The sequence below is a fragment of the Mesorhizobium sp. B2-3-2 genome, from assembly GCF_006442295.1.
GTDB lineage: Bacteria > Pseudomonadota > Alphaproteobacteria > Rhizobiales > Rhizobiaceae > Mesorhizobium.
The window spans coordinates 165,892-221,936 of the sequence record NZ_VFWA01000002.1 but is presented as its reverse complement, the minus strand read 5'-3'; the positions used below and the strand labels follow the sequence as shown (position 1 = coordinate 221,936).

The window sequence follows — 56,045 nt, the reverse complement described above, 5'->3', positions numbered from 1 at the left end:
CCAGCGACCCCGACATTGGCGGTCGCAATCCACATTTGGGGAGCGGGCAAAGCCATTTCAAGATTTTGGCTCCCGGCAAAAAATCGAGGATGAACGGCAGATGAACCGGTGCTTTTGCGCGCGTTCAGACAGCCGCCGCTAGACTGCTCTCGACATCAAGGACAAGCGGCGCCGGATTTGCATGGACCGGGCGCCGCGACGAGGCCGAACCGGGTGCAACGTCCCTTCCTCCCGGATCGACAGGGGCCGGAAGCGCGCGCATAGCGGCTTCCGGCCTTCCCTGCTGCCGATCCGATGCCTCCCGGAATTCCTTTGCTTTTGGCCCCTGGACGGCTATCAACCTTGGCGAGGCCGGCCACGACAGGCAGGCATGCGAGACGCCGAGCACGAAGCGCCGAATGACGGATCTCCTTTTTCACGAAACTCCCCTTTTTCATGAAACTGAGGGCAACCCGCGACCGGAAAATGCCACCGGCGGCTTTTTCACCGCACGCGACGGCAAGAAGATACGCTATGGCCTGTTCGCCGCGGTCGCCCGCCCGATGAAGGGCACCGTGGTGCTGCTGTCCGGTCGCAACGAGTGCATCGAGAAATATTTCGAAACCATCCGCGATCTTGCCGCGCGCGGTTTCGGCGTCGCCACGCTGGACTGGCGCGGCCAAGGCGGCTCCGACCGGCTGATCCGCGATCGCCAGCGCGGCTATATCAGGTCCTTTCGCGACTACACTGCCGACCTTGAACAGTTCTTCGAGGAGATCGTGCTGCCGGACTGCCGCGGGCCGTACTACATCCTTGCCCATTCGGCCGGCGCCGTGATCACGCTGCTTGCTTCGCCGTCCATGGTCAACCGCGTGCGGCGCATGGTGCTGATCGCGCCGTTCTTCACCTTGCCCGACCTGCCGGTCTCGATCCGGACGGTCCGCCGCGTCTGTTCGCTGTTTTGTGCCCTGGGCCTTGGCCGGCTCTACGCCGCCTGGGGGCCGCGGCCGAAGGTGACCGCTCCCTTCGACACCAACAAGGTGACGACGGATCCGGAACGCTACCGGCGCAACACCAGGATCTACGAGGATCACCCGCAACTGGCGCTTGGCGGCCCGACGATCCGCTGGCTGAGAGCGGCTGCCGAAGCCGCGGAAGTGGTAAGCGATCCCGAATTCATGGCCCGCATCCGGGTCCCCCTGCTGGTCATCGCCGCTGGTGCCGATCAGGTCGTCTCGACCAAGGCCGTGGAAGCCTATGCCAGGCGTCTGCGCCTCGGCTCGCTGCTCATGATCGACGGCGCGCGTCACGAGATCCTGCAGGAGGCCGACATCTACCGCGAGCAATTCCTCGCCGCCTTCGACGCCTTCATTCCCGGCAGCGACGACCCGACGGCCTGATGGCGCGCATTGCCGAGCCGGCGCCGGCTCGTGCCTGGCGGGGGAAACTCCATGATCCGGTTGGTCGCCCCGCTATCCGCTGACAACGCCCGTTCCCGGCACGCCCGCGTCTTGCACGATCAATGTCGGACGATGATCGCGCCGACGCCTCGGCAGTTTTAACGGCTACTCGTGCTTCTCAATTCGGCCGTTCGGCCGGAGGCAGCTCGACGCCTGGTTCCCGTTCAGGCGCCGGGCGCTAGTTACCGTCCGCAGAGGTCAGTCGACGGGATCGGGAGGAGCGGTCATGAACGCATCGGACACGCTGCCACGCCAGGGCCATCGCCTGCTGCAGCTCGGCATCGCCCTCCTGCTGTTTTCGTCATTTGAAGGGTTCGCCATCCCATACCTCGCCGCACCGCGGCTCGGGCTGTCGGTTCACACGCTCAGCGCCTTGCAGGGCGTCCTGCTGCTGGCTTTGGGTCTCGTCTGGTCCAGGCTCAATCTCGGCGTCGCGATGTCGCGGATTGCCTTCTGGCTCCTGATCTATTCAGCCTTGGCCATCCTGGCCGCCTATGTGATGGCCAGCCTCTGGGGGGCCGGCAACGAGACGATGCCGCTGGCGGCAGGAGCCGCCCATGGAAGCGCCTTTCAGGAATACGCGATCAAAAGCATCGCCTATTCGTCCGCGCCGACCGGCCTCATCGCTTTCGCGTTCATTCTATGGGGCCTGCGTCTCTCAGACGCCTAGAGCCTTTGCACTAATCGGACAAAGTGGTCCTTGAGCACCGGATGCTCAGCCGCGCAGGGCCGCCATCGCTGCCGCATGAAGCTCGGGCGTCGCCGCCGCCAATATGTCGCCGCCATTCTCGGCCGGCCCGCCGTCGAAGGTGGTGACCACGCCGCCCGCCTTCTCGATGATGGGGATCAGCGCCACGATGTCATAGGGCTTCAGTCCGGGATCGGCGACGATGTCGACGCTTCCCGCGGCAACCATGGCGAAGGCGTAGCAGTCGGTGCCATAGCGAGCGAGTTGCACCTGCCTCTCGAACTGGTCGTAGCGCAGCCGCGCCTCGCCCTTGAACAGCGCCGGCGTCGTGGTGAACAGCGTTGCCTCAGCAAGGCTCGTCGTCTTGCGTGTGACCAGTTTGCGCGGCCCGCCCGGCCCCTCATAATGGGAGCCGGAGGCGTTGGCGTAGAAGAGCTCGCCGGTGAAGGGCTGCGACATCAATCCGGCAACGGCATCGCCCTCCACCGTCAATCCGACCAGCGTCCCCCACACCGGCAGGCCGGAGATGAAGGCGCGCGTGCCGTCGATCGGATCGATTACCCAGACATGCCTGCTGGAAATATTCTCGCTTCCATGTTCCTCGCCGAGAATGCCATGGTCCGGATATTGCGCCGATATCAGCGCCCGGATGGCACGCTCGGCTTCGCGATCGGCTTCGGTGACCGGATCGAAGCTGCCCTTTTCCTTGTTGGCGACCGCACCCTGGCTGCGGAAGCGCGGCAAGGTTTCCGCTGCCGCCGCCTGCGCGATACGGCGCATGAAATCGATGCTGATGTCCAACTGATTCTCCCGCATTGCAGCATGCCCGAGCCCACGTGTGCCGCCAGTTCCGCGCCAAGACAAGGGTGTTCGAGGATTTTTCGCCGCGCCGACCTGTTGCCGGAATAACACGCCAGCGCCACCGAAACGCAATTTCCACATCACTCTGAATTAAAAAGGCCGGTAGGTCGCTTGACATTTGTGCAGCGCACCATACCCTTGATCTCGGACAGGGTTTCCTGTCCATGCCCTCCTTGGGCGTTTCCTCCCTAGACTTCGACCGTATCGTGCGAACGATGCGGTCTTTTTTTCGCCGCCAATTTCAATCCCACCAATCCGATCCATGTCGCCCGAGATTATGCGGCGGCTGGGGGATGGCGCCAAATAATGAAACAGGCTCTGTTCACTCCGCGGCCAGCGGCAGATCCATGAAATGGTGGTCGGGCATGGCCATCAGGTCGGCCGAAAATCGCGCCAGGTCGTCGGCCAGTGCGTCGAAGCCCGCCGCTTTCTCGAATGTCCGCTCATTCATATAGAGCCCGCGATTGACCTCGATCTGCAGCGCATGGAGATGGCGCGCCGGGCGGCCGTAGTGTTCGGTGATGAAGCCGCCGGCATAGGGCTTGTTGTGGGCGACGGTATAGCCCATGGCGTTGAGCAGGCCGATCGCGGTCTCGGTCAATGCCGCGGTGGCTGAGATGCCGAAGCGGTCGCCGATGATGAAATCGGGCCGCAGGCCGCTGTCGCCGACGCGGATGCTCGCCGGCATCGAGTGACAGTCGATCAGCACCGCAAAGCCGAAACGCGCGTGGGTTCGCGTCAACAGCCGTTTCAGCGTCTCATGATAGGGTTTGTAGACGGCCTCTATGCGGGCAACCGCTTCGGCCAGCGGCAGGCGACCGGAATAGATGTCGAGGCCTTCGCCGACCAGCTTCGGAACGGTGCCGAGCCCGCCGGCCACGCGCGCGGAACGGATGTTGCAGAAGGACGGCACCGGCTCGGCGAACATGCGCGGATCGAGTTCCCACGGCTCGCGGTTGACGTCGAGATAGGCACGCGGGAAATTTGCCACGAGCATCGGCGCGCCAAGCGTCACCGCGCCGCCGAACAGCTCGTCGACATAGCAGTCCTCGGACCGGCGAATGGCGTTGCGGTCCAGCCTCGCCATGGCGAGGAAGCGCTCCGGATAGTGGCGCCCGCTGTGGGGTGAGTTGAAGAGGAAGGGGACGCGCTGCTCGGCGCCCGACCGGATTTCGAAGGGGGGAACGACCGAAAAATCCTCGGCTGCCGTCTTCAATTTGAACGAACCCGAAAACACCAATGCATCATAGGATGAAAGTGCCACCTTGAGGGCCGCATGTCCAGCATTTCGGCGCCGACACCGCCTTTGCGAATGCGGATTATGCCGCGCCTCGTTCACTTGATGTTTACCCTCGCCTCCTCATATACAGGATGGTTAACGGCCCTGCCTTTCGGCAGAATCCGGGCGGGTGATTCGGACGGGATATCATGGCACGCATTCTTCTGGCGGAAGACGACGACGATATGCGTCGCTTCCTCGTCAAGGCGCTGGAGCGCGCCGGTTACCAGGTCAGCGATTTCGACAACGGCGCCAGTGCCTATGAGCGGCTGCGCGAGGAACCGTTCTCGCTGCTTTTGACCGATATCGTCATGCCGGAGATGGACGGCATCGAGCTGGCCCGCCGCGCCACCGAGATCGATCCCGACCTCAAGGTCATGTTCATCACCGGTTTCGCCGCCGTTGCGCTGAACCCGGATTCCAAGGCGCCGAAAGACGCCAAGGTGCTGTCGAAGCCGTTCCATCTGCGCGACCTCGTCAACGAGGTCGAGAAGATGCTGCAGGCGGCCTGAGCCGTTTTTGCCCAAGGCATCGGCGACTATCGGCCGGTGCGGCAAAACGGAGCCTTCTTTCCTTTTTCCTGCTATTGACGCGCCGGATCAAAAATGGTGTATGCGCGGCTTCGGATGGGCGTGTAGCTCAGCGGGAGAGCACTGCATTGACATTGCAGGGGTCACAGGTTCAATCCCTGTCACGCCCACCATCCTTTCAAAGACTTAGCTTCTTGTGCCGATTGCACGGAAACGGCACAAAACGCCCACTGAGCTCCTGAATAGTGCCCTTCAGTATTCCGGTGCGGCCGATCCGTGACAGCCTGTGTGTTGCGCCCGATATTGCGGGGGTCAAGAAAAAGCCGAACGGGACAACCAGCGCCGTGAGAGGTCAGGCGGCATGCTTCCCTCCGCCCTCCGTCGACTCAATAGCTCCGTCTCGGCTCGCGCCGGGGCGGGCTTTCTGCGTTTTTGGGCATCTACCTCCAATTGCCGACCGAATCGCTCTTTCGGGTGACTTTCTTAAAGGAGTGAACTGTTCGAATCTGGAGTCTCTCTGAACGGGAGGAACGGATGGGCAGCGATTTCGAGGCCGCACGACGACACCTGAAGCGCGCGCGTCAGTGCCTTCATGGGGATGACCAAGTGAGCAGAGAAACGGCTGAGAGAATCGATGAGATGATCATAGCCCTGGCCGCGGAGGAGTGCTCTTCGTTTGGCTTCCTTTTTCCCTTCGGCCATCGAACGACGCGGAACTCTGCGGCCGCCTCGTCCAAGGCATAGCTCTGCCTGCTGAAGGCAAACACTCGCGGTCCGTCGAAGGCCCGCTGGCTCCGGCCGGCCGGTTCTTCGAACTTGCTGGAGGCGGTCGTCTCGCTGGGTAAGGCTTTTTGTCATATAAGCGGAATCTGATATTCGGTGGCTGATTTCGGTGGCGGCAGCGTTCCCACACGCTGCCGGCCGACGTTCCGAACGGTGGTCGGGCCCGCATCGCCGCGCCAGTGGTGCGGGCCCACAAAGCGACATCCAGAACCAAGCCGCTGGCTTCGGCCGGGGGCTTGTTCATGGGTGTTGTCTTTGACGCGGAACAAACGTGCCGATTGCGAAGTTTGAAAGCCGGAAGCTTCGGGACGGCAACTCCGAGATTCCGCAGCCCGCCTCGCTCCACGGCAATGGCTTCGAGGCGGGCCCGCTTCTGTGTCAGCAAGGCGGCCCACCGGTCGCTTACACCGATCCACCCTGTCGATAAGCCATGGAAAGCAAACGACCGTCTACGACTGAGGTGGGGAGCTTTCCGCCTATGTCCGGGGAATTGAAATATCCGGCCGGGGCGGCATGAAGGTCGCCACGCTAGGCGTGCGCCACCGTTGCGCTGTAACGTCTGGATCGAGCGCGATACGCGACCTTCTGTAGACTTGATGAAAAGGCCGGAGCCGACAACCGCTCCGGCCCTGTTCCGTCGTCAGTCATTGCAGCTGTCGTCGGCCTTTGCCGCCGCGGTCTTGTCGCCATGCTGCTGCGCCTCAATATCCTGCTGCGATGTTGCGAGATTCTTGTCACCGCCGCCTTCCGCCCCAGCCAACGGCATTGTGCTGCCATCCTTGGCGGCCGGTTTGCCGGCACTATCCTTGGCCTTCGGAGTTTCCAAGGGCGCGTGGGTGCCATCTTTCGAAATACCGGCGGTCTGTTGGGTGTCGGCGCCCGTGTTGGCAGCCGACTTGTCCGGACATGCCGCGATTGCAGAGCCCGCAGAAAACGACACCGCAAGCGCGATTACTATAGCCATTTTCATCATGCTCGTCCTTCTGTTTGAGTGCCCTGCGGGTGAAACTAACGGCGCTTTTCTTTGTTCCGGGCCGGGTCGTGTATCGTCATCGACGCACCACAACCGGCACGTCGATGCCACGGCGACGGCGCCAGAAACTCCACGGAACCGTTCGCCGACTCCCTTGTTATGCGGCCGAAGGGATACTCACCAGGAGATGAATGATGAAACGACTTCTTCTCGCTTCCACCATAGTGATTCTTTCCGGCGGCCTTGCCCTGGCGCAATCGACCAATACGACGTCGAGCGGATCCTCCTCCACGACGACAACGATGCCGACGGATCAGAACACGGACTCGACCACGACCAAGTCGACCAACTCCGCGAAGGATTGCGCACCGGGCCAACAGGCAGGCAGCGCCAAGGAGGCAGCTCCCGGTCAGCAGGATACCAGCGCCAAGTCCGCGGCCCCTGGCCAGATGAAAACGACGACGGAAGGTTGCTGACCGCATTGCCGCCGATGTCTCGACTCGGCTTCAGGTGCTTCGCATCAGTTGAAACCACCTGCTGGGCTGATGAAACTTAGGCCCGTCGGCTTCGGCCGGCGGGCTTTTTGTTTGTCCGTGCATGATCCGGAATGCGGCCGTGGACGCGGTGCCCCCCCTACGCAAACGTGACCCGGTTCTCCGAAAAGTGACTGACGGTTGTTCGCCTGGACGCGATAACGTTCCTCGACATCAGGAGGAACGCCGTGAAGCTCAATTCGCAGCAGAAGAAAACCGTCCTTGCCTCATTCCTGGGCTGGACGCTCGACGCTTTCGATTTCTTCCTTCTGACATTCCTGCTCACCGATATAGCGTCTGAATTCCAGAGCGACGTCCCGGCGGTGTCAAAGGCGCTCTTCCTGACGCTTGCGACGCGCTTCATTGGTGCGTTCTTCTTCGGCAGGTTGGCAGACAAATTCGGGCGCAAGCCCATCCTGATGCTCAACATCATCAGTTATTCCGTGATCGGCGCTTTGGCCGCCTTCTCGCCCAATCTCGGCATATTCCTGGCGCTGCGCGCCCTGTTCGGCATCGCCATGGGCGGCGAATGGGGACTTGGCTCCTCGCTTGCCATGGAATCCATCCCGCCCAGCGCCCGCGGCATGGTCTCGGGCATCCTGCAATGCGGTTATCCGGCCGGCTACCTCCTGGCGGCGGTCGTCTATGGCCTGCTCTATCACCAGACGATCGGCGGCTACACGATCGGCTGGCGCGCCATGTTCCTGCTCAGTTTCATCCCGGCCCTGATCGTCCTTTTCATCCGCTCGCATGTTCCGGAATCGCCGGCCTTCGTCGAGGCGCGGAAGACCGCGAGGCCCGGCTTGCTGGAGACGCTGCAAAAGCACTGGGGCGTCGCCCTCTATGCGGTGGTGTTGATGATGTTCTTCAACTTCTTCAGCCACGGCACGCAGGATCTCTACCCGACATTCCTGAAGAAGCAGCATGGCTTCGATCCGCACACGGTGAGCTGGATCACCATCGTCGCCAACATCGGCGCCATCGTCGGCGGCCTGGCGTTCGGCGCGCTGTCCGAGAAGATCGGCCGCGTCAACGCGATCACGCTCGCCTGTCTGATCGCCTTGCCGTCCATCCCGCTATGGGCCTACAGTTCGACGCCCTTCATGCTGGCCATCGGCGCCTTCGTCATGCAGGTCGCGGTCCAGGGCGCCTGGGGCGTCATTCCGGTGCACCTCAACGAACTCTCGCCCGGCGCGGTGCGCGCGACCCTGCCCGGCTTCATCTACCAGGCCGGCAATCTTGCGGCCTCCTATGGCGGTCCCTATCAGGCGGGCATAGCTGAGGCTCCCGGAGGCAGCTACGGCTACGCGCTGGCGCTGTTCGCAGGCGTGGTCGCCGTCTGCATCATCATCGTCATCCGCTTCAGTCCGGAACGGCGCGGCCAGGTGATGACCGTGCTGGACCACGACGTCAGCCGAGTCTGAGCGCCACGACGCCGGCGACGATGCTGAGCGCGGCGGCGCCGCGCCAGCCCGTCATCTTCTCGCCGAGCGCGAACACCGAGATCACCATGGCAAACAGGATGGAGGTCTCGCGCAGCGACGCCACCGAGGCGATCGGCGCCTTGGTCATCGCCCACATGACGATCCAGTAGGCAGCGCCGCTCAGCACGCCGGTGAACAGCCCCGCTTTCCAGTCCCGCGCCAGCACCGGCAAGGCCCGCGGTCCACGGAAGATCAGGCACAGCACCAGCGCTCCAAGCGCATCGCACACGAACAGCCAGGCGGCATAGCTCTGCGCCGTGGCCGCCAGCCGCGCCCCGCTGCCGTCGGACAGCGTGTAGCTGGCGATGAAGATCGAGGTCCCCAGCGCAAAGCCGACCGCGCGCAGGTTCAGTCGTTCCAGATGCGCGCCGCCGCGAAACGACATCACCAGCGTGCCGGCCGACAGCAAAAGGATACCCAGAATGGCGAGCGGCGCCGGCACTTCGGCGACCACGAACATACCGCCAAGCGCCGCCAGCAAGGGCGCGGTGCCGCGCGCCAGAGGATAGGTCTGGGCGAAGTCGCCGGCCTGGTAAGCGCCGATCAGGAAGGTCCGGTAGCCCATGTGGAAGACGACGGAGGCAATGATATAGAGCCAGACCTCCGCCCTCGGCACCTCGACGAAGGGAAGTGCGAAAAGCGCGGCAAATCCCATGCCAAGCGTCATCAGGGTGATCGACAGGAAGCGGTCGAGATGGACCTTGACCAGCGCATTCCAGATCGCGTGCATGGCGGCTGCGGCAAGCACCGCGAAGAAGACGAAAAACGTCATTTGGGGCTCATCCGCCTCCGGGGCCGGCGGGCGTTTCGAGATCGATATCGATCCTGACGGGAAAATGATCGGATGCCACTTCGCCAATGTCCGAGCTGACCGAGCGCACCCGCCCGGCAAACAGGCCTCCGACGAAGCAATGATCGAGCCGGCGCTTTGCCAGCCTGCCGTCGATGATCTTCTCGTGCGTGTGGAAGTCATCCGCCGGTTCAATCGCCACGGCAGCGGCATCGACGAACCCATCCAGATAGGCAGCACCGCGATGATAGGGCGTGCTGCCGACGATGCGGCGGTATTCGGCGCTGCCCGGCTCCATGTTGAAATCGCCCATCCAGATCGCCGCCAGCGGGTTCTCCGGCTCGGGCTCGCCATTGCTCCAGTTGCGCGCCGGCTCGTCGTCGGCGCCGCTCCACGGCCCGCCGTCGGAGGGCGCCCGGCGATGCTCGGCAAGCAGATAGTCGATCTGCTCCAGCCGTTCTTCAGCAGCGATATGGGCGAGATGCAATGAAAGCACCCGCACCGGACCCGCCGGCGTGCGGATCATGCATTCGAGCGCCGCGTTGCGGGTGTTGAGCGGTCGCAGTGTGCGGCGCATCGGCAGCGCATGCAGCCGCGACCAGACGATCGGCAGCTTCGACAGCACCATGGTGCCGAACTGCCGGCGCCGGTTGATGATGCGGCCGTCACGCTGTTCGCTGGCATCCATGTCGAAGGCCGGGCCGTAGACCCAATGATAGCCCGGCAGCAGGCGAGAAAGCAGCTCCGGCTGGTCGTCGAAATTGCTGCGCCGCCAGTGCCGCTCGACCTCCTGCAAGGCGATGATATCGGCGCCGGCAACAATGCGCGCGGCGCGCGCCGGATCGTAGAGGCCGTCGCTGCCGAACCCGTATTGGATATTGTAGCTGACCAGCTTCATTGCTTATCCGGCTCAGTTTGGTGACGGCAGTAGCGTTTCGGCGGAGACCTTGCAATGGACCGCCACGGCGGCCCGGCTGGGCCACGACGCAAAATCCCCTCGCCTCGCCTACGTCGTCAGCGGCTGGAACCGTCCCGCCGGGGAAGCCGCCAGCTCCGACCAGTCGATCTCTTCCTCCAGGCGGTGATAGGCCTCGTCACCGATCGTCCCGTTGCGGCGAAGTTCTTCCAGCGCGTCGCGCTGGCGCTTGATGGCATAGAGCCGCAGCCGGTCGTACTCGGTTGCTGCCTGGGCATCGTCGGGGTTCTTGGCGATCTTGCGCTGGGCGGCATACTGCTCGCGCACCGCCGCCGCCGCGGTCGAGGTCTTGCCGCTCAATATGTCGAGGGCCGCTTGCATGATGGCGACACGCGCCTGCGCGACCTCGCGGTCTATGGTCTCGTCCGGTTCGAGACGAAGCAGGCGCAGCAACGGCTTCAGGCTCATGCCTTGCAGGACAAGCGTGCCCAGCACCACGCAAAAGGCGGTGAGCACGATGGGATCACGGCCAGGAAAGTCCGCCGGCAATGCGAAGGCAGCCGCGAGCGTCACCAGGCCGCGCATGCCGCACCAGCCGATCAGCACCCCGCCGCGAAACGACGGCACCTCTTGCCGCTGCTCCGCGTTGCCGAAGCGGGCAAGCCATCGGATCACGGCGCCGCAGCCCAGCACCCAGGCAAGGCGGGAAACGATGACGACGGCCAGGACAGTCCCTGCAAACAGGAACGCCTCGGACTGTCCCTGCTCGGCCAGGCGACCGACGATCAGCCGCGCCTGCAGGCCCATCAGCACGAAAGCCAGCACGTTGAGCACGAACACCGCCGTCTCCCAGACGGAATAGGAGCTGACGCGCTTTCTGGCCGACATGCGCCGCGGTGCGGTGCGCGCGATGGTCATGGCATAGACCACGATGGTGATGATGGCCGAAAGCCCCAGCCTGTCAGCCAGGATCCAGACGCCGAACGTCCCGGCGAACTGCACGACGGTGCCGCTCGCCGCATCCTCGATACGGCCAAGCATCGCCTGGGACAGCCGGCCGAGCAGATAGCCCGCGGCCAGGCTGCCGATGGTCGACAGCAGGACCATCGGAACGGCACTGCCCAAAAGAACTGGACCGGCGGCGGCAGTGATCGCGATGCGGTAGATCAAAAGCGCGGTGGCGTCATTGAGCAGGCTTTCGCCCTGAAGGATGGCCGTGATGTGGTGCGGCACCTTGAACTGCCCGAGCACGGCGCTCGCGGCAACCGCGTCCGGCGGCGCCACGATGGCGCCGAGGGCTATGGCGGCGGCGATCGGCAGGCCGGCCATTTTCCAGCCGACCAGTGCTACGACGGCGGTCGTGAAAACGACCGCGCCAAGCGCCAGCAGCACAAGCGGCAGTCTGTAGCGGTTAAGATCGCGCAGCGATGTGTCGTAGGCCGCGTCGAGCAGCACCGGCGCAATGAACAGCGCAAGCGCCAGTTCCGGATCGATCTCGATCGTCGGCGCGCCGGGCAGGAAGCCAAGGCCGGCGCCCGCAAGCGCCAGCAAGGCGGGGTAAGGAACCTGCAGGCGCCGCGACAGCGCCGTCAGCGCAACGGCGATCAGCAGGAGGACAAGGGTGAGCTCAAATAGCGCCATGGCTCATCGTAGCGGCGAAGCGGAGCTCTTGGCAGTGGCAAAGCGGCAGGATGCTGTTGATTGTCCAATAGGAGGGCATCGTCCGGCAACTGGACCGATGACCGCATCTGCAGGGCGCTCCGGCCGCGTCAGTGCAGCACCAGCAGGTCGCCCGACGAGAAGGAAATCTCCGCCTTCTCGCCAACGGCCGGCGGTGGCGTCGTCGAACTGTTGAACGTGTCGAGCGAGACGGTGTTGCCGCCGATGCCGACCCGGACCCGGATCACCGAGCCGAGAAAGTGCACTTCGGAGATCTCACCGGACAGGCTTGAATCGCGACCGGGCTGGCGGCCGAGCGAAATGGCTTCCGGCCGCAGCGCCAATGACAGCGTATCGCCGGACTTCGAACCGTTGAGCTTGCCCTTGAGCGAGACTTCCTCGGTGTTGACACGAACCTTGCCCAACGCCGCGTCGGTGACGGTGCCTTCCAGCACGTTCAGCGTACCGACGAAATTGGCGACGAACTTGGTTGCCGGCCGGTTGTAGATCTCGAAGGGCGTGCCGACCTGCTCGGCCTTGCCGCCATACATCACCGCGATGCGGTCGGAGATCGACAGCGCCTCTTCCTGGTCATGGGTGACGAAGATGGTGGTGATGCAGAGCTTCTTCTGGATCGAGCGGATTTCCTCGCGCAGCGAGACGCGCACCTTGGCATCAAGCGCCGACAGCGGCTCGTCGAGCAGCAGGAGCTTCGGCTTCGGCGCGATGGCGCGGGCCAGCGCGATGCGCTGCTGCTGGCCGCCCGAGAGCTGATAAGGATAGCGGTCGGCCATCTGCGGCAGCTTGATGATGCCGAGCATTTCGGCGACACGGGCGTCGATATCCGCCCTGGACAAGCCGGCGACTTTCAGTCCGAAGCCGATGTTCTGCGCCACGGTCAGGTTCGGGAACAGCGCATAGGCCTGGAACACCATGCCGACATTGCGCTGGTTCGGCTTCAGCCTGGTGATGTCCTTGCTGCCGACGACGATCTTGCCGGCCGACGGCTCCTCGAAGCCGGCGACCATGCGCAGCACCGTCGTCTTGCCGCAGCCTGACGGGCCGAGGAAAGAGACGAACTCGCCCGGTTCGACGTCGAGATTGAAATCCTCGACAACGGTGGTGGCGCCGAAGGATTTTCGCACATGCTGGATGGAGAGGAATGGCTCGGCCATGGCTTTTTCTTTCGGGTCAATTCGGACGATTAGCCGATTTCGGCGCGAAGCGCGACAGGATCTGGATCAGCGACATGCAGCCCCAGGTGATGACGAAGGCGATGATGGCAAGGGCCGCGGGCTCATAGGCGCGGTTGGCCCCGACATTCTGCAGGTACGGGCCGAAAGCCGGCCGGTTCAGCAGGCTCGCCATCGTGAACTCGCCGATGACGATGGCGAATGTCAGGAAGGCGCCGGACAACACCGCAATCAGCACATTGGGAAGGATGACGCGGGTGATGATCGTGCCCCAGCCGGCCCCGAGGATCTGGGCCGCTTCCGTCAACGTCCGCACATCGATGGTTCTGAGCCCCGTATCGACGGCACGATACATATAGGGCAGCGCCAGGGTCGCATAGCCGATGACCAGCAAGGCGTTGGTTCCCATATCGGATCCGAGGAACGGCAAGGGTGAATTGGAGCCATACATCCTGATATAGCCGAAAACGATGACGATGGCCGGGATGACCAACGGCAAAAGCGTGATGAACTCGACGACCGGCCTGAGCTGCGGCAGCCGCAATCGGATCCAATAGGCTGCCGGCACCACGATCAGCACACCCAGAATGATGGTGAAGATGGCGGCGACCACCGAATACAGGAAGGTCGCCTGGAAACGCGCGTCGCCGAGCACGATCCGGTAGGCGTCGAAGGAATAGGCGCCGCGCCGCATGCGCATCGAAAATTCCACCGTCGCGATCAGCGGGATGAAGAAATAGGCCGCGCCGAGGATGAAGACCACCCAGGCCCAGAATTTGCCCGACTTCATTTCAGCCACCTTTCGGAACGGGTCCGGAACCAGATGTAGAAGACATTGGCCAGGCCGGTGATGACGATCATGCCGAAGGCGATCGCGTAGCCGAGATGGGCATTGTGCAGCACGTCGCCGCGGATTTGCGCGTAGAGCAGGATCGGCACGATGTTGAGCGACGAGCCGGTCAGCGCATAGGCGGTGGCGATCGCCCCGAAGGCGTTGGCGAAAAGCAGGATCACGGTGCCGAGAAAGCTCGGCCAGATCACCGGGATGACCACGATGCGCCAATATTGCGCGGTGGTCGCGCCAAGCGTGGCGGCTGCTTCACCCCATTCCTTCTTCAAACCGTCGATCGCCGGCGTGATGATAACCACCATCAGCGGAATCTGGAAATAGACATAGGTCAGCGTCAGGCCCCAGAAGGACAGGATGTTGAAGCCGTGGGCGTAGATGTTGAGGCCGAACACGGTGTTCAGGATCACCGTGGCAAGACCGAGCCGGCCGAGCGTGGCCAGGAAGGCGAAGGCCAGCGGCACGCCGGCGAAATTGGAGGCCACGCCGGAAAAGGTCAGGGTCGCCGAGCGTATCCAGTCCGGCAGCCCGCCGCGCACGATGGCGATGGCGATCGCCAGGCCCGCGAAAGCGCCGATCAGCGCCGAGGCCAGGCTTACCTTGATCGATATCCAGTAAGCGGCAACGATCGACGGCTGCGCCAGAGCCACGATGTTTTCCAGCGTGAATTCGCCGGCATCATTCTGGAACGCGCCCAGCATCAGATAGAGCGTGGGCAAAATCAGGAACATGATCGCGAAGATGAAGAACGGTGCGACGCCGAGCCATTGCGTCGGCAATCGCAACGCGCGTGCCTCCGCGGGCGGCGCGGTCTTGCCCGCGGCATCGTGATTGGAAAGCGAGAGATCGGTCATGCGCCGGCTACCCTCTTCGAGGGGAAAACCGGGCGGCGCGAGGCCGCCCGGTGGATTTCAACTGTTACTTGACGTTGGCACCGACAACGGAGTCCCAGTTCTTGGTGACGGCTTCCTTGGCCTTGCCCTGCTCGTCCAGCGTCGGGAACACCGCCGAAGCATAGGCTTCCGCCGGCGGCAGCTTGGCCAGCACGTCCGCCGGGATCTTGCCGTTCTTGGCGAGATCGTTGAAGCGGATCGGGTGGCAATAGCCCTTGAGCCAGCCGATCTGGCCTTCGTCGGAATAGAGATATTCCATCCAGAGCTTGGCTGCGTTCGGATGCGGCGCATAGGCGCTGATCGCCTGCACATAGACGCCTGCGACGACGCCGGTCTTCGGCACGACGACGTCGACCGGCGGGTTGCCTTTCAGCGTGTCACGGCCGGCGAGCGCATTGTAATCCCAGTTGATCAGGATCGGGGTCTGGCCCTGGGCGAGTGTCGCCGGCTTGCCGATGACCGGTACGAAATTGCCGGCGGCATTGAGCTTCTTGAAGAAGTCGAGGCCGGCGGTGCCCGCGGCTTCGCCAGCCGCGGCTCCACTCGAAAGGCCAGCGGCATAGACCGCCTGGATGGCCTGGTTCGAAGCGCGCGGATCACCCGCGAGAGCCACCGAATTGGCGAATTCCGGCTTCAGCAGATCGGCCCAGTCCTTCGGCGATTCCTTGACCAGATCCTTGTTCACCATCATCGCCAGAACGCCGTAATAGTCGCCGTACCAGGCGCCGTCGGCATCCTTGGCGCTGTCGGGGATCGAGTCCCAGCTCGACACCTTGTAGGGCATCAGCAGGCCGTCGGCCTTGGCGGTCGGGCCGAAGGACAGGCCGACGTCGATGACGTCGGGCGCCTGCGGGCCCTTATTGTCCTTGTTGGCCTTGATCGCCTCGACCTCGTCGCCCGAACCGGCGTCGGGGTTGAGCTCGTTGATGGTGATTTCCGGATATTTCGCCTTGAACCCGGCGATGACGTCGCCGTAACCGCACCAGTCATGCGGCAAAGCGATGGTGGTGAGCTGGCCTTCCGCCTTTGCGGCCTTGACGAGATCGTCCAGCGGAGCCGCGGACGAAATCACCGTCGACGCAAACAGCGCCGCGGCCGAAAGGGAAAGCACTTTCCCCGTGAATTTGAACATGTGTTCTCTCCGTTGAACTGACGCCGTTGGGCGCCTGCGATGCGGTATCGTTTTCGTGTGACAGCCAGATGAAAGCTTTATGAAACCCCACCGCTGGCAGCACGAAAGTTAACTCCTTTTAATCGACTGTAGCAATTAGCCATCACTTAATTTTCCGGCTAATTAGTTTTTGCCTTGCACCTCACCCTTTCCCCTTGGTTGCCCCTGATTTTCCAGATCAATTTTACCCTTAAAGCGGTATCACACCGTCCCGGCGATTGCATTTTCGAGCAGCGTCAGCGCCGCTTTCTTGGTCAGCTTGACCGGGTTGCCGCCGGCTGTCGGATCGACCACCGCCATATCGGCGATCAAGCCCTTGCGCTTCTTGTCCATGTCGAGCCCCTTGATCAGGCCCGGCAGCGCATGCGGCACCTTCAATTCCTTGCGAAGCCTGATGACAGCCCTGGCGAAGCCGTCGAAGCCGCCCCTTATGCCGCAATAGGCGGCGAGCCGCGCGATGCGGTCCTCGATCGCCTCGCGGTTGAAGGCGAGCACATAGGGCATGAACACCGCATTGGTCATGCCGTGATGGGTGTCGTAAAGTGCTCCGATGGGATGCGACAGCGAATGGATGGCACCCAACCCCTTCTGGAAGGCTGCCGCGCCCATCGCCGCGGCGCTCATCATGTTGGCGCGGGCGACCAGATCCCTGCCGTTGGCATAGGCCTTCGGCAGGTTCTCGAAGACGAGCCTGATGCCTTCCACGGCGATGCCGTCGGCCATCGGGTGATAGCCCGGCGCGCAATAAGCCTCGAGGCAATGGGCCAGCGCGTCCATGCCGGTGCCGGCGGTGATGAAGCCCGGCATGCCGACCGACAGTTCCGGATCGGCAATGACGATCGCCGGCAGCAGCTTCGGATGGAAGATGACCTTCTTGGTATGGGTCGCCTCATTGGTGATGACGCCGGCGCGGCCGACTTCGGAGCCGGTGCCGGCCGTGGTCGGCACCGCGATGATCGGCGCGATCGCGTCCGAGTTGGCGCGCGTCCACCAGTCGCCGATGTCCTCGAAATCCCAGACCGGCCGCGTCTGTCCCGCCTGGAAGGCGATCAGTTTGCCGAGGTCGAGCGCCGAGCCGCCGCCGAAGGCAATGACGCCGTCATGCTTGCCCTTTTTGAACACCGCGATGCCGGCGGTGAGATTGGAATCGACCGGGTTCGGCTTCACTTCGGAGAAGACCCCATAGGGCACTTTTACGTCATCGAGGATTTTCAGCGTCGAAGCGACGACCGGCAGTTTCGCCAGCCCCGGATCGGTGACGAAGAGCGGCCGCTTGATGCCGGTGGCGGCGAGCACCTCGGGCAATTCCTTGATGCGCCCGGCGCCGAAGCGGACGGTGGTGGGGTAGTTCCATTTGGAGATCAGCTTGGACATGTTTGTCTTTCAAAAAATCAGATGGCTTCGCGCAGGTGGAAGGATTTCGGCCGGGTCAGGTTGTCGTAGCCGATGGCTGACAAGCCGGCCCCCTTGCCGGTGTCCTTGACGCCGGTCCAGACCAGCGCCGGGTCGAGGTAGTCGCAGCGGTTCATGAACACGGTACCGGTCTCGACGCGGTCGCCGATCGCCACCGCATGCTCGGTGTCGCGCGTCCAGATCGAGGCGGTCAGGCCGTAGGGGCTGTCGTTCATCAGCGCGATCGCCTCCTCGTCGTTGCGCACCTTCATGATGCCGACGATCGGGCCAAAACTTTCCTCTCGCATGACGCTCATCTGGTGGTCGACGTTGGTCAGCACCTCCGGCGCCAGATAGGGCGAGCCTTCCCTGTCGTCGGCCACCTTCATGGCGATGTGGGCTTTGGCGCCCTTGCGCAGCGCCTCGGCCTTCTGCTCGCGGATCAGGTCGGCGAAGCGCGCCTGCGCCATCGGCCCCATCGTCGTCGCCTGTTCGAGCGGGTTGCCGACGACATAGTTCTTCGTCTCGGCGATGAAGCCTTCGACGAACTCGTCATAGACCTTTTCGTGCACATAGACGCGCTCGATGCCGCAGCAGCATTGGCCGGAATTATAGAACGCGCCGTCGACGAGATTGGCGACGGCATGGTCCATCTTGGCGTCGGGCAGCACATAGGCCGGATCCTTGCCACCAAGTTCCAACCCGAGCGTCATGAAGGTGCCCGCCGCCGCTTTCTCGATGGCGCGGCCGCCGGCGACCGAGCCGGTGAAATTGACGTGGTCGATCTTGCCCGAGCCGAGCAATCTTTCTGTCTGGGCATGGTTCAGCACGATGTTCTGGAACACGCCCTTGGGCAAGCCTGCTCTGTCGAAGGCCTGCTGGAAACGCTCGCCGACCAGCAGCGTCTGCGCGGCATGCTTGAGGATGACGGTGTTGCCGGCCATAAGCGCCGGCACGATCGTGTTGACCGCGGTGAGGTAAGGGTAGTTCCAGGGCGCTATCACCATGACCACGCCGAGCGGATCCTTCTTCACATAGCGGCGGAACCCGTCCTTCGGATTGGAAGCCGGGACCGATTTCAGCGCCGCTTCGGCGATCTCGACCATATAGCTGGTGCGTTCCTTGACGCCGCCGAACTCGCCGCCATAGCGCACCGGACGCCCCATCTGCCAGGCAATCTCCGGCACGATCTCGTCGGTCATGGCGACCAGCGCGTCGAGCATCGCCAGCATGTACTTGCCGCGCTGGGCGATCGAAGTCTGCGCCCACTTTTCCTGCGCTGCCTTGGCGCGCTCGATGGCGGCATTGACCGCCTGGTCCGTCGCCACCGGCCGCTCGGCGTAGATCGAGCCATCGATGGGGGATTTGAGTTTGACCGTTTCGGTCATCCTTTAGGTCCTCGCATTGTAACAATCGAAAATCGTTTGGCTTGACGCTGCCCCTCATCCGCCTGCCGGCACCTTCTCCCCGTATAGTGTCGGGGAGAAGGAAAAGCTCAGGCGCTGGCGCCCCCTCTCTCCAATGGAGAGAGGTAATGGTGTGGGCGGTGCTGACGTCGCCGGCTGTCTAATATCGCTCGAACCCTCTGTGCAGTTCCCAATCCGTAATGCGGCGGTCGTATTCGAACTGCTCCCATTTTGCCGTGTGGACATAATGTTCGAGCACGTCCTCGCCGAAGGCCTGCTTCAGCATCTTCGATTTGGCCAGCGTGTCGGTGGCGTCGCGCAGCGTCTTCGGGATCTCCGGCAGGCGCGATGCCTGATAGGCGTCGCCGACGAAGGGCTTCTGCAGCTCCAGCTTCTCGTCGATGCCGGCAAGGCCGGCGGCGATCAGCGCCGCGAAGGCGAGATAGGGGTTCAAGTCGGCGCCACCGATGCGGCATTCCATTCGGATGCCCTTGGTGCCTTCGCCGCACAAGCGGAAGCCGGCGGTGCGGTTGTCTTCGCTCCACATGATCTTGGTCGGCGCGAACGTGCCGGCCTGGAAGCGCTTGTAGGAATTGATGTAGGGCGCCAGGAACCAGGTGAACTCCTTGGCGTATTTGAGTTGGCCCGCCGCCCATTGCTGGCCGAGGCTCGATAGCGTCCATTCACCTTGTCTGTCGAAGAAAAGCGGCGTGTTGCCGTCGGCGCTCCACAACGAATTGTGGATGTGGCTGGAATTGCCGGCGAACCCGTAATTGTACTTGGCCATGAAGGAAATCGCCTTGCCTTCGGATTCGGCGATCTCCTTGGCGCCGTTCTTCAGGATGACATGGCGGTCGGCCATCTCGAGCGCCTCGGCATAGCGCACATTGATCTCTTCCTGACCCGGACCCCACTCGCCCTTCGAATTCTCGATCGGGATGCCTGCAGCTTCCATCTCGTTGCGAAGCCGGCGCATGACGCCTTCTTCCTTGGTGGTGATGCCGATCTGATAGTCGCCGATGTATGGCGAGGCGGTGTCGAGGCCCTGCCAGTGCTTCTTGCGCGCCGAATCGTACGTCTCGCTGAAGAGGTAGAATTCGAGCTCGGAGGCGAAATAGCCGATATAGCCGCGCTCCGTCAGCCGCTTGACCTGCTTCTTCAGGATGGCGCGCGGGGAATGCGGCAGGTCGTCATGGGTGTGGTGGTCGAGCACGTCGCAGATCACGAGCGCTGTCTTTTCCAGCCACGGAATGCGCCGCAGCGTCGCGAGGTCCGGCTTCATGACGAAATCGCCATAGCCCTTCGACCAGCTTGCCGCCTTATAGCCGGGCACCGGCTCCATATCGATGTCGGCGGCCAGCAGATAGTTGCAGCCATGCGTCTCGTCATGCGCCGAATCGACGAAGTACCGGGCCAGGAACCGTTTTCCCGCCAGCCGTCCCTGCATATCGACGATGCAGGCCAGCACGGTGTCGATCTCCCCACCGGAAACCGCTTTCTTCAACTGATCGAACGAGAAATTTCCGGCCATTCCTTTGGCGCTCCAGTGCTTGTCATTTGAGGCTGTCGATTTCGAAGGTCGAAACCGTGGCCGGCAAGGTGCCGGCCACGGCTGTGAGATGCTGGCCTCAGTGGCCGGTTTCGCCGACGGCCTGCTCAGCCGCCTTGATCGCCGCCTGGCGCGCCGCGATGATGTCGCCGAGCGGCGGGCCCTGGAAGCGGTTTCGCTCGAAGGCAAACCAGACGATCGCGGTCAGGATGAAGAAGCCGACGGTGATGTAGAGCGCCCAGTCGTTCGGCGGCTGGATGCCGATGACGAAGATCAGGATCATCGACACGATCGACAGGACCGCAAACAGCATGAACACGCCGCGCCCCATGTTCCACGGTCCCATCTTGTCCCACTTGGGCGTACCCCAGGCCAGCATGCCGAGCACGATCGGTACGGTGAAGGACAGGAACAGGAAGATGACGGTGCAGGAGACCACGATGGTGTAGGCCGAGGTGCCGGCGACCGAAACCAGCGTCGAACCCCAGACGAACAGCACCGACAGGATCGATGCCGTCCAGATCGCCGCCACCGGCGTGCGGTAGGTCGGGCTGACCTTGGCCAGTGCCGACGAACCCGGCAGGCCGCCGTCACGCGAGAAGGCGAAGATCATGCGCGACGCCGATGTGACGGTGGCGAGGCCGCACAGCAGTTGCGCGATGAACACGACGAGGTAGACGAACTCCTTGAGGCCAGGGCTGACGCGTTGGTCGAAGGCCCAGAAGAACACGTTCCAGCCTTGCTTGGCGGCATCGTCCATGTTCGGGATCATCAGCACGAAGGCGGCCAGGAACAGATAGCCGAAGACCGCCGACCAGATCACCGACATGACCATGGCGCGCGGCACCGAACTGGCCGCCTTGATGGTCTCCTCGGACGTATGCGCCGAGGCGTCGTAACCGGTGATGGTGTAGATCGGCAGCAGGAGGCCGAGCGCGAACACCCAGGCGTTCGAAACCGACGGCCAGACGCCGCCTCCGGCATCGCCGGAGTAGTTATGGAAGGTGAACAGCCGGCTGAAATCCCAGGTTTCGGCGGAGAGCAGGCAGACCACCGCGATCAGGATCGAGCCGAAGAAGATGAGGTAGCCCGAGAAGTCGGTGAGCTTGGCCGTCAGCTTGATGCCGAGATGGTTGATCAGCGCCTGGGCGCCGGTGATGATGACCAGAAAGATCATCTGGTTGGTCAGCGTGCCTTCGATGCCGAGCGCCGGTCCGAAGGCGCCGATGAAGAAGGTCCAGGTGCCGACATTGATGGCGCCGAGCACGGTGATCAGGCCGAGCAGGTTGAGCCAGGCCGTGACCCAGCCGGTGCCGCGGTTGCCCAGGATCGAGCCCCAATGATAGAGCCCGCCGGCCGTCGGATAGGCCGAGCTGATCTGCGACATGGCGACAGCGAAAGTCAACGAGACGAAGCAGCCGACCAGCCAGCCTATGCCGATGCCGATGCCGCCGGCGCCCGACGTTGCCTGCGCCAGCGAATTGATGCCGCCCGACAAGATGCAGATGATGGAGAAGGAAACGGCGAAATTCGAAAAGCGGCTGAGGCGCCGCTCCAGTTCCTGGGCGTAGCCCATGCTGTGGAGGACCTTGACGTCCTCCGCCTTGTCAACTTCGGTATATCCAGGTGCTGCCATTTTTAGTCCCCTTGCGTTCTCAGCTGGCCGATTGAACTGACTTTCCCACTGCGTGTTCCCTGGCGCCCCTGGTCTCCTCGGGCTCCAGATCCGAAAAGATGCCTGTGAGCAGATCCGCCCATTTCCGCTGCCCGGTTTCGCCGGAGATTTCATCGTTGCGGATTTCGATCATCGCGCAGGGCAGCCCGCGCGGGCGCGCATGGCGTTCCAGCGTAAAATAGACGCGGTCGGCCGGCGAATAGGGTTCGTTGACGCCGACGGTGATGCCGGCAAGCCGCCGCAGCGCCGATATCAGCGGCGCCGCCAGCCGGCGGTCGTCATCGTGAATGATGCCGATATGCCAGGGCCGGTCGCGGCCTTTGTAGACCGGCGTGAAGGAATGCACCGATACCAGCCGCGTCTCCTGGCCGCGCGCCAGCCTGTCTTCGACAATATGCTCGATGGCGCTATGGAATGGCTGCCATGACAGGGCGACCCGCGCCGCGCGCTGCTTTTCAGACAGGCCGGTGTTGCCCGGTATGGCTGTGGTTTCGCTGACCGGCGGCACCAGGTCCGGCGCGTCAAGCGGCCGGTTGCAGTCGATGACGAGACGCGAGATGCAGGTTTCGACCAGCGTCGCATCGAGCGCCTGCGCCATGCGCAGCGCAACCGGCAGCGCGCCGGGATCCCAGGCGATGTGACGCGACAGGTCCTCGGCGGTGAGACCGAGCGTTCCGAATTCGGCAGGCAGGAAATTGGAGGCGTGGTCGCAGGTGAGCACGAAGGGGCTCGATCCGCCCGGGTTGGTCACCCTTACGGCATCAGACGATGCAAGGCTGGCGGGCCGTGCTTTCTCCATAGTCTGCGGTCCCCGGGGAGCGCTGTATCGTATGTTACGTATTTTGCCTCATTGCGTCCCTATGGATGATTTCATACAGTTTGTCCGGCTTTGTCAAATGCGATTTGGGGAAAACACCGTCGGTCGGGCCATGGGTGGGAAAAGATGATTTCCAGTATTGCCGAATTGATTGCCGACCGCATCGGCATGATGCCGGCCGGCGAGCGGCGCGCGGCCCAGACGCTGATAGCGAGCTATCCGATGATCGGCCTGAAGACTGTCGCCGAATTCTCGTCCGCGGCCGGCGTGTCCTCGCCCACGATCCTGCGTTTCGTCGCCAGGCTCGGCTTCCAGAACTATCCGGAGTTCCAGTCGAGCCTGCAGGACGAACTGGCGGCGCAATTGCAGTCCCCTGCGACCCGCACGCTCAATCCGCCCTTGCCCGGCGGCACGGCGTCGCCGATGCTGGAGGCAACGCTCGACAATATGCGCGAGACGTTCCGGCATCTGTCCGACAAGCAGCTTGCCGACATCGCGTCCCGCCTCGCCGAGCGTCGCGGCAAGACATTCCTGATCGGCGGCCGCTTCACCGACCCGCTGGCGCGCTACATGGCCGCCCACCTCGCCATCATCCAGCCCGACGTCATTCACCTCGCGGGTCAGGAAAGCATGTGGCGCGACAGGCTGATCGACATGGGCAAGCGCGACGTGCTGGTCATTTTCGACATCAGGCGCTACCAGGACAGCCTCATCCGTTTCGCCGAGAAGGCGCATCAGCGTGGCGTGCAGATCGTGCTGTTCACCGATCAGTGGCTGTCGCCGATCGCCCGCTTCGCCCGCCACGTCATCGCCGGGCGAACCGCCGTGCCTTCGGCGTGGGACTCCTCGGCGGCGCTCTTCGTCGTCGCCGAAACGCTGATCGGTGCCGTCACAAGGCAACTCGAGGCCGACGGCGCCCGGCGCATCCGCGAGATGGAAGGCCTGCGTTGATGCAGCCCCGGGATAAGTCTGAAACGATTTCGGCCCGAAACTGGCGTCGGGGCCGCATAACCAGCGTTGTAATCTCGAAAGTCCGGCTCGAAGCGAACTAAAAAATCAAAACGACACGAATACCGCCAACGTTACGCATATTTAATGTGCGTGGACACTGAAGAATTGTCATAAAGGCACGATATCGGGGGCTTGCTTCTTGCCTTAGAATAGCCCCGCTGCGTCTGCTTATTTCGGGAAACCGGTGGACGGAAGGATTGTTTTGCCAACCGGAGTGCCGATGGCCGCCTGGAAACAGATACTTTTCGCCCTTGTGGTGCTGGTGGTGGCTGCTGCCGCCTGGCTGCGCTTTTTTCCGGGCGCGCCGGACGTGCTGGCGCGCTGGGGAATAGACTGGGCCTACGCGGCAACGCCTCCGGCTGAAAAAACTGGCGCCGGCACGAAATCCGCTGGCGGCGAGCGAGCCCGTCAGGTCAACGTCGTCGTCGTGCCCGCTATTTCCGCGACCATAAACGATCGGCTCCAGGCCATAGGCACCGGCCGCGCCAATGCGTCGGTGACGGTCAATCCCTACTCCTCCGGCCGTCTCGCCGAATTGCTGGTTTCGTCCGGCACCCATGTCGACAAGGGACAGGTCATCGCGACCCTTGATTCCGAGACCGAAGTGATCGCCCAGGACCGTGCCCGGCTCGCGCTTCAGGACGCACAGGCCAAGCTCGACCGGGTCAGGTCGCTACGCGCCTCCAATGCGGCGACACCGGTCGCCGTCGCCGATGCCGAAGTGGTGCTGGCCGGCGCCAAGCTGGCGCTACAGGATGCGGAACTCGCGCTGCACCGCCGGTCGGTTCTCGCGCCGATCTCCGGCACGGTCGGCATCCTGCCGATCTCCGCCGGCAATTATGTGACCAACCAGTCGGCGATCGCCACGCTCGACGACCGGTCCTCGATCCTTGTCGATTTCCTGGTGCCGGAGCGCTTCGCCGCCGCCGTCAAGATCGGCGCGCAATTGTCGGCGACGCCGATCGCCAACCCCGGCAACAGCTATACCGGCACGGTTTCGGCCATCGACAACCACATCGACGAGAACAGCCGTACGCTTCTGGTCAAGGCGACGATCGCCAATCCGGCCGATTCGCTGCGCGCCGGCATGTCGTTCGCCATCACCATGAAATTCCCCGGCGAGACCTATCCCGCCGTCAGCCCGCTGGCGATCCTGTGGGGCTCGGACGGCGCTTACGTCTGGGCGGTCGAGAATGGCAAGGCCAAGCGGGTGCCGGTGCGCATCATCCAGCGCAACACCGAAACCGTGTTGATCGACGCGGAGCTGAACAGTGGCGACATGGTGGTGACCGAAGGCACCCAGAGCGTCAGCGAGGGCGGCGAAGTCCGCATCGCCCGCGGAGAGCAGCGCGCCGCGAACGCGGCCGAAGGCTCATGACCGGAGCCGTCAACGCCGCCAGCGAGACCGGCTTTACCGCCCTGTTCATCCGCAGGCCGGTCATGGCCTTGGTGCTGAATGTCCTCATCGCGGTCGCCGGCCTCGCCGCCTTCTACGGCGTCGAGATCCGGGAATTGCCTGATGTCGACCGCGCAGTCGTCACCGTTTCCACGACTTTCGAAGGCGCGGCGGCCGAAACGGTCGATCGCGAACTGACCGACACGATCGAGGGAGCTGTCGCCCGCGTTTCCGGCGTCAAGTCGATCTCGTCGACCTCCTCCTTCGGCTCGAGCCGCGTCACCATCGAATTCAACGATGGCGTCGACCTCAATGTCGGCGCCTCGGATGTGCGCGATGCCGTCGGCCGCGTCGCCAACCAGATGCCGGAGACGGCCGATCCGCCGCGCATCGTCAAGGCCGATGCCAACTCCGACCCCGTGATGCGCCTGGCCGTCACCTCCGACACCATGTCGGTGCAGGACATGACCGTCGTGGTCCAGGACCAGATCGAGGACGAACTGGCCGCCGTTCCAGGTGTCGCCGACGTCCAGGTCTATGGCGACCGCGACAAGATCTTCCGCATCGACGTCGACCAGAACAAGCTCGCCAGCCTGGGCTTCACCGTCGCCGACCTCAGGACCGCCCTTGCCTCGGTCGCCTTCGATTCGCCGGCCGGCTCGATCACCACGACCGATCAGGACCTGATCGTTCGCACCACGGCCGATGTGACGACGCCGGAAGAATTCGAGAACATCATCATTGGCGGCACGACGCGCATCCGCGATGTCGCCACCGTCACGCTTGGCCCCGACATCGGCCAGACCACGTTGCGCTCGGACGGCAAGACCGGCATCGGCATCGGCATCATCCGCCAGGCGGAATCGAACACGCTGGACATCTCCACCGGCGTCAAGGCCGCCGTCGAGAAATTGCAGGCAAACCTGCCGCAAGGCATGTCGATCAAGGTCACCAGCGACGACGCGGTGTTCGTCAACGGCGCCGTCCACGAGGTGGAGATCGCGCTCGCGCTTTCCGTCTCCATCGTTCTGGTCGTCATTTATGCCTTTCTTCTCGACTGGCGCGCCACGCTCATTCCGGGCCTGTCGATGCCCGTCGCCATGATCGGCACCATTGCGGCGATCTATCTCGCGGGTTTCTCGATCAACATCCTGACGCTGCTGGCCCTGGTGCTGGCGACGGGGCTTGTCGTCGATGACGCGATCGTCGTTTTGGAAAACATCGTGCGGCGGCGCAACCAAGGCATGGGGCCGCGTGCCGCCGCTGTGCTCGGCGCACAGGAGGTGTTCTTCGCCGTCATCGCCACCACGCTGACCCTGGTCGCCGTCTTCGTGCCGATCTCCTTCCTGCCGGGCCAGACCGGCGGCCTGTTCCGCGAATTCGGCTTCGTGCTCGCCATGTCGGTGCTGTTGTCCTGCGTGGTCGCGCTGACGCTTTGCCCCATGCTTGCCTCGCGTATGCTGTCCACTGCTGCCCTCCACCACGAGGGCGGCAACGGCGTCGGCGCACGCATCGGCGGCGCGCTGAACGCGGCCTACCGGCGCAGCCTTCATGTCTGCCTCGACGCGCCGTGGATTGTGGTGCTGGTGGCGCTGCTGTTCGCCGGCACCGCATTCGCGCTGTTCGGCACCATCCGCCAGGAATTGACGCCGACCGAGGATCGCGCGGTCGTGCTGCTTCGCATCAGCGCCCCGCAAGGCGTCAGCCTCGATTACACGACGCAGCAGATGCAGAAGATCGAAAAACTGATCCAGCCGCTGCGTGATTCCGGCGAAATCGTCAGCACTTTCGAGAGCGCCGGCCAGAACGGCGCCTATAATTCAGGCTTCATGGTGATGACGCTGGCGCCCTGGGACGAGCGCAGCCGCAGCCAGCAGGAGATCATGGCCGAGATCAGCCAGCTCACCCGCCAGGTGCCCAGCGTGCGCATCTTCCCGGTGCAGCCCAACAGCCTCGGCATCCGTGGCGCCGGCAACGGCCTGCAGTTCGCGCTGGTCGGCAACGACCGCAAGGCGCTCGGCGACGCGGCCGTCAAGATCATCGCCGAGATGCAGAAGGATCCGCGGTTCCAGACACCCCGTCTTTCCATCGACCCGACCCAGCCGCAGCTCTCCGTCGCGATTGACCGCGAGCGCGCCTCCGATCTCGGCATCGACATCACGGGGCTGGCCGACACCATGCAGGCCATGCTCGACGGCAACGACGTCGTCGATGTCTACATCGCCGACCGCAGCTACGGGGTGAAGCTGGTTTCGACCACCAACCCGATCAACGATCCGACCGACCTGGAGAACGTCTTCCTGAAGACGGCTGACGGCCGTTTCGTGCCGATGTCGACCATCGCTACCCTGACCGAGCGTGCCGTGCCGCCCTCGCTGTCGCGCGAGCAGCAGCAGCCGTCGGTGGCGATCACCTCCAACCTCGGCGGCGGTTTCGCGCTCGGCTCGGCCCTTACGCGCGCCGAGGAGATCGCAACGCCGCTTCTGCCGCCGGGCAGCCGCATCGTGCCATTGGCCGAGGCGGCGACGCTGGGTGAGACCAACAGCGCCATGGTCACCATCTTCGGTTTTGCCCTGGTCATCATCCTGCTGGTGCTTGCCGCGCAATTCGAGAGCTTCGTCAGCGCTGTCATCATCATGGCGACAGTGCCGCTCGGCCTCGCCTGCGCCATCTTCGCGCTTCTGCTCTCGGGCACCAGCCTCAACGCCTACAGCCAGATAGGCCTGGTGCTGCTGGTCGGCGTCATGGCCAAGAACGGCATCCTGATCGTCGAATTCGCAAACCAGCTGCGCGATCGCGGACTGGGCGTGCGCGAGGCGATCGAACAGGCCTCGACCATTCGCTTGCGCCCGGTGATGATGACAATGATCTGCACCGTGCTCGGCGGGGTGCCGCTGGTGCTGGCGGCGGGCGCCGGCGCCGAGGCCCGTATCGCGCTCGGCTGGGTGATCGTCGGCGGACTGGGGCTGGCCACCGTCTCGACGCTGTTCCTGACCCCCGTCGCCTATCTCTTGCTCGGCCGCTTCGTCACGCCGAAGACCCAAGAGGAGGCGCGGCTGAAGCGCGAACTCGAGGAAGCCGCCTACACGGATGTGGAGCCGGCTGAATAGGGAAATTCCAGGAGACCGTGTAGCGAATCCGGAATTTTCGTGGGGAAATAGCCTGCTATTTCAGGAGACGGCCCTCGATCGACCAGCGCGCGGCGAGGAAATTCAGCACCGCCGCCACAACCACCCCGCCGATTTTTGCCGGCCACACGCCGACGACACCGGCGAACAGCGCGATCGCGAGGCTGGAGACCCCGAGCGAAATCAGCGCGCCGAGCGAGGCGAAGCGAAGAAAGGCATGATGCAGCCGGATGGCCGGATCGCGCTCGAACGACCAGAAGCCGTTGGCCGCGAAGGAGAAGGTGACGGCAATGAACCAGGACGCAACGTTGGCGGGCAGCGGCGGCACGTGCAGCTTGAGCAGCAGAAAGAAACCGGCAAGGTCGATGGCCGTGTTCACCAGGCCGACGATGGCGAAGCGGATAATCTTGTTGCCGGTCGAACGCCGGGACTGATCGGCACTCATGCCATGCCGTCCATGATGCCGACACGCGCGTGAGCCAGGCTTGCGCCGAAATGATCGGAGGCGAGAACCGCGAATTCGACTTCGCGCACATCTTGCATCGGGTCGCGTGAACGCAACGTCTCGTCGACATGCCCGGGATGGCACATGAACAGTCCCTCTTCCGGCAGGCTTTCAACGGCGGTTTGCAGGGCGGGCGCGAACTTTTCCGGCTGCCGCCAGTCATAGATGCCGGCGAGCGGCGCCCTCACGGTGAAGCCGGCGCGCCGCATGGATCGGTTGAACCCAGTTGCCAGGGCGGTGATCGCCGCAATTTTCGATGCCGCCGCTCCGCTGCCGGCCAGCGCCGGCGCGCCGCGCAGCCACGGTCTGCCAGCATCTCCGGCGAAACGCCCCCGCAGCCATTTGCGCACGACAGGCAGGAAATGCACATGCTGGTGGCCGTCGATGAAATCGGGCCGGCGCCCGAGCGCCTCGACGAAGCGGCCCAATTGGGCGTCGAGCTCGGCATGGACGTCGCAGGTCTCGATGCTGCCGCGCAGGATCGGCAATGCCAGCGAGCGGAGCGGCGGCAGCCGGCCTTCCGGCGCCAGGCTCGACGGGCCGGTCACGGCCGGCTGGTCCGTCAAGGTCAGATGCAGGCCGACGGCGACCCGGCCGCACAGCGGCTTGATGCGTTCCGCCTCCCCCGGCCATTCCGCGAAACCGGTCATGCAACCGGTGCCCGTAAGCCGCCCGCGATCGAGCAGGTCGAGGATCGCCGCCGAGACGCCGGGCGCCAGGCCGTAATCGTCGGCGATCAGGCGGATGCCCCGCATCATGCCCCGGGAACGCCCGGCGCCGACCTGGCGGGAATATCGCTGCGCACGATATCGCGCACGATGTAAACCGGGCGGTCCTTGCTTTCGCTGAGCGTGACCCAGACATATTCACCGATCAGCCCGAGAAGTGTCAGGTTGAGGCCGCCGAGCAGCACCACGGCGACCAGCAGGCTCGGATAGCCTGGAACGGCAATGCCGTAGAACAGCACCTCGAAGAGCACTTTCGCGCCGTAGACCGCGCCGGCAAACGCCGCAAGCAGTCCGCTGAGGCTGATCAGGCGCAGCGGAATAACCGAAAAGGACGTAAACCCCTCTAGCGAAAAGGCGATCAGGTTGAGCCGGCTCCATTTCGACTTGCCGCTGGCGCGGTTTTCCGGCGAATAGGATATGGCCTTCTGGCGGAAGCCGGCCCAGGCGAACAGGCCCTTGTTGAAGCGCCTTTTGTCGCGCAGGCTGGTCAATGCGCGCGCCACGGTGCCGCGCATGACGCGAAAGTCGCCTGCATTCTCGGGAATATCGAACCGCTGGCTGCTGTTGATCAGGCTGTAGAACAGTTTCGCCAACTGGCTGCGCCGCCAGCTTGCCCCGCGCCGGTCGTTCTGCGCGTAGACGACATCGACGTCCGGATTCTCGGCCAGCTCGACGATCATCTTCAGGCTGGTCTCCAGGGAGTGCTGCAGATCCGCGTCCATGACAAGCACCATGTCGCCCCGCGAGTGGTCGAGGCCGGCGAGCACGGCGACCTCCTTGCCGAAATTGCGGCTGAGGCGCACGATTTCCCAGGATCCCGAAAGCGCCTGCGAAAACCGCCGGGCGCTATCGTCCCGGCTGCCGTCGTCGACCAGGATCTTGTGGACCTGCATGCCGAAGCGGCTCGACACCGCCGCCTCGAGCGCGTCGAGCAATGCCGCGAAAGCCGTTGCCGATTGCGCCTCGTTGAAGAACGGTGCGACGATATCGAGTGTCGGGCGCATCTCAGCCATGGGCGACAGGCTCCGCATTCACCAATTTTTGTCGCGCCTTGGCCCAGAACCACCATATCAGGAAGCAGGCGATGAAAGTGACCGTGATCGGCCGAAACCAGGGATAGAGAAAGTCATGCATGTGGCGCTCGACACCGGTCAAACCTGTCAGGAATAAAGTCATGGACAGCACGCAGGCCAGGACGCCACCTTTTTCTTCGCGCCACAACAGGGCAATGGCAAGGCCGGCGGGCACCGCGATCATTGCATATGTGTTGGGCTCGACGCGCGGGTTGAAGACGCACATGTAGAAGGCCGCCGTCAGGAAGATGGCGAGTCCGGCCGCTCCTTGTTCGAGCTTGCGGTCGAACCAGAGCACGATCGAGAGCGTCAGCAGGCCGATCACGACGCGCACCGCAGTGGCAACAGAGTCCGGAACGGGCAGCCCCATCTCGATAAAGGGCGCGGTGAAATCGGTAGGAACAAAATGGCTAGTCTTATCGACGGCCATCGACGTCAGCATGCGGGCGAAATCGCCATACTGCTCGTTCAGGTAGTCGGCGGGAGCGAAAGCGTAGGGTATGGCGAGCACGAACAGCACCGCCAGCACAAGGGCCGGTATCAGCCGCGGGCGCAACGCCCCCACCAACAGCAGCATGATGATCGCGGTCGGCTTGGCCGTGATGGCAAGCGAGGCCCAGAGAAAGGTCTCCGCACGCCGTCCTTCCAGTGCCGACAGGGTCAAGAGCCAGCAGGCGCCGGTCAGCAGGATTGTCGCCTGCCCGTTGCGGATGGCGCCCAGCGTCATCGGCAAAGCGAGGAAGAGGCCGAAGGAAAGCAGCCAGGTCTGCTCCTGTCCGCCCAGCTTGCGCACCTGCCGCGCCGCGGCAAGGGTGAGAACGGCGAAACCGAGGGCATGCCAGGCCAGCCCGCCAAGATGCGATCCCAGGTTCAAGAACGGAATATAGAGCGCGGCGAAGGCAGGCGTGTAAAGGTATCCCATCTCGGACTCGAGGTCGTAGAGCGGCCGGCCGGCCAGAAACTCCACACTGCCATATCTGTAGGCGTGCAACACGGTGCGCGCGTCGGGCGACCACAGGACCAGGCCAAGCACGACCGCGAATGCCCCGATCCACAGGCTAAGCCCCAGACGGTCGAAAACCGGCTTGGAAATCCTCATCAAGCACCCCACACCAATCCGGAACAGGCCCGGTCCAGCACTGTCCCAGCGTTCATTGGCGGCGGCATATCACGGACAAAGCGGGGTGGCATAGGGGGATCGAACGGCGTGGCTGCCGATGACATTGAACGATCGCAGCCAACAAACCACTCTCTTTCCGGCCCTCGAAGGCTATAGCAGCTGTGCTCTGGATGGACCGGAATGCAGCTCAACCGCGCCACCCCCCGCGTTACGGCCGAATGAACACCTTGCCATTGGGCCTGGCCAGTTCCGCCGGCACGCGCGCCATCGCCTCGGCCAGCGGCACCACAGCCGTCACGTCGGTCGTCCAGCGCCCGTCGGAAAAGCGCTTCTGCGCCTCGAGGATCGCAGGACCGCGGCGATCCTTATGCTGCCGCATCCATTCGCTCAGCCAGAAGCCCTCTATGTGCTTGTGCTGGAAAATCAGCTGGCCGGGTTCGCGGATGACCGTGGCCTCGGGATCGAGCCGTCCATAGATGATCCAGCGCGAGCGTTTCGGCATGGCGTTGAAGATGGCCGAGGCCAGTGGCCCGGTTACCGCATCGAGGAAGATGCGCGGCTGTTCGGCCTTTATCACCTCGCGCAGCGAGGCTTCGAAATCGGGCGACTTCTCGTTGAGTACATGGGCGGCGCCGATTTCCTTCAGCAGCGCGATCTGCTCGTCGCGGCGCACGGTGACGACAGGCCGGAATCCTTCCTCCCTGGCCAGCCCGATGATCAGTTTGCAGAGCTGGCTGGCGCCCGCGGTCATGATGAAGGCCCTTTCGCCCTCTCGGCTGACGATGTCGAACATCGCGATCGCGGTGAGCGGATTGACGATCATGGCAGCCCCGTCCTCGTCGCGCAGGGTGTCGAGGAGCGGAATGCAGGCGGCGGCTTCGGCAACGGCATAGTCGGCCCATGAGCCCCAATTGGAGAGCCCGGTGGCGAAGGCAACGCGCTTGCCGACGAGGCTCTTGGGATAAGGCTCGTCGCCGCCGGCAACGACCGCGCCGACGCCTTCGAAGCCGGCCGGCCGGCCCTTGACCCGCGGCTGGCCGTACTGGCCCTTTATGAAGGCGACATCGGACGGATTGATCGACGCAAGGCTGACCTTGATCAGCACTTGCGTCGGCCCAGGCGCCGGGACAGCGATACTGCCTGACACAAGATAGGGCTCCATCGCCTCCAGCGCGCTGCCGCTCGCCGTCCTGCTATAGCCGTCGCCGACCAGCAGCAGCGCCTTCATTTCGGACGGGATGCTCATCGGCTGTCTCCTTGACCGGGCGTGGCCTCAGACCTTCTCCTGCGTGTATTTCTTCAGCTCCGCCCGCGCCACCTGGCGGCGATGCACGGCATCCGGCCCGTCGGCGAGGCGCAGGGTTCTCAGATGCGTCCACGAGCGCGCCAGCGGCGTGTCCTGGCTGATTCCTTGCGCGCCGAACATCTGTACCGCCTCATCGGTGACCTTCAGCGCCACGCGTGGCGCGACCACCTTGATCTGGCTGATCCAGGGGGCGGCGGCGCGCGCGTCGCCCTGGTCTATCATCCACGCCGCCTTGAGGCAGAGCAGGCGGGCCATCTCGATCTCCATGCGGCATTCGGCGATGATGTCGAAATTGGCGCCGAGTTTCGCCAATGGCTGGCCGAACGCCTCGCGGCGGACCGAACGCTGGCACAGCAGCTCCAACGCCATCTCGGCCTGGCCGATGGCCCGCATGCAGTGATGGATGCGGCCGGGGCCGAGGCGGCCTTGCGCGATCTCGAAACCCCTGCCCTCGCCGAGGATCAGGTTCGACGCCGGCACCAGCACATTGTCGAAGCGAAGATGCATGTGGCCATGCGGCGCGTCGTCGTCGCCATAGACCTGCATCGGACGCAGCTTGCTGACATCCTTGGTGTCCGCCGGCACAAGGATCATCGAATGCCGCCTGTGCTTCGGCTCTCCATCGGAGGTCTTCACCATGACGATATAAATGGCGCAGCGGGGATCGCCGGCACCAGAGGCCCACCATTTCTCGCCGTTCAGCACATAGCTGTCGCCGCGCCGCTCGCAGCGCATCGAAATGTTGGTGGCATCCGACGAGGCGACGTCCGGCTCGGTCATCAGATAGGCCGAGCGGATCTTTCCGTCGAGAAGCGGCTCCAGCCAAGCCTTCTTGTGCTCCGCCGAGCCGTAGCGCTCCAGCACCTCCATGTTGCCGGTGTCGGGCGCCGAGCAGTTGAAGGTCTCGGCGCCGAGATGCGCCTTGCCCATCTCCTCGGCCAGATAGGCGTATTCGACGGTGGAAAGACCGTAGCCGCGTTCTGAGCCGGTCAGCCAGAAATTCCACAGGCCGCGCTCCCGTGCGGTCTTCTTCAGCCCTTCGAGGATCTCGGTCTGGCGCCGCGTGTATGTCCAGCGGTCGCCTGCCTTGCCGACTTCACCGAGGAATTCCTTGTCGAGCGGCATGATCTCGTCGCGCACCATGGCCGCGACGCGCGCGTGGATCGGCTTCAGCCGCTCCGTCATGCCGAGATTCATCTCCGTCATCGGTCGCTAACCCTTCATTCAGGCCGGGCATTTTGTCAGTGGCAAGGATGACCGTACTTCGGATAGCCTTGTCAACGCGAACGCTTTCCCCGATCCGCCGATGAAAGGCGCAGGAGTTCGATGAGCTATCTCGACGATCTTTTTTCGGTGGCCGGCAAGACCGCGCTGGTCACGGGCGCGGCGACCGGCATCGGCCGCATGGCGGCGACGGGCCTCGTCGAGGCCGGCGCAACGGTGATGATCGCCTCGCGCAAGGGCGAGGACTGCATCAAGGTGGCCGAGGACTTGAACGGGCTTGGCGCGCCGGGGCGGGCGGAAGGCTTTGCCGGAGACGTTTCCAGCGAGGCCGGCATTGCCGCCTTGGCCGGCGAGGTCAAGGCGCGGACGGACCGGCTGCATATCCTTGTCAACAATGCCGGCGTGTCCTGGGGAGCGCCGCTCGAGAGCTTCCCCTATCATGCCTGGGCCAAGGTGTTCGGCGTCAACGTCACCGCCGTCTTCCACCTGACCCGCGAATTGCTGCCGCTGCTCGAAGCCGCGGCCAGCGACGAGGATCCGGCCCGGGTGATCAATCTGGGCTCGGTGATGGGCACGCAGCCGCTGGCCGACGACGCCTATTCCTACACCGCCTCCAAAGCGGCCGTTCATCACCTGACGCGCACCCTGGCGCTGGAATTCGCCGGCCGCCGCATCACCGTGAACGCCTTTGCCCCTGGCCCCTTCCAGAGCCGGATGACGGCATTTGCCACCGCCACGGAGGAACAGGCCAGGCATGTCGGCAGCCACGTTCCGATCGGCCGTATCGGCGCCCCGGATGACATTGCAGGCGCAACGCTCTATTTGTGCAGCCGTGCAGGCAGCTATGTAACCGGCGCCATCCTGCCCATTGACGGCGGACAGTCGGTGCAGCATGGGCTGACCCTGTTCAAGGAATGACATTTCCGGCCGGGGAAGCCGGGGATGAAACTGGAGGACATCCGCGTGGAACCGATCAGTCTCGATGTGCTTCTGGCCAGCGTCGGCAAGGAGGTGGGCGTCTCGCCATGGCGGGTGGTCACGCAGCGCATGATCGACCAGTTCGCCGACGCGACCGACGATCACCAGTTCATTCATTGCGATCCCGAGCGCGCCAAGCGCGAGACGCCGTTCGGCGGCACCATCGCGCATGGCTTCCTGTCGCTGTCGCTGCTGTCGGCAATGACCTTCGAGACCATGCCGCCGCTGGAAAACGGCAAGATGGGCGTCAACCACGGCTTCGATTCGCTGCGATTCCTGGCGCCGGTAAAGACCGGCGCGCGCATCCGCACCCGTTTCGTGCTGGCCGACGTCAAGGTCAGGCCCTCGGGCTGGGTGCAGACCGCGCATGACGTGACCATCGAGATCGAAGGCTCCAAGAAACCGGCGTTGACCGCGCGCTGGCTGACGCTGACCCTGATCGAACGCCAGCCCGAGACCGCATGAGGGACCCGAACGCGCTCGACCAGGCAGCGCTTTCGCCCTATCTCGAGGCGCAGATCCCCGGTTTTGCCGGGCTTTCCTCGATCGAAAAATTCAAATCCGGCCAATCCAACCCGACCTATCTGTTGACGGCGGCCGGCGGCCGCTACGTGCTGCGCGCCAAGCCGCCGGGGCAGCTGCTGAAATCGGCGCATCAGGTCGACCGTGAATTCAGGGTGATGAGCGCGCTTTCAGGCACCGCCGTGCCGGTGCCACGCATGCTGCATCTCTCGGCCGAGAACTCGCCGATCGGCCGCATGTTCTACGTCATGGATTTCATCGACGGCCGCATCTTTTGGGATCCGGCACTGCCGGAAGCGCGCGACAATGACGAGCGCGCCGCGATCTACGATGCCATGAACGGCACACTCGCCGCCTTGCACGACGTCGATATCGAGGCCGTGGGTCTCGGTGATTTCGGCCGGCCCGGCAATTATTTCGAGCGCCAGCTGGCGCGCTGGACCAGCCAGTACCGCGCCTCGGAAACCGGTGCCATCGCCGATATGGACCGGCTGATTGACTGGCTGGAAACGCATATGCCCGCCGACGATGGCCGTGTCTCGCTGGTGCATGGCGACTACCGGCTGGACAATCTGATATTCGCGCCGGACCGGCCGAAGGTGCTGGCGGTGCTCGACTGGGAACTGTCGACATCAGGTCACCCATTTGCCGATATCGCCTACCAGTGCATGCAATGGCGCCTGCCGCATAGTTCGGGCTTTCGCGGCCTGGGCGGTATCGACCGCGCCGCGCTCGGACTGCCCTTGGAAGAGGACTATGTCGCCACCTATTGCCGGCGGCGGGGGCTCACCGGCATCGGCGGCTGGACGTTCTTCCTGGCCTTCTCCTTCTTCCGGTTGGCTGCAATCTGCCAGGGCGTCTACAAGCGCGCGCTGGACGGCAATGCCTCCAATCCGGAAAAGGCCAGGACCTATGGCGAGGCGGTGAAGCTGCTGTCGCATCTCGCAACGAAACTGATCGACCGAAACTGATCGACAAGGAGTGATCGATGGGCCGCTTCGACGGAAAAACGGTGTTGATCACGGGTGCCGCGGGCGGGCTTGGCCGCGGCGCCGCCAAAGGTTTTGCCGCCGAAGGCGCGCGGCTGGTTCTCTCCGACCTGGATGAAGCAATCTTGAGGAGCTTTGCCGAAACGCTCGATGCCGAGACGGCGATCCTGGCCGGCAACATCGCCGACGAGGCGCTGTCCCAGGCGCTGGTGGCGCTGGCGGTTGAAAGATTCGGCCGGCTGGATGTCGCGGTCAACAATGCCGGCATCGTGCAGAGTTTCGTGCGCTTGCCGCAGGTCGCCTCGGAGGAGGCGCGCCGCGTGATCGAAATCGACCTGCTCGGCGTCTTCTATGCCATGAAGCACCAGATCCCGCAGATGGAGCGGCAGTTCAAGGCGGACGGCAAGGGCGGCGCCATCGTCAACACCGCCTCTGCCGCCGGACTGGGTGGCGCGCCTAAGCTTTCGATCTATGCCGCCGCCAAGCACGGCGTGGTCGGGCTGACCCGGTCGGCGGCAATCGAATACGCCAGCAAGGGCCTGCGCATCAACGCGGTCTGTCCGGCGCATACGAGAACGGCGATGGTCGACAGCTTCGTGCGGATCTCCGGCGCGCCGGAGGCCGACGCCCTGGCCGAACTGACGCGCGGCGTGCCGATGAGGCGGGTGGCCGAAGTGGATGAGATCACCACCGTCATCCTGTTCGCGGCCGATCCCGCCAACTCCTTCATGACCGGCCACGCGCTGGCCGTGGACGGCGGCGTCGGTGCGATCTGACGCCTTGCCGCTTGGGAACCTGCCGCGCTCTTGTCCGTTTCCGTACAGCGTATATAATTCAGTTGGCCCCCAACCAGCAGAGGCAGGCGACATTGCCGGTGAGCGCCCAGACACGCCGCGAGAAACAAAAGGCCGAACAGCGTTCCGAACTTGTCGAGGCCGCGCACAAGCTCGTGCAGGAGGAAGGCTATGAGGGCCTGACCATCCGCAAGCTGGCCAAGCGCGTCGGCTACGCGCCGATGTCGGTCTATTCCTATTTCGCCGACAAGCAGGACATATTGTTCGCGCTGGCCGAGGATGCGTTCGAGACGCTTGCCCGACGCATCGAGGAACATCCTTCCGACGATCCGATCGAGGCGCTGCAAGCGGTGATGACGGAATACGCCGCGTTCGGGCTTGGCAATCCCAATGAATACCGCACCGTCTTCATGACCGAAAAGACCAAGCTGCCGGCAGGCCGGAGCTACGAGGACATGGAAGAAAGCAACCCGGCGATGAAGGTGCTGATCAGCAGGGTCGAGGCCTGCGTCGCCGCGGGGAAGTTGCAGGGCGATCCGCGCGCCATCGCCACCATGCTGTGGGCGGTCGGCCACGGCACCATTTCGCTGCTGATCACCTTCCCCTTCTACCCCTTCGGTGATCCGCAGGCTTTCGTGAAACGGATGTGCGATTTCACCCTTGCCACCCTCAGCACGCAGAACGTGCCCCCGCTGACCGAAACACCGGTCAGCTGCTGAACGATATCTCCTTGCGTTTCCACGCTTCATCGCCGCTCCGCGTTTACGTGCCAAGCGGGACGGATTTTCTTGGTTAACAAAAAATTTCCGTACGCGTACGATTCTGGCTTGAACTTCGCGATCGGTGGGCGTATTTGTACGGAATACCGTACATGTACGAAAATAAATCACCCATCGAACCCGGAGACCGACAATGAAAAAGACCCTCCTCACCCTCGCCGCCGTGCTGGCACTTTCGGGCTCGGCCTTTGCGGCCAACGCGACCCACCCGGTCAAGCACGTGCACGCCGCGACCTGCGTCGACACCACGACTAATGTGAAGCTCGATTGCGCCTCGACCGGCTCGGTCGAGAAGAAGGCTTCCACGGAAAACACGGCTGAAGGCAAGGGCCCGCGGCTCGGCATCAGCATCAATCCCTGGATCGTGCCGAGCGCGTTCTGAGATTGCGGGAATCGCGTCCGGCCGGCAAAAAGCCGGCCAGAACGTTCTCAGGCGATCGTGACCGGTAGCCTGGCCGACGAACTCTCGAAGGCCGCGTCGATCAGCCTCTGCATGTCGGCGGCGCGCCGGAAGGATGGATCGCCGTTCCTTCCCGTATCGAGCGCTTCGGCAAAACGCAGCGCGTTGCGCTTGACGTCCGGCGGCGCCAGAGTCCGCCAACGCTGCTGATCGATGTCCACGCCCAGGCAGGCCGACATGCGTGAAACCTTGCCGTCGGTCTCGACCTTGATGGCGCCCTTGGTGCCATGCATGGCCAGCGACAGGTCGTTGGTGTGGCCAGTCATGTAGCGGCTGGCGACGATCGTTGCGAGCGCTCCGGATTTGAACCGCGCCGTCATCGCGACACTGTCGTTGGCATCAAGCACATAATCGCCGATCCGATCGCCTTCGGCCTTGGGAAACGTCACCAGGTCGGCGTGCAGGGTGGCGATGTCCTGGTCGGCGCCATAGCTGGCAAAATCCAGAATATGGATACCGACATCGCCGAGCACGCCCGTCGAGCCGTGCCGGTTGGACAGGCGCCAAAGCCATTTGTCCTCGACCCGCCAGTCGCCCCATGACTTGCTGACCAGCCAGCTCTGTTTGTAACTCGCCTCGACATGCCGCAATGCGCCGATCTCGCCGGCCTGCACCATGCGTCGCGCTTCGTGAATCGCCGGTGAGTTGCGGTAGGTCAGGTTGACCATGTTGACGACCCCGGCCGCCTCGGCCGCTTCCGTCATCGCGAGCGCATCGGCATGGTTCGGCGCGAGCGGCTTTTCGCAGAAGACGTGTTTTCCTCGGGCAAGCAGCGCCAGCGTCGTGGCCTTGTGCACGCCGTCCGGCGTCGCGTTGATGGCGGCGTCGAACGCTCCCCAGCCGATCGCTGCCTCCAGGCTCTCGAAAGAGTGGCTGATCTGGTTGGCGGCGGCGAACGTCGCCGCGCGACCCGGCACCTGGTCGACGCAGGCGACGATCGTGCAGCCAGGAATCTTGGCGAACTCCTCGACGTGATGTCCGGCAATGCCACCGGTGCCGAGCAGAAGGAGGCGGTGCGCCATCAACTCAGCCCTTAGCTCAAGCCCTTCTCGCCGTCGGCATGCAGGCGCAGGCCTTTCTGGACGATCTTCTCCTTGGCCTGATCTGTCGGCACGTTCGGCGCGTTGGTAATGCCGGACCATGCGGGTGCGGGATTGTGCGCCCAATGCACGGCGTTGCGCAGCACCTGCTGCACGCCTTCATTGTGGTAGATCGGGTAGGTCTCGTGGCCGGGCGAGAAATAGAAGATCCGTCCGGCGCCGCGCTGGTAGGTCAGCCCCGACCGGAAGACTTCGCCGCCTTCGTACCAGGAGACGAACACCGTCTCCAGCGGCTCCGGCACCGCGAAGGGCTCGCCATACATCTCCGTCTCGCCGATCTCCAGGCACTCGCCGATGCCCTGCGCGATCGGATGGCCGCGGTTGATGGCCCAGACGCGCTCGCGCTCGCCCGCCTCGCGCCATTTTAGCGAACAAGGCGTGCCCATCAGCCGCTTGAAGATCTTCGAGTAATGTCCGGAATGGAGCACGATCAGACCCATGCCTTCCCAGACCCGTTTCTGCACGCGCTCGACGATCTCGTCCTTGACCTCGCCATGGGCGGCATGGCCCCACCAGAGCAGGACATCGGTGGCAGCCAGCCGGCCTTCGCTCAAGCCGTGCTCCGGTTCCTGCAAGGTGGCGGTGGTCGCTTCGATACCCTTATCCTGGTTGAGCGCGGCTGCAATGGTCCCATGCATGCCCAGGGGATAGAGGCCGCGCACGGCGGCATTGGTCTGCTCGTGGACGTTCTCGCCCCAGACGACGGCTTTTACCGGCATTTTACGATCTCCCAAAGCGCTTTGAATATCTCACCTGGCGTTGTCTTGGGAAGATGGCTCTCAACCGAAACTGGGGAAATCAGCGACGCTTGCGTCCGGGAACGGTCTTGGCTTTGCCGGGTCTTGCGGGGGCGCCAGGGATAGCCGTCCCCGTGATAGACACCGGATCGCTGGCCGGGAACGTGTCCTCGAGGCCTTCCTCGAGTTCCTCTTCGGCGTCGGCACCGTGATGCCGCTCATGCTCCAGGGAGCGCACGGCCGAGCTTTTGCCGGGCGACTTCGGCGTGGACTTCGATGGCATCGGCATTCTCCCTCGACCTGTTGCCGCGACGGACGCAGGCGGCAGACGTTGCCGGGTCAGGCCGCCGCGTCGCGTGCTCCCTCGGAGAGGAAAGTAAAGACATAATCCGAGAAGGAACGCCAGCACTCGACCCGGAAGGCGTCTTGCGCCGTGCGCAGCAGAACGATCTCGGCTTTGCCGAGAATGGTGCGCGAGGCGGCACCCACCGGGAAGGCTTCGGGCGAAAGATCCTGCGGGCAGCCCGAATTGATTGCCGCGGCCGCGGCCGGACCAGCGACCGATATCGCGACGTTGCGATGCGAGATGCCGACAGCGGAATGCAGGGCGGAAATCTTTGCACAATCGGCGAGCGGGTCGTTGCCGGCCTCGTCGATGATCATCCACTCATCCGGCCCAAGCCACAGCGCGGTTCGCCCGCCCTTCGACACGGACGTCTTCGGCTTTTTCGGCAAGGTCACGCCGAGCGCCTTCGAGAGGGCGGCAAGCGAAGCCTCCGGCGCGCGCAGCGAGATACGCTCGGCAGGTGGCAGCACCTCGACCTTGGCGCCTGTCGCGGAGATGGTCCGCCCAGCAAGCGCCGGACGGCGCTCGGCCGCCGGCGATGCGGCCGGAGCCGCTTTCTTTGCCACAGCCTTAGCCATTGAGGCGGCCTCCCGTCTCGTCGAAGAACACCATGCCGGAAACCTCCACTTCGATCGTCCCGCTCGGCATCGGCACGTAGAGCGTGTCGCCTATGCGTGCGCGGCCGCCGGCGACCAGCGCCAGGGCGATCGAGCGGCCGCAATTCTGCGACCAATAGCTCGATGTGACATGGCCGATCATCTTCATCGGGATCGCCTGCCTGGGATCCTCGACGATCTGCGCGCCTTCTTCCAGCACCACCTTGGGATCCTTGGTCTTGAGGCCGACCAGCTGCTTGCGGCCCTTGGCGACCAGGTCCGGCCGCGTCATGCCGCGGATGCCGACGAAATCGGTCTTCTTCTTGCCGACCGCCCAGTCGAGCCCGGCATCACCAGGCGTGACCGTGCCATCGGTGTCCTGGCCGACGATGATGTAGCCCTTCTCGGCGCGCAGCACATGCATCGCCTCGGTGCCGTAGGCTGTGGCACCATGCTTCTGGCCCTCGGCCCACAGCGCTTCCCAGACGGCCTGGCCGTAGTCCGCCGGCACATTGACCTCGAAGCCGCGCTCGCCGGTGAACGACATGCGGAACAACCTTGTCGGCACGCCGCATATCTTGCCCTCGCGCACCGACATATGCGGCAGCGCCTCGTCCGACATGTCGATGCATTCGACCAGCGGCGCGATGATGTCGCGCGATTTCGGGCCCTGCACGGCGATAACAGCCCATTGCTCGGTGATCGACGTCAGCCAGACATTGAGATGCGGGAACTCGGTCTGGAGATAGTCCTCCATGTGGTTCATGACGCGCGGCGCGCCGCCCGTCGTCGTCGTCACATGGAAACGGTCTGGCGCCAGCCTGCCGACGACGCCGTCATCATAGATGAAGCCGTCCTCGCGCAGCATGATGCCGTAGCGGCAGCGGCCGGGCTCCAGCTTTTCCCAGGGATTGGTGTAGAGCAGCTCCATGAACTTGGCCGCATCGGGGCCGACCACCTCGATCTTGCCCAGCGTCGAGGCGTCGAACAGGCCGGCTGTGTTTCGAACGGCGACGCATTCGCGGTCGACCGCCGCATGCATGTCCTCGCCTGCCTTGGGGAAGTACCAGGCGCGTTTCCACTGCCCGACATCCTCGAACACCGCGCCTTGCGCCTCGGCCCAGGGATGGATCGCCGTCTTGCGTGTCGGGTCGAACAGCGGGCCGCGCGCATGGCTGACGATGGCGCCGAAGGTCACCGGCGTATAGGGGGCGCGGAACGTGGTGAGGCCCACCTCGGGGATCGGCTTGCCAAGCGTCTCGGCGGCAATCGCCAGGCCGTGCATGTTCGAGGTCTTGCCCTGGTCGGTCGCCATGCCGTTGGTGGTGAAGCGCTTGACATGCTCGATCGAGCGCATCCCCTCATGCACCGCCTGGCGGATGTCCTTGGCGGTGACGTCGTTCTGGAAATCGACGAAGGCTTTCACCGTCGTATCCGGACCGGCGCCGTGGGCGGCGCCCAGCATGCCGCGCGACCAGCTTTCCGAGGCGTCGACTTTGGGCTTTGTACCCTTGGCGGCCTTCGCGCCGGCGTCCTTAGCCGCCTTGGCTCCTGCCGCATAGGCCTCGTCGACGGTCGCCGACAGGCCGTCCGTGCCGTTGCAGGCGCCGACAGAGATGCAGTCCTGTGCATAGGTGCCGGGCACGAAGCGCTTGGTTTCGTCATTGAAGGCGACCTTGCCGCGCGACTGCGAGAACAGGTGCACCGACGGCGTCCAGCCGGCCGACATCAGGATCGCATCGACCGCAATGGTGCGCTCGCCGCCGCCATTCTTCGGCTGCACGGTCATCGACGAGACGCGCAGCTTGCCGCCGGCCCGGATCACCGCGCGGCCGAAATTGATCTCGATGCCGAGCGTCCTTGCTTCGTCGATCACCGGCCCGGTCGGATTGTCGCGCAGATCGACGATAGCCGCGATGTTGACGCCGGCCTTCTTCAGGTCGATCGCCGCCGCGTAAGCGGAATCATTGGCGGTGTAGACGCCAATATTCTTTCCGACCGCGACGCCATAGTGATTGAGGTAGGTGCGCGCGGCCGAGGCCAGCATGATGCCCGGCCGGTCGTTGTTGGCGAACACCATGTGGCGCTCGATGGCCCCGGAAGCCAGCACCACGCGCCTGGCGCGCACTTGCCACAGCCGCTCGCGCGGCAGGTCGTGGCCGGGATTTTGCAGATGGTCGCTGACCCGTTCGACCAGGCCGACGAAGTTCTGTGCGTAGTAGCCGAAGGCAGTCGTGCGCGACAGCACGCGGACATTGTCCATGCCTTTCAGCCTGGCGATCGCCGCCTGTGCCCAGGCAAAGCCGCCCTGGCCGTCGATCTTCGCACCGCTCTCGAAGCGCAGGCTGCCGCCGAATTCGGCCTGCTCATCGGCCAGAATGACGCGCACGCCGGTTTCAGCCGCTGCCAATGCCGCCGCGATGCCGGCCGCGCCGCCGCCCAGCACCAGCACGTCGCAATGAGCGTAACGCGACGAATAATGGTCGGGATCCGGCCTGTCGGGAGACACGCCAAGCCCGGCGGCTTCGCGGATCTTGGGTTCGTAGAGGCTCTTCCAAGCCGCCTTCGGCCACATGAAGGTCTTGTAGTAGAAGCCGGCCGAAAACAGCGGCGACGCCAGATCGTTGACCGCGCTGACGTCGAAGGACAGCGACGGCCAGCGGTTCTGCGAGTTGGCCGCGAGCCCGTCATAGAGCTCCTGCACGGTCGCGCGCACATTCGGCGTCTTGCGCGCGTCGTCGCGCACGATCTGCACCAGCGCGTTGGGCTCCTCCGCGCCTGCCGACAGCACGCCCCGCGGCCGGTGATATTTGAACGAGCGGCCGACCAGGTGCACGCCGTTGGCCAGCAGCGCCGAAGCCAGCGTATCGCCTTCGATGCCGGTATAGGACTGGCCGTCGAAGCTGAAGCGGGCGGTCTTGGCCTGGCTCAGGCGGCCGGCGCTCGGTATGCGGAACGCGCCGCTCATTTGGCAACCACTTCGCTGGAGTTTTTGGGCAGCTTGGAAGGCTTCGGCTCGCCGGCCTTGTAGGTCATGACGAACTTGTCGGTGACGGTGTCGCGCACGGCGTTGAAGAAGCGCGCACAGCCATGCATGTGCCGCCAGCGCTCATAGATGATGCCCTTGGGATTCGAGCGGATGAAGAAGAATTTTTCGAAATCGTCGTCGCTCTCGCCTGATATGTTGGACGAGCGCGCGATGTGCGCCTCGCCGGCGTTACGGAACTCGAGTTCCGGACGTTCTTCCTCGCAATAAGGGCAGCGGATGAGAAGCATTCTTGTTCGTTCCTACAGCTCAGTCATCGTCAGTGCGCCACCGCCGCCGCCGCTGCCTCGTCGATGAGGCGGCCGGTGCGGAAGCGCTCGATGGTGAAGGGCGCGTTGATCGGATGCGGATCGTCCTTGGCGATGGTGTGGGCAAAGACATGGCCGGAGCCGGGCGTCGCCTTGAAGCCGCCCGTGCCCCAGCCGCAATTGACGTAGAGGCCGGGCACCGGCGTCTTGGCCAGGATCGGCGAGCGGTCGGGCGTCACGTCGACGATACCGCCCCAGGAACGCAGCATCTTCATGCGCGTGAAGATCGGGAACATCTCGCAAATGGCGTCGAGCGTATGCTGCAATATGTGCAGGCCGCCGGTTTGCGAATAGGAGACGTACTGGTCGGTGCCCGCGCCGATCACCAGTTCGCCCTTGTCGGACTGCGAGATATAGGCATGCACCGTGTTCGACATCACCACGCAGGGAACGACAGGCTTGACCGGCTCCGATACCAGCGCCTGCAGCGGGTAGCTTTCCAGCGGCATGCGCACGCCGGCCATGTTCATGATGACCGAGGAGTGCCCGGCGGCGACGACGCCGACCTTCTTGGCGCCGATGAAGCCGCGCGTCGTCTCGACGCCGGTCACCGCGCCGTTGGCCGCACGCTTGACGCCGGTGACCTCGCAATTCTGGATGATGTGCACGCCCCGTGCCGAGGCGCCGCGCGCATATCCCCAGGCGACCGCGTCATGGCGCGCCGTGCCGCCGCGCCGCTGCAGGGCGGCACCGACGACCGGGTAGCGCGCATCCCTGGAAATATTGAGCGGCGGGCAGAATTCCTTCGCCTGCTCCGGCGTCAGCCATTCATTGTCGATGCCGTTCAGCCGGTTCGCGTGGACATGGCGCTTCAGCACCTGGATGTCGTGCACATTGTGCGCCAGCATCATGACGCCGCGCGCCGAATACATGACGTTGTAATTGAGCTCCTGGCTGAGCCCGTCCCACAATTTCAGCGCATGATCGTAGATGCCGGCGCTCTCGTCATAGAGGTAGTTGGAGCGGATGATGGTGGTGTTGCGGCCGGTATTGCCGCCGCCCAGCCAGCCCTTCTCCAGCACCGCGACATTGGTGATGCCGTGCACGGTGGCGAGATAGTAGGCGGTGGCCAGGCCATGGCCGCCGGCGCCCACGATGACGACGTCGTATTCCTTCTTCGGCTCCGGCGAGGACCATTGCTCCTCCCAGCCCTTGTGGCCGCGCATGGCCTCACGCGCGATGGCGAATACAGAGTATTTCTTCACGTTCCAGCCTCGCGCCAAAGTCTCGCGGATTTGCGGCCGGACTAGCAGTTTCCCCGGCGCGCGAGGTGTATCACTAGCGAAACAGCGCTGCCACCCTTGCGCTGTTTGCGACGGCGCTTGCCGTTTTGCGCCGCAACCTGTCACCGTGTACGAAACCAGGGAATCGGTGGGGTTCGCAGCTTTCGGGTGGCTGCGGCCATGCTCATTTGCGACGACGCATCCAACCACCGGCAAGGCCGGCTTAGCGGAAGGATGACAGAAACATGCTCGCACTCGCCAACAAGATCGCCATCGTCACCGGCGCCAGTTCCGGCATCGGCCACGCCACTGCAAAGCTCTTTGCCGAGGAAGGAGCCAAGGTCGTCGCCGCCGCGCGCCGTCAGGCCGAGCTCGATGGGCTTGTCGAGGAGATCGTGGAGACCGGCGGCACTGCGATCGCTCTTGCCGGCGACGTCAGGGACGAAGCCTATGCGAAGGCGTTGGTCGATCTTGCGACCGGCAGCTTCGGTGGTCTCGACATTGCATTCAACAATGCCGGCGCTGTCGGCATGATGGCGCCGCTGCCGGACCTGCCGCCGGCGTCGTGGCACGACACGATGGATACCAATCTGACCAGCGCCTATCTGGCCGCCAGGCATCAGATTCCGGCGATGCTGGAGCGCGGCGGCGGATCGCTGGTCTTCACCTCCAGCTTCGTCGGCTATACCGCCGGCATGCCAGGCATGGCCGCCTATGCCGCGGCCAAGGCCGGCCTCATCGGCCTGACGCAAGTGCTGGCCGCCGAGTACGGGCCGAAGGGGTTGCGCGTCAACGCACTGCTGCCGGGCGGCACCGACACGCCGGCCGCCACCTTCAAGACACCCGAGTCGCGCGCTTTCGTGGAAAGCCTGCACGCCTTGAAGCGTGTCGCGGAACCGGAAGAGATCGCCCGCTCGGCGCTTTATCTTGCCTCCGACGCATCGAGCTTCACCACCGGAACCGCGCTGTTCGCCGACGGCGGCGTGTCAATCAACCGGACGTGAACGGTTTCGGCGCCGGCGTGCGGATCGATGCGGCCGCGATGTCGCAATCCGGGCTTGCATTTGGGCTCGAATTGACGATTCCGTTCTCTCCTTGGAAACGGGTCGGAACCATGCTGCTGATCAGAACCTATGTCGCCCAAAGCGCAATCGAGGGCGTCGGCGTGTTCGCCGCCGAGCCGATCAGGAAAGGCGCCTCGATCTGGCGGCTCGACCCGGATTTCGACCGGCTGATCCCGCTGGAAAAATACCAGGCGGCACCCTCGCATCTGAGGGAACTGCTCGACCGCTATGCCTATCCCAGCCCCGACCGGCCGGGCTTCATGGTCTATGAGGTCGACAATGGCCGCTTCATGAACCATTCGGCGACACCGAACACCGACTTTTCGCAGTATGGCGGGGCAACCGCGACCCGCGACATAGCGGCGGGCGAAGAGATAACCTGCGATTATGGCGAATTCTTCGAGGATTTTGAGCGGTTGCATCTGGCCACCGCGTAGTTGGCTGCCTATCTTGTGAGCGACCGCCGGGCGATTTGGCCGCCTCCCTTCATTTCGGCTGTGGACAGCGCGGCGTGATTCTGCTATCAGCCGCCACAATTCGTGGTGTAAATCGCCGCGGAGGCTAGTGGCTATGGCCGCTTGCCTGTTGATATCAAACCCGAAAGACAGGATTGCCCGTGCAGGTACTCGTCCGCGACAACAATGTTGATCAGGCGCTTCGCGCTCTCAAGAAGAAGATGCAGCGCGAAGGCATCTTCCGCGAAATGAAGATGCGCGGTCACTACGAGAAGCCTTCCGAGAAGCGCGCCCGTGAAAAGGCCGAAGCCGTACGCCGCGCCCGCAAGCTGGCCCGCAAGCGCGCCCAGCGCGAAGGCCTGCTGCCGATGACGCCGCGTCCGGTGGCCGCCGGCGGTGCAGCCGGTGCAGCGCGTCCGCCGCGCTGACCAGCGCCAATATTTCGTCCTTTTCGAAGGATACCAGAGGTGGCGCGATGCGGAATCGCCGCCACCTTTTTATTTTGATATGACCCGGCCCGGAGGGGGGATCCGGACCTGAATGACGCGGCAAGTGAGGACAGGGCAGACATGAACGCAATCAGCGTGGAGAGCAAAACCACATTTCGTGGCTTTGCCCTGGCGACAGCCCTGCTTTCCGGATTGATGCTTGCCGGCTGCCAGACCTCAGGCCCGACCGGCGAATTCAACAACATCGACAAGGCGCAAGGGTCGAGCGAGAATATCTCCTCGCTGTCGGCGGTGATTCAGCGCAATCCGCAGGATCCTGAAGGCTACAATGTGCGCGGCTCGGCCTATGGCCGGGGCGGCCAGTACCAGGCGGCGCTCAAGGATTTCAACCAGGCCATCCAGCTTAACCCGAATTTTTACCAGGCCTATTCGAACCGTGCGCTCATCCAGCGCTTCCTCGGTAATCAGGAAGCCGCGCTGGCGGACTACAACCGCTCGATCCAGATCAACGGCAACTACGATGCCGCCTATATCGGCCGCGGCAATCTCTACCGCAAGGCCGGCCGCACCCAGGAAGCCTTCAACGACTTCCAGAAGGCGATCCAGCTCGACACGACCGATGCCCGCGCCTATCACAATCGCGGCCTGATCTATCAGAGCCAGGGTCAGCACAAATTCGCCATCGAGGATTTCTCGACCGCCATCTCGCTGGCCCCGGACGCCGCCGAGCCATACAACGGCCGCGGCCTTTCCTACCTCGCCACCAATGACGAGGACAATGCCTTCTCCGATTTCAACATGGCCATCAAGCTCGACGGCAAGAACGCCGAGGCCTGGTCCAACCAGGCGCTGATCTATGAGCGGCGTGGCGACAAGGCCAAGGCGGCCAAGTCTTACCGCGAAGCCGTTCGGCTCGATCCCACCTACCAGCCAGCCAAGGACGGCCTCGCCCGCGTCAGCTGACGCGATCAGGCAATGCCGGCCAAGCCCACGCGTCCGATGCGTGTCCAAAGGGACACGCATCGCCGCAGATCGCCATCAATCCGGCAACCGCGCGTTAACCCCCGCTGCAGGCCGTGATCGCCTGCCTTGTTCGCGCCAAGGTTTCAGCGGAACGGTCTGGCCAGCCAGCCGTTACTTTGATGCAATTTGCGAAAGGACCTCCCATGATCAAGAAACTCGTCTGCGCCGCTGCGCTCGCCACGACCATGTTCGCTGTTGCACCGGCAAGCGCCGGCAGGCTGCAACTCGGCACGCTCGACTGCACCATCGATGGCGGCACCGGCTATATCGTGACGTCCAACAAGGGCGTGTCCTGCGTCTTTCGCCCCTATCATCACGGTCCGGCCGAGATTTACACCGGCGTCATCTCCAAGCTCGGCGTCGATGTTGGCAAGACGCACCAGGGCCAGCTCGCCTGGGCCGTGTTTGCCGCGACCCGTGATCGGGACGCGGGCGACCTTGCCGGCAGCTATTACGGCGTCAATGCCGAGGCGAGCGTCGTGACCGGCGGCGGCGCCAATCTGCTGGTCGGCGGCTTCGACAGCGCCTTCATGTTGGAGCCGCTCAGTGTCCAGGCACAGACCGGCGTCAACCTGGCTGTTGCCGTGACCTCGCTTGAGCTGATCCACTCTCTCAAGTAACGGCACGTTGATCTTCTCGGCGCGGACGGCAACCGCGCGACGATCGAAATAGCGCGCGGTGGACTTGGTTCCGCCGCGCGCTTTGCATTTGCGAACTGCTGTGACCAGGCCAAGCTAGCAGAACGAAATTATTGCCGATGGAAGACTTGCTCGTTCTGTGCTACCAACCGGAAATGTTGCTGGCTCTGCGCGAAAATGCGCGCGAGCTCCGGCAGATGTAAAGACATCGTCGAATGCAATTTTGTTGCAGCTGCCGGAGGCCGTGATGGATTTCATCGAGCAGTTATTCGGATTTTCGCCCGATGGCGGGTCGGGATCCTTCGAACTTCTTCTGATACTCGCACCATTCTTGATTGCCGCTGTCTGGTTTTTCATGCGTCGACAGCGACGTTGACGAAATGGCCGCGGACTGGCCATGAACCCGCTCCCCAAAATACTGGATTTCCTGAACGCGCTCGCCGACGCGTTCACCGAGTGGCCATCGAACCTGCGCCAGATCGCTGCCCGGATCTGCGCCCTCGCCAGATTGCTCTGCGAAAGAATGAAGCTCCCCGATCGGTTGGACCGAAGCGGGCCGCAACGTTGCGTCAAGATCAGCGACCCCGCCTACAAACGCCCGGATCCCCTGATCTACGCGCAGTATTATTTGATGGGCCAGGGCCTCGCCGTCACATGGGACAACCCCGACATCGAGATCCGAAGCGGCGGCAATCCTGTCGCGCCACATATGCTGGCGCCCGACACCGAATATGAAATCGTCGCCCGTATCTGGAACAACTCGACCGAGGCCCCGGTCGTCGATCTGCCGGTGAAATTCTCCTATCTGAGTTTCGGCATCGGTACGGTGTCGCATTGGATCGATGAGACCAGGACCGATCTCGGCGTCAAGGGCGGGGCCAACCATCCGTCTTTCGCGTCGGTCAAATGGCGAACTCCGGCAGCGCCTGGTCACTATTGCATCCAGGTCCTGCTCGACTGGCTCGACGATGCGAACCCGAACAACAACCTAGGCCAGGACAACACTACCGTCGGTGTCGCCCATTCGCCCGCAAGATTTGAATTTCGCCTGCGCAATGGCGAGCGGGAGAGGATGGGATTTCGTCTTGAGGCCGATGCCTATTCCCTTCCTGAATTGCCGGTCTGTGAGCCGCGCCCTCGCCCGAGGCCGCGTCGCCGGCCCTTGCGCACCTTCCCCGGCACCATCGCGGCAGTGCCTGCCGGCCACACCCGTCAATCGCATCCTTTGCCCGCCGGCTGGCTTGTCACGTTCGAGCCCGCACAAGCGGACCTTGCCCCGGGTGAGGAAATCCCCGTCACTGTCAATATTGAACCGCCAGCCGGTTTCACCGGCCGCAAGGCAATCAACGTTCATGCTTTCTCGGCCCGCGGCCTCGCCGGCGGCGTGACGCTCTATGTCGAGCGATAGGGGGTCGCCATGGCTTATCGGCACTACACCAAATGCGTATCGGTCGGAAATCACCACGGCAAACAATACGGGCAGATGATCATTGCCGCGGCCGTGGTCGCTTTGCCGCTCATCCTTGTGGGCGCCCTTTCCGGACCGGCCGCCATGCTGGTGGCGCTTGCGGCCATATTGGCCTATTGCCGCTGGTGGCTCTACGACCGGCTGGTCTGTCTCGGTGGCGACGAATGCGCGGTGGGCTGGCTGCTCAAGGTCGATCCGCCGGAGGAGAAGTCGGGACTGGACCGGTTCGACACCGACTACAGTCTCAATCTGGTGCCGGGCAATGTCGTCGAATTCACCAACCAGGCAACGGCCGAAAAGATAGCGCCGTTTGGACGCCTGATCGCCAATACGCCTGCGATCCAGGGCGCGGGCCTCGATTGGAAAGGTCAGGAAGCGCGCCAATGGGCCAATGACGACCCGACCGCGGTGCTGCATTGCGAGTTCGAAGGGGCCGGCGTCTACGACCTCATGATAGCCTGCCTTGCCGCAATTCCAGTCGCCACGGCCGCCGCGGTTGCTTGCGCCATTCCCTTCTTCGGCTGGATCGCCTGCGCGGTCCTGTCGCTTATCGCGGCAGTCATCGTCATCGTCGGCGGCATAGTCGGCCTGCTCGACACAGCCAATCCGACGGATCTCGACGAGAATCTCGGCGATCTTCACGTCAACGATCCGACGCGCCGCGGCGCGGACATCCTGTTCGTCAAGGGAACGTGGGTCTACGATTCGGCACATGACGGCTGGAACGAAATCCATCCCATCAAGCACTGTCAGAAGATCGGCACCTGGAACGGCAGCTGGAGCGAATCCCCGGTTCCCGACGGCAGCCCCGCCCGCTGGTGTGAAGCCGTTGAGACGGCAGGATCGCCATTGACCGTCGCATCCCAGCAGGAGCCTCAGAACCAGTGGACGATACATCCCGCCATAGACGGTTGCCGGCCAAAGCCCGACGATCACCGACCGGACCCCGTGCACTGACCTGGCATCCGGTAACGACCTCATCTTCCCTTCGCTCGCGAAGCAGCGTCATCTGCTCCTCGAAGATGGCTGCAGCGAATGCACGAGGGGTCACGACACGCAAAATGATCCTTGCTGCCATCGTTGCCATCGCTAGCCCCGCCTTGGCCCAGGCACACGACCAGGGCATCGAGCTCGGCACGCTTGAATGCGCCATATCGGGCGGCACCGGCTTCATCTTCGGCTCGAGCAAGGATCTGAGCTGCACCTTCACCCCTGCCGACAAGACTTTCGCGCCGGAAGCCTATTTCGGCGCCGTCAACAAATACGGCCTCGACATCGGCACGACCAAGCAGGCGGTGATGCGATGGCTGGTGCTGACGCCGCTGAAGAACATCTACGCGCCGGGCGCATTGGCCGGCGACTATGTCGGCGCCAGCGCCGAGGTGACGGCAACCGTGGGCGCCGGTGCCAATCTGCTGGTTGGCGGCTCCTCGCAGGCCTTCACCTTGCAGCCGCTCAGCCTGCAGACCCAGACCGGCATCAATTTCGCCATCGGTGTCAGCCAGTTCCAGCTGCGCAGCACGGAGAACTGATCGGCCGGCGATGCCGGCCGGCCAGGGATGCGGGCATCACGAACATGTCCAAAAAAATCGCTTGAGCTCAAGCTTGGTTGAGGTTCTACAAACCCATCCGACCGTGGTCCTGCCGGACCCCCGAGCTGGCTCCTGGCGCCACGCGTTTGCATCGGGATATGAAAATTCGAGGGACCGAAGTGACCGACATCAGCACAAACAGGGTTGACTGGCGCGCATTGTGGGCGAGCGGCGATCTCGCGCGCTTCTGCTTCATCAGCCTCGGCATCCTGCTGCACGCCACCAACGAGACGATGGTGGCGACCGTCATGCCTGCCATGATCGGCGAACTGGCGGGCGTGCAACTCGTCGGCTGGTCGCTGGCGATCTACGAACTGGGCGCCATCGTCGCCGGTGCCGCGGCCGGACGGCTGGTCAGCTATGTGGCGCTGCGCACCAACATGGTGGTCGCGGCCCTGCTCTACGCGGCCGGCGCGCTGATCTGCGCCACCGCGCCCTCGATGCAATTGTTCCTGGCCGGGCGCCTGATCGAGGGCCTGGGCGGCGGCGCGCTGGTGTCGCTGGCTTTCGTGTCGGTGGAGCGGCTGTTTCCGCGTGCCATCTGGCCGCAGCTTTTCGGCATCATGTCGGCGATCTGGGGCGTCGCCGCCTTCAGCGGGCCGATGCTTGGCGCGATCATGACAGAGCTTCTGTCATGGCGCTGGGCCTTCGGCATCTTCGTGTTCGGCGGTGCGGCGATGGCGCTGGCGAGCTTCGTCGTGCTCGACACGCCGGAAGCGACGAGGCCTAGTGCCGGCGCGGGCAAGGCACCACCCTTCCCGTTCATAGCGCTTGGCTGCCTTGCCGTCGCCGTCGTGCTGATCGCCTCGGCGGGCGTCGACATCGCTCTGCTGCGCTCGTCGGTGCTGATGGTGCTCGGCCTGGTCGGCCTTGTGCTGTTCTTCCGTATCGATGCGCTGAAGCCGAGATCTCGGCTTTTCCCCTCGCAGCTGTTCTCGTGGCGCACGCCGGTCGGCAGCGGCATGACCATGGTCGCCGCCTTCTCGGTGGCGACCTGTTCCTTTGCCATCTACGGCCCGCTGCTCCTGACCACGCTGCACCACGTCCCGCTCCTGACCACCGGCTACATCATCGCCGCCGAATCGATCGCCTGGTCGATCCTGTCGATCCTCGTCGCCAACGCGCCGCAGGAGCGTGAGAGATTGATCATCGTCATCGGTGCCCTGATGATCGCAACCGGCCTCGCTGGTTTCGCCTACACGATCCCCTCCGGCTCGATCCCGTTGATCCTGGTATGCGCCCTTTTGCAGGGTGGCGGCTTCGGCGTTGCCTGGCCGTTCCTGACGCGCGTCATCGTGGCCTCCGCGCCGGGAGATGAGCAGACCATCGCCTCGGCCGCGGTGCCGACCATGCAGCGTATCGGCTATGCGGTGGGAGCCGCCCTTGCCGGCATCGTCGCCAATGCCAGCGGCTTTTCGCAAGGCCTGAACCAGGACGCGGCGGCTGATGTGGCAACCTGGCTGTTCCTCGCCTTCGTGCCGCTCGGCATGGTCGGCTGCCTGGCGGCGTTGCGGACGTCGACGGCCACGAGTCGGCTACCGGAGGCTGTCAGCTGATCAGTCCAGGCAACGCTCATTCGACCTCGCGCAGGCGGTAGCCGACGCCGGTCTCGGTGGTGATGTAGCGCGGCTGGTCCGGCGTCTTCTCGATCTTCTGCCGCAACTGCCGGACATAGACCCGCAGATACTGCACGTCGGTCGAATCGTTCCACACCTGCTTCAGCAGGAACTGGTGCGTGAGAACCTTGCCCGCGTACTGCACGAGAATGCGCAGAATGTCGTATTCCTTGGGTGACAGCTTCACCTCCTTGCCCTCGACCTTGACGATGCGCTTGACCAGGTCGACGGAAAGATCGCCGGTTTGGAACACCGGCCTCTCGCCCTGCTGCTGGAATCTGTGCCGCAGTGCCACGCGGATTCGCGCCACCAGCTCGTTCATTCCGAACGGCTTGGTGATGTAATCGTCGGCGCCGAGTTCGAGCGCGTCGACGATGCCGGCTTCGTCGGTGCGGCTGGAGAGAATGACCACCGGCATGTCGAAGCCGTCGTCGCGCCATTTGCGCAGCAGTTCATGGCCGCTCATGCCGGGCAGGCCAAGGTCGAGCAGCACGAGATCCGGTTTTTCCTGCGCCATCAGCTCGATAGCCGCCTTGGCGTTCGGCGCCTCGCTGACGGCGTAGCCCTGACTGGCGAGGCCGACCCGGAGCAACTTGCGGATCGGCGGCTCGTCATCGACGACCAGTATCCTGACGTTCGAATTGGTCATCGAGGCTGATCCGCGCTGGAGCCGATACGATTGCCGGACAGTTCCGCCGGCACCGGCATCCTGATGGTGAAGGCAGCACCCGAACGGTCGGTCCGGTTGGCGGCCGAGATCGTGCCGCCCATTGCCTCGATGAAGCCGCGGCAGATCGATAGGCCGAGCCCGGTGCCGGCGCGCACCTGGTCGCCCTTGCGCACCCGGTAGAAAGTGTCGAACACGCGCTCAAGATCCTGCGGAGGGATGCCCAATCCCTCATCCATGATCTGAAGCACGACAGAGCCGATGTCGGTCCAGCCCTGCAGGCGGATCGTCGAACCGGGCGGCGAATATTTCGATGCATTGTCGAGCAGGTTGAACAGGACCTGCTCGAACAGCACCGGGTCGAGCTTCAGCATCGGCAGGTCGGGTGGAATGTCGACCTCGATCTTGTGCTCGCTGGTGATCTTGCGGGCGCGGTCGAGTGCGGTGCCGACGACGTCGCCGACATAGTGCAGCGCATAGTTCGGCTCCATCGCACCGGATTCGATCTTGGTCATGTCGAGCAGATTGGCGATGAAGCGGTTCAGCCGTTCCGCTTCGTCGACCACCGTCGACAATAGCTCCGTCCGGTCCTGTTCGGGCAGATCAGGTGCGAACTCCCTGAGAGTGCCGGCCGCGCCCATGATGGCGGCGAGCGGCGTCTTTAGATCATGAGAGATGGAGGTCAGCAGCGCCGAGCGCAGCCTGTCGGCCTCGGCCGCGAGCTTGGCACGGTCAACATCGGCGACGAGCTGGATGCGCTCGATGGCGACCGCCGCCTGGTCGGCCAGCGCGTCGAGCAGCCGCTGCTGCTCGGGCGTCAGCAGCG

Annotated in this window: 53 protein-coding genes and 1 tRNA gene (1 of these 54 running past the window's edge); 24 read left to right on the top strand and 30 right to left on the bottom strand. The window is 63.8% G+C overall.

Features of this window, described 5'->3' with window-relative positions:
- Positions 1-398: 398 nt before the first annotated feature.
- Together FJ964_RS06325 and FJ964_RS06320 are read left to right on the top strand one after the other, a co-directional pair.
- Positions 399-1,379, top strand: coding sequence for an alpha/beta hydrolase (locus FJ964_RS06325; RefSeq protein WP_140549595.1), 981 nt, complete (start codon positions 399-401; stop codon positions 1,377-1,379).
- A gap of 286 nt (positions 1,380-1,665) precedes the next feature.
- Positions 1,666-2,109, top strand: coding sequence for a hypothetical protein (locus FJ964_RS06320; RefSeq protein ID WP_140549594.1), 444 nt, complete (start codon positions 1,666-1,668; stop codon positions 2,107-2,109).
- Between the two features lie 45 nt (positions 2,110-2,154).
- Here FJ964_RS06320 and hisN read toward each other — a convergent pair whose 3' ends face one another.
- A complete protein-coding gene (gene hisN / locus FJ964_RS06315; protein WP_140513691.1) occupies positions 2,155-2,928 on the bottom strand; it encodes a histidinol-phosphatase in 774 nt (257 codons plus the stop codon).
- Positions 2,929-3,310: 382 nt separating this feature from the next.
- Complete coding sequence (locus FJ964_RS06310; RefSeq protein ID WP_140549593.1) at positions 3,311-4,252, bottom strand: N-formylglutamate amidohydrolase; 942 nt, start codon at positions 4,250-4,252, stop codon at positions 3,311-3,313.
- A gap of 164 nt (positions 4,253-4,416) precedes the next feature.
- Between FJ964_RS06310 and FJ964_RS06305 the strand changes: the two genes are divergently transcribed.
- Together FJ964_RS06305 and FJ964_RS06300 are read left to right on the top strand one after the other, a co-directional pair.
- Complete coding sequence (locus FJ964_RS06305; RefSeq protein ID WP_006199474.1) at positions 4,417-4,779, top strand: response regulator; 363 nt, start codon at positions 4,417-4,419, stop codon at positions 4,777-4,779.
- Between the two features lie 116 nt (positions 4,780-4,895).
- Positions 4,896-4,970 (top strand) — tRNA-Val (locus FJ964_RS06300).
- A 1,250-nt stretch (positions 4,971-6,220) separates the two neighbouring features.
- Here FJ964_RS06300 and FJ964_RS06290 read toward each other — a convergent pair.
- Positions 6,221-6,553: a hypothetical protein gene (locus FJ964_RS06290; protein ID WP_140549591.1), complete on the bottom strand. Its 333-nt coding sequence runs from the start codon at positions 6,551-6,553 to the stop codon at positions 6,221-6,223.
- A gap of 194 nt (positions 6,554-6,747) precedes the next feature.
- Here FJ964_RS06290 and FJ964_RS06285 point away from each other — a divergent pair, with 194 nt between their 5' ends.
- Positions 6,748-7,029, top strand: coding sequence for a hypothetical protein (locus FJ964_RS06285; RefSeq protein ID WP_140549590.1), 282 nt, complete (start codon positions 6,748-6,750; stop codon positions 7,027-7,029).
- 245 nt (positions 7,030-7,274) lie between these two features.
- Positions 7,275-8,510 (top strand): MFS transporter, encoded by a 1,236-nt coding sequence (locus FJ964_RS06280; RefSeq protein WP_140549589.1) that lies wholly within the window; start codon positions 7,275-7,277, stop codon positions 8,508-8,510.
- Here the strand turns inward: FJ964_RS06280 and FJ964_RS06275 are convergent.
- The 12 genes from FJ964_RS06275 to FJ964_RS06220 all read right to left on the bottom strand — a co-directional run bounded on the left by FJ964_RS06275 (position 8,497) and on the right by FJ964_RS06220 (position 22,860).
- On the bottom strand, positions 8,497-9,342 hold the full coding sequence (locus FJ964_RS06275; RefSeq protein ID WP_140549588.1) for an EamA family transporter: 846 nt from the start codon (positions 9,340-9,342) through the stop codon (positions 8,497-8,499). The two genes, FJ964_RS06280 and FJ964_RS06275, sit on opposite strands and share 14 nt — an antisense overlap.
- A 7-nt stretch (positions 9,343-9,349) precedes the next feature.
- Positions 9,350-10,258, bottom strand: a complete 909-nt coding sequence (locus tag FJ964_RS06270) for an endonuclease/exonuclease/phosphatase family protein (RefSeq protein ID WP_140549587.1) — start codon at positions 10,256-10,258, stop codon at positions 9,350-9,352.
- 108 nt (positions 10,259-10,366) lie between these two features.
- Complete coding sequence (locus FJ964_RS06265) at positions 10,367-11,917, bottom strand: sodium:proton antiporter (RefSeq protein WP_140549586.1); 1,551 nt, start codon at positions 11,915-11,917, stop codon at positions 10,367-10,369.
- 128 nt (positions 11,918-12,045) lie between these two features.
- Complete coding sequence (locus FJ964_RS06260; protein ID WP_140549585.1) at positions 12,046-13,110, bottom strand: ABC transporter ATP-binding protein; 1,065 nt, start codon at positions 13,108-13,110, stop codon at positions 12,046-12,048.
- A gap of 16 nt (positions 13,111-13,126) precedes the next feature.
- Entirely contained in the window at positions 13,127-13,918 is a 792-nt protein-coding gene (locus FJ964_RS06255) for an ABC transporter permease (protein ID WP_140549584.1), read from the bottom strand.
- Entirely contained in the window at positions 13,915-14,829 is a 915-nt protein-coding gene (locus FJ964_RS06250) for an ABC transporter permease subunit (protein ID WP_140496302.1), read from the bottom strand. The genes FJ964_RS06255 and FJ964_RS06250 overlap by 4 nt, the downstream gene beginning before the upstream one ends.
- A 64-nt stretch (positions 14,830-14,893) precedes the next feature.
- Positions 14,894-16,000 carry an ABC transporter substrate-binding protein gene (locus FJ964_RS06245; protein WP_140549583.1) on the bottom strand — a complete coding sequence of 369 codons (1,107 nt, stop codon included), beginning with the start codon at positions 15,998-16,000 and terminating at the stop codon, positions 14,894-14,896.
- A 240-nt stretch (positions 16,001-16,240) separates the two neighbouring features.
- Positions 16,241-17,413 carry an iron-containing alcohol dehydrogenase gene (locus tag FJ964_RS06240; RefSeq protein ID WP_140549582.1) on the bottom strand — a complete coding sequence of 391 codons (1,173 nt, stop codon included), beginning with the start codon at positions 17,411-17,413 and terminating at the stop codon, positions 16,241-16,243.
- 17 nt (positions 17,414-17,430) lie between these two features.
- Positions 17,431-18,819 carry an aldehyde dehydrogenase family protein gene (locus FJ964_RS06235; RefSeq protein ID WP_140549581.1) on the bottom strand — a complete coding sequence of 463 codons (1,389 nt, stop codon included), beginning with the start codon at positions 18,817-18,819 and terminating at the stop codon, positions 17,431-17,433.
- Between the two features lie 178 nt (positions 18,820-18,997).
- On the bottom strand, positions 18,998-20,368 hold the full coding sequence (locus FJ964_RS06230; RefSeq protein ID WP_140549580.1) for a glutamine synthetase family protein: 1,371 nt from the start codon (positions 20,366-20,368) through the stop codon (positions 18,998-19,000).
- Between the two features lie 97 nt (positions 20,369-20,465).
- Positions 20,466-22,022 (bottom strand): amino acid permease, encoded by a 1,557-nt coding sequence (locus tag FJ964_RS06225; protein WP_140496309.1) that lies wholly within the window; start codon positions 22,020-22,022, stop codon positions 20,466-20,468.
- Positions 22,023-22,041: 19 nt separating this feature from the next.
- Positions 22,042-22,860, bottom strand: coding sequence for an N-formylglutamate amidohydrolase (locus FJ964_RS06220; protein WP_140549579.1), 819 nt, complete (start codon positions 22,858-22,860; stop codon positions 22,042-22,044).
- A 144-nt stretch (positions 22,861-23,004) separates the two neighbouring features.
- Here FJ964_RS06220 and FJ964_RS06215 point away from each other — a divergent pair, with 144 nt between their 5' ends.
- From FJ964_RS06215 to FJ964_RS06205, 3 genes are all read left to right on the top strand, one after another.
- A complete protein-coding gene (locus FJ964_RS06215) occupies positions 23,005-23,829 on the top strand; it encodes a MurR/RpiR family transcriptional regulator (RefSeq protein ID WP_140549578.1) in 825 nt (274 codons plus the stop codon).
- 280 nt (positions 23,830-24,109) lie between these two features.
- Positions 24,110-25,267 (top strand): efflux RND transporter periplasmic adaptor subunit, encoded by a 1,158-nt coding sequence (locus FJ964_RS06210; protein WP_140549577.1) that lies wholly within the window; start codon positions 24,110-24,112, stop codon positions 25,265-25,267.
- Positions 25,264-28,395: an efflux RND transporter permease subunit gene (locus tag FJ964_RS06205; RefSeq protein ID WP_140549576.1), complete on the top strand. Its 3,132-nt coding sequence runs from the start codon at positions 25,264-25,266 to the stop codon at positions 28,393-28,395. Before FJ964_RS06210 ends, FJ964_RS06205 begins: the two co-directional genes overlap by 4 nt.
- A 55-nt stretch (positions 28,396-28,450) precedes the next feature.
- On the opposite strand, the gene FJ964_RS06200 is transcribed toward FJ964_RS06205, so the two are convergent.
- From FJ964_RS06200 to FJ964_RS06175, 6 genes are all read right to left on the bottom strand, one after another.
- The gene (locus FJ964_RS06200; RefSeq protein ID WP_140496314.1) at positions 28,451-28,858 is read right to left on the bottom strand and encodes a GtrA family protein; all 408 of its coding nucleotides are present in this window, start codon (positions 28,856-28,858) and stop codon (positions 28,451-28,453) included.
- Positions 28,855-29,676, bottom strand: a complete 822-nt coding sequence (locus FJ964_RS06195; RefSeq protein WP_140549575.1) for a ChbG/HpnK family deacetylase — start codon at positions 29,674-29,676, stop codon at positions 28,855-28,857. Before FJ964_RS06195 ends, FJ964_RS06200 begins: the two co-directional genes overlap by 4 nt.
- Entirely contained in the window at positions 29,673-30,659 is a 987-nt protein-coding gene (locus FJ964_RS06190) for a glycosyltransferase family 2 protein (RefSeq protein WP_140549574.1), read from the bottom strand. Before FJ964_RS06190 ends, FJ964_RS06195 begins: the two co-directional genes overlap by 4 nt.
- A complete protein-coding gene (locus FJ964_RS06185; RefSeq protein ID WP_140549573.1) occupies positions 30,652-31,818 on the bottom strand; it encodes a glycosyltransferase family 87 protein in 1,167 nt (388 codons plus the stop codon). The genes FJ964_RS06190 and FJ964_RS06185 overlap by 8 nt, the downstream gene beginning before the upstream one ends.
- A gap of 229 nt (positions 31,819-32,047) precedes the next feature.
- Positions 32,048-33,085, bottom strand: coding sequence for a zinc-binding dehydrogenase (locus FJ964_RS06180; protein ID WP_140549572.1), 1,038 nt, complete (start codon positions 33,083-33,085; stop codon positions 32,048-32,050).
- 27 nt (positions 33,086-33,112) lie between these two features.
- Positions 33,113-34,351: an acyl-CoA dehydrogenase family protein gene (locus FJ964_RS06175; RefSeq protein ID WP_140549571.1), complete on the bottom strand. Its 1,239-nt coding sequence runs from the start codon at positions 34,349-34,351 to the stop codon at positions 33,113-33,115.
- Between the two features lie 120 nt (positions 34,352-34,471).
- Between FJ964_RS06175 and FJ964_RS06170 the strand changes: the two genes are divergently transcribed.
- The 6 genes from FJ964_RS06170 (at position 34,472) to FJ964_RS06145 (ending at position 38,813) form a co-directional block, all read left to right on the top strand.
- Positions 34,472-35,287, top strand: coding sequence for an SDR family oxidoreductase (locus FJ964_RS06170; RefSeq protein ID WP_140549570.1), 816 nt, complete (start codon positions 34,472-34,474; stop codon positions 35,285-35,287).
- Between the two features lie 24 nt (positions 35,288-35,311).
- Complete coding sequence (locus FJ964_RS06165) at positions 35,312-35,812, top strand: MaoC family dehydratase (protein ID WP_263483366.1); 501 nt, start codon at positions 35,312-35,314, stop codon at positions 35,810-35,812.
- The gene (locus FJ964_RS06160) at positions 35,809-36,840 is read left to right on the top strand and encodes a phosphotransferase family protein (protein ID WP_140549569.1); all 1,032 of its coding nucleotides are present in this window, start codon (positions 35,809-35,811) and stop codon (positions 36,838-36,840) included. Before FJ964_RS06165 ends, FJ964_RS06160 begins: the two co-directional genes overlap by 4 nt.
- Before the next feature lie 17 nt (positions 36,841-36,857).
- Positions 36,858-37,634: an SDR family oxidoreductase gene (locus FJ964_RS06155; RefSeq protein WP_140549568.1), complete on the top strand. Its 777-nt coding sequence runs from the start codon at positions 36,858-36,860 to the stop codon at positions 37,632-37,634.
- A gap of 92 nt (positions 37,635-37,726) precedes the next feature.
- The gene (locus tag FJ964_RS06150; RefSeq protein ID WP_140549567.1) at positions 37,727-38,371 is read left to right on the top strand and encodes a TetR/AcrR family transcriptional regulator; all 645 of its coding nucleotides are present in this window, start codon (positions 37,727-37,729) and stop codon (positions 38,369-38,371) included.
- Positions 38,372-38,564: 193 nt separating this feature from the next.
- The gene (locus FJ964_RS06145; protein WP_140549566.1) at positions 38,565-38,813 is read left to right on the top strand and encodes a DUF680 domain-containing protein; all 249 of its coding nucleotides are present in this window, start codon (positions 38,565-38,567) and stop codon (positions 38,811-38,813) included.
- A gap of 47 nt (positions 38,814-38,860) precedes the next feature.
- Here FJ964_RS06145 and FJ964_RS06140 read toward each other — a convergent pair whose 3' ends face one another.
- From FJ964_RS06140 to FJ964_RS06110, 7 genes are all read right to left on the bottom strand, one after another.
- Positions 38,861-39,913: a Gfo/Idh/MocA family oxidoreductase gene (locus FJ964_RS06140; protein ID WP_140549565.1), complete on the bottom strand. Its 1,053-nt coding sequence runs from the start codon at positions 39,911-39,913 to the stop codon at positions 38,861-38,863.
- A gap of 11 nt (positions 39,914-39,924) precedes the next feature.
- Positions 39,925-40,710: a ThuA domain-containing protein gene (locus FJ964_RS06135; RefSeq protein WP_140549564.1), complete on the bottom strand. Its 786-nt coding sequence runs from the start codon at positions 40,708-40,710 to the stop codon at positions 39,925-39,927.
- Positions 40,711-40,789: 79 nt separating this feature from the next.
- Positions 40,790-41,011, bottom strand: coding sequence for a hypothetical protein (locus tag FJ964_RS06130; RefSeq protein ID WP_140549563.1), 222 nt, complete (start codon positions 41,009-41,011; stop codon positions 40,790-40,792).
- 56 nt (positions 41,012-41,067) lie between these two features.
- Positions 41,068-41,652: a sarcosine oxidase subunit gamma gene (locus FJ964_RS06125; protein ID WP_140549562.1), complete on the bottom strand. Its 585-nt coding sequence runs from the start codon at positions 41,650-41,652 to the stop codon at positions 41,068-41,070.
- Complete coding sequence (locus tag FJ964_RS06120) at positions 41,645-44,638, bottom strand: sarcosine oxidase subunit alpha (protein WP_140549561.1); 2,994 nt, start codon at positions 44,636-44,638, stop codon at positions 41,645-41,647. Before FJ964_RS06120 ends, FJ964_RS06125 begins: the two co-directional genes overlap by 8 nt.
- Entirely contained in the window at positions 44,635-44,946 is a 312-nt protein-coding gene (locus FJ964_RS06115) for a sarcosine oxidase subunit delta (protein ID WP_140549560.1), read from the bottom strand. Before FJ964_RS06115 ends, FJ964_RS06120 begins: the two co-directional genes overlap by 4 nt.
- Positions 44,947-44,975: 29 nt before the next feature.
- Positions 44,976-46,229, bottom strand: coding sequence for a sarcosine oxidase subunit beta (locus FJ964_RS06110; protein WP_140549559.1), 1,254 nt, complete (start codon positions 46,227-46,229; stop codon positions 44,976-44,978).
- 263 nt (positions 46,230-46,492) lie between these two features.
- On the opposite strand from FJ964_RS06110, the gene FJ964_RS06105 reads away from it, so the two are divergent.
- The 9 genes from FJ964_RS06105 (at position 46,493) to FJ964_RS06065 (ending at position 54,492) form a co-directional block, all read left to right on the top strand.
- A complete protein-coding gene (locus FJ964_RS06105; RefSeq protein ID WP_140549558.1) occupies positions 46,493-47,251 on the top strand; it encodes an SDR family oxidoreductase in 759 nt (252 codons plus the stop codon).
- Between the two features lie 110 nt (positions 47,252-47,361).
- Positions 47,362-47,748: an SET domain-containing protein-lysine N-methyltransferase gene (locus tag FJ964_RS06100; protein ID WP_140549557.1), complete on the top strand. Its 387-nt coding sequence runs from the start codon at positions 47,362-47,364 to the stop codon at positions 47,746-47,748.
- A 179-nt stretch (positions 47,749-47,927) separates the two neighbouring features.
- Positions 47,928-48,194 carry a 30S ribosomal protein S21 gene (gene rpsU / locus FJ964_RS06095; RefSeq protein WP_010911429.1) on the top strand — a complete coding sequence of 89 codons (267 nt, stop codon included), beginning with the start codon at positions 47,928-47,930 and terminating at the stop codon, positions 48,192-48,194.
- A 141-nt stretch (positions 48,195-48,335) separates the two neighbouring features.
- On the top strand, positions 48,336-49,178 hold the full coding sequence (locus tag FJ964_RS06090; RefSeq protein WP_140496334.1) for a tetratricopeptide repeat protein: 843 nt from the start codon (positions 48,336-48,338) through the stop codon (positions 49,176-49,178).
- A 203-nt stretch (positions 49,179-49,381) separates the two neighbouring features.
- Positions 49,382-49,858, top strand: a complete 477-nt coding sequence (locus tag FJ964_RS06085; protein ID WP_140549556.1) for a DUF992 domain-containing protein — start codon at positions 49,382-49,384, stop codon at positions 49,856-49,858.
- Positions 49,859-50,273: 415 nt separating this feature from the next.
- On the top strand, positions 50,274-51,284 hold the full coding sequence (locus FJ964_RS06080; RefSeq protein WP_140549555.1) for a hypothetical protein: 1,011 nt from the start codon (positions 50,274-50,276) through the stop codon (positions 51,282-51,284).
- Between the two features lie 9 nt (positions 51,285-51,293).
- Complete coding sequence (locus FJ964_RS06075) at positions 51,294-52,301, top strand: hypothetical protein (protein WP_140549554.1); 1,008 nt, start codon at positions 51,294-51,296, stop codon at positions 52,299-52,301.
- A gap of 104 nt (positions 52,302-52,405) precedes the next feature.
- Complete coding sequence (locus tag FJ964_RS06070; protein ID WP_140549553.1) at positions 52,406-52,876, top strand: DUF992 domain-containing protein; 471 nt, start codon at positions 52,406-52,408, stop codon at positions 52,874-52,876.
- A 179-nt stretch (positions 52,877-53,055) separates the two neighbouring features.
- Positions 53,056-54,492, top strand: a complete 1,437-nt coding sequence (locus FJ964_RS06065) for an MFS transporter (RefSeq protein WP_140549552.1) — start codon at positions 53,056-53,058, stop codon at positions 54,490-54,492.
- 16 nt (positions 54,493-54,508) lie between these two features.
- On the opposite strand, the gene FJ964_RS06060 is transcribed toward FJ964_RS06065, so the two are convergent.
- Positions 54,509-55,201, bottom strand: coding sequence for a response regulator transcription factor (locus FJ964_RS06060; protein WP_140549551.1), 693 nt, complete (start codon positions 55,199-55,201; stop codon positions 54,509-54,511).
- Positions 55,198-56,045 carry the 3' portion of a sensor histidine kinase KdpD gene (locus FJ964_RS06055; protein ID WP_140549550.1) on the bottom strand. Its footprint extends 1,879 nt past the window's final position, so only the last 848 of its 2,727 coding nucleotides appear in the window; its start codon lies beyond the right edge, outside the window — the gene reads right to left on this strand; its stop codon occupies positions 55,198-55,200. The genes FJ964_RS06060 and FJ964_RS06055 overlap by 4 nt, the downstream gene beginning before the upstream one ends.

What these genes read in the sequence shown, in the direction of transcription:
- FJ964_RS06325 (WP_140549595.1), top strand. Translation starts at nt 399, where the DNA reads ATGACGGATCTCCTTTTTCACGAAACTCCCCTTTTTCATGAAACTGAG.
- FJ964_RS06320 (WP_140549594.1), top strand. Translation starts at nt 1,666, where the DNA reads ATGAACGCATCGGACACGCTGCCACGCCAGGGCCATCGCCTGCTGCAG.
- FJ964_RS06305 (WP_006199474.1), top strand. Translation starts at nt 4,417, where the DNA reads ATGGCACGCATTCTTCTGGCGGAAGACGACGACGATATGCGTCGCTTC.
- FJ964_RS06290 (WP_140549591.1), bottom strand. Translation starts at nt 6,553, where the DNA reads ATGATGAAAATGGCTATAGTAATCGCGCTTGCGGTGTCGTTTTCTGCG.
- FJ964_RS06285 (WP_140549590.1), top strand. Translation starts at nt 6,748, where the DNA reads ATGAAACGACTTCTTCTCGCTTCCACCATAGTGATTCTTTCCGGCGGC.
- FJ964_RS06275 (WP_140549588.1), bottom strand. Translation starts at nt 9,342, where the DNA reads ATGACGTTTTTCGTCTTCTTCGCGGTGCTTGCCGCAGCCGCCATGCAC.
- FJ964_RS06270 (WP_140549587.1), bottom strand. Translation starts at nt 10,258, where the DNA reads ATGAAGCTGGTCAGCTACAATATCCAATACGGGTTCGGCAGCGACGGC.
- FJ964_RS06265 (WP_140549586.1), bottom strand. Translation starts at nt 11,917, where the DNA reads ATGGCGCTATTTGAGCTCACCCTTGTCCTCCTGCTGATCGCCGTTGCG.
- FJ964_RS06260 (WP_140549585.1), bottom strand. Translation starts at nt 13,110, where the DNA reads ATGGCCGAGCCATTCCTCTCCATCCAGCATGTGCGAAAATCCTTCGGC.
- FJ964_RS06255 (WP_140549584.1), bottom strand. Translation starts at nt 13,918, where the DNA reads ATGAAGTCGGGCAAATTCTGGGCCTGGGTGGTCTTCATCCTCGGCGCG.
- FJ964_RS06250 (WP_140496302.1), bottom strand. Translation starts at nt 14,829, where the DNA reads ATGACCGATCTCTCGCTTTCCAATCACGATGCCGCGGGCAAGACCGCG.
- FJ964_RS06245 (WP_140549583.1), bottom strand. Translation starts at nt 16,000, where the DNA reads ATGTTCAAATTCACGGGGAAAGTGCTTTCCCTTTCGGCCGCGGCGCTG.
- FJ964_RS06240 (WP_140549582.1), bottom strand. Translation starts at nt 17,413, where the DNA reads ATGTCCAAGCTGATCTCCAAATGGAACTACCCCACCACCGTCCGCTTC.
- FJ964_RS06235 (WP_140549581.1), bottom strand. Translation starts at nt 18,819, where the DNA reads ATGACCGAAACGGTCAAACTCAAATCCCCCATCGATGGCTCGATCTAC.
- FJ964_RS06230 (WP_140549580.1), bottom strand. Translation starts at nt 20,368, where the DNA reads ATGGCCGGAAATTTCTCGTTCGATCAGTTGAAGAAAGCGGTTTCCGGT.
- FJ964_RS06225 (WP_140496309.1), bottom strand. Translation starts at nt 22,022, where the DNA reads ATGGCAGCACCTGGATATACCGAAGTTGACAAGGCGGAGGACGTCAAG.
- FJ964_RS06220 (WP_140549579.1), bottom strand. Translation starts at nt 22,860, where the DNA reads ATGGAGAAAGCACGGCCCGCCAGCCTTGCATCGTCTGATGCCGTAAGG.
- FJ964_RS06215 (WP_140549578.1), top strand. Translation starts at nt 23,005, where the DNA reads ATGATTTCCAGTATTGCCGAATTGATTGCCGACCGCATCGGCATGATG.
- FJ964_RS06210 (WP_140549577.1), top strand. Translation starts at nt 24,110, where the DNA reads ATGGCCGCCTGGAAACAGATACTTTTCGCCCTTGTGGTGCTGGTGGTG.
- FJ964_RS06205 (WP_140549576.1), top strand. Translation starts at nt 25,264, where the DNA reads ATGACCGGAGCCGTCAACGCCGCCAGCGAGACCGGCTTTACCGCCCTG.
- FJ964_RS06200 (WP_140496314.1), bottom strand. Translation starts at nt 28,858, where the DNA reads ATGAGTGCCGATCAGTCCCGGCGTTCGACCGGCAACAAGATTATCCGC.
- FJ964_RS06195 (WP_140549575.1), bottom strand. Translation starts at nt 29,676, where the DNA reads ATGATGCGGGGCATCCGCCTGATCGCCGACGATTACGGCCTGGCGCCC.
- FJ964_RS06190 (WP_140549574.1), bottom strand. Translation starts at nt 30,659, where the DNA reads ATGGCTGAGATGCGCCCGACACTCGATATCGTCGCACCGTTCTTCAAC.
- FJ964_RS06185 (WP_140549573.1), bottom strand. Translation starts at nt 31,818, where the DNA reads ATGAGGATTTCCAAGCCGGTTTTCGACCGTCTGGGGCTTAGCCTGTGG.
- FJ964_RS06180 (WP_140549572.1), bottom strand. Translation starts at nt 33,085, where the DNA reads ATGAGCATCCCGTCCGAAATGAAGGCGCTGCTGCTGGTCGGCGACGGC.
- FJ964_RS06175 (WP_140549571.1), bottom strand. Translation starts at nt 34,351, where the DNA reads ATGACGGAGATGAATCTCGGCATGACGGAGCGGCTGAAGCCGATCCAC.
- FJ964_RS06170 (WP_140549570.1), top strand. Translation starts at nt 34,472, where the DNA reads ATGAGCTATCTCGACGATCTTTTTTCGGTGGCCGGCAAGACCGCGCTG.
- FJ964_RS06165 (WP_263483366.1), top strand. Translation starts at nt 35,312, where the DNA reads ATGAAACTGGAGGACATCCGCGTGGAACCGATCAGTCTCGATGTGCTT.
- FJ964_RS06160 (WP_140549569.1), top strand. Translation starts at nt 35,809, where the DNA reads ATGAGGGACCCGAACGCGCTCGACCAGGCAGCGCTTTCGCCCTATCTC.
- FJ964_RS06155 (WP_140549568.1), top strand. Translation starts at nt 36,858, where the DNA reads ATGGGCCGCTTCGACGGAAAAACGGTGTTGATCACGGGTGCCGCGGGC.
- FJ964_RS06145 (WP_140549566.1), top strand. Translation starts at nt 38,565, where the DNA reads ATGAAAAAGACCCTCCTCACCCTCGCCGCCGTGCTGGCACTTTCGGGC.
- FJ964_RS06140 (WP_140549565.1), bottom strand. Translation starts at nt 39,913, where the DNA reads ATGGCGCACCGCCTCCTTCTGCTCGGCACCGGTGGCATTGCCGGACAT.
- FJ964_RS06135 (WP_140549564.1), bottom strand. Translation starts at nt 40,710, where the DNA reads ATGCCGGTAAAAGCCGTCGTCTGGGGCGAGAACGTCCACGAGCAGACC.
- FJ964_RS06130 (WP_140549563.1), bottom strand. Translation starts at nt 41,011, where the DNA reads ATGCCATCGAAGTCCACGCCGAAGTCGCCCGGCAAAAGCTCGGCCGTG.
- FJ964_RS06125 (WP_140549562.1), bottom strand. Translation starts at nt 41,652, where the DNA reads ATGGCTAAGGCTGTGGCAAAGAAAGCGGCTCCGGCCGCATCGCCGGCG.
- FJ964_RS06120 (WP_140549561.1), bottom strand. Translation starts at nt 44,638, where the DNA reads ATGAGCGGCGCGTTCCGCATACCGAGCGCCGGCCGCCTGAGCCAGGCC.
- FJ964_RS06115 (WP_140549560.1), bottom strand. Translation starts at nt 44,946, where the DNA reads ATGCTTCTCATCCGCTGCCCTTATTGCGAGGAAGAACGTCCGGAACTC.
- FJ964_RS06105 (WP_140549558.1), top strand. Translation starts at nt 46,493, where the DNA reads ATGCTCGCACTCGCCAACAAGATCGCCATCGTCACCGGCGCCAGTTCC.
- FJ964_RS06100 (WP_140549557.1), top strand. Translation starts at nt 47,362, where the DNA reads ATGCTGCTGATCAGAACCTATGTCGCCCAAAGCGCAATCGAGGGCGTC.
- FJ964_RS06090 (WP_140496334.1), top strand. Translation starts at nt 48,336, where the DNA reads ATGAACGCAATCAGCGTGGAGAGCAAAACCACATTTCGTGGCTTTGCC.
- FJ964_RS06085 (WP_140549556.1), top strand. Translation starts at nt 49,382, where the DNA reads ATGATCAAGAAACTCGTCTGCGCCGCTGCGCTCGCCACGACCATGTTC.
- FJ964_RS06080 (WP_140549555.1), top strand. Translation starts at nt 50,274, where the DNA reads ATGAACCCGCTCCCCAAAATACTGGATTTCCTGAACGCGCTCGCCGAC.
- FJ964_RS06075 (WP_140549554.1), top strand. Translation starts at nt 51,294, where the DNA reads ATGGCTTATCGGCACTACACCAAATGCGTATCGGTCGGAAATCACCAC.
- FJ964_RS06070 (WP_140549553.1), top strand. Translation starts at nt 52,406, where the DNA reads ATGATCCTTGCTGCCATCGTTGCCATCGCTAGCCCCGCCTTGGCCCAG.
- FJ964_RS06060 (WP_140549551.1), bottom strand. Translation starts at nt 55,201, where the DNA reads ATGACCAATTCGAACGTCAGGATACTGGTCGTCGATGACGAGCCGCCG.